This window comes from Roseateles sp. FW301-B2 (genome assembly GCF_058788955.1).
On the sequence record NZ_JBYTBE010000009.1, the window covers coordinates 1 to 55,475 of the forward strand.

At 68.1% G+C, this 55,475-nt stretch carries 47 protein-coding genes, 2 pseudogenes and 1 riboswitch (1 of these 50 running past the window's edge); of the genes and pseudogenes, 24 read left to right on the forward strand and 25 right to left on the reverse strand.

Annotation, left to right across the window (positions count from 1 at the left end):
- Positions 1–42 precede the first annotated feature (42 nt).
- From AC3WQY_RS08190 to AC3WQY_RS08200, 3 genes are read left to right on the forward strand one after another with little or no spacing between them, the layout of a single operon-like run.
- Positions 43–777 (forward strand): amino acid ABC transporter ATP-binding protein, encoded by a 735-nt coding sequence (locus AC3WQY_RS08190; RefSeq protein ID WP_492707330.1) that lies wholly within the window; start codon positions 43–45, stop codon positions 775–777.
- Between the two features lie 16 nt (positions 778–793).
- Positions 794–2,602 (forward strand): sensor histidine kinase, encoded by a 1,809-nt coding sequence (locus AC3WQY_RS08195; protein WP_492707332.1) that lies wholly within the window; start codon positions 794–796, stop codon positions 2,600–2,602.
- Positions 2,571–3,959 (forward strand): sigma-54-dependent transcriptional regulator, encoded by a 1,389-nt coding sequence (locus AC3WQY_RS08200; RefSeq protein WP_492707334.1) that lies wholly within the window; start codon positions 2,571–2,573, stop codon positions 3,957–3,959. Before AC3WQY_RS08195 ends, AC3WQY_RS08200 begins: the two co-directional genes overlap by 32 nt.
- On the opposite strand, the gene AC3WQY_RS08205 is transcribed toward AC3WQY_RS08200, so the two are convergent.
- The 3 genes and pseudogenes from AC3WQY_RS08205 to AC3WQY_RS08215 form a co-directional block, all read right to left on the reverse strand.
- Positions 3,932–6,154 (reverse strand): putative bifunctional diguanylate cyclase/phosphodiesterase, encoded by a 2,223-nt coding sequence (locus tag AC3WQY_RS08205; protein ID WP_492707336.1) that lies wholly within the window; start codon positions 6,152–6,154, stop codon positions 3,932–3,934. The genes AC3WQY_RS08200 and AC3WQY_RS08205 overlap by 28 nt on opposite strands.
- A gap of 106 nt (positions 6,155–6,260) precedes the next feature.
- Positions 6,261–6,959, reverse strand: a complete 699-nt coding sequence (locus tag AC3WQY_RS08210) for an AraC family transcriptional regulator (protein WP_492707338.1) — start codon at positions 6,957–6,959, stop codon at positions 6,261–6,263.
- A 115-nt stretch (positions 6,960–7,074) separates the two neighbouring features.
- Positions 7,075–7,212 (reverse strand): annotated as a pseudogene (locus AC3WQY_RS08215) (AraC family transcriptional regulator); the annotation flags it as partial.
- Between the two features lie 84 nt (positions 7,213–7,296).
- On the opposite strand from AC3WQY_RS08215, the gene AC3WQY_RS08220 reads away from it, so the two are divergent.
- Positions 7,297–7,959 carry a YciI family protein gene (locus AC3WQY_RS08220; RefSeq protein WP_492707340.1) on the forward strand — a complete coding sequence of 221 codons (663 nt, stop codon included), beginning with the start codon at positions 7,297–7,299 and terminating at the stop codon, positions 7,957–7,959.
- A gap of 19 nt (positions 7,960–7,978) precedes the next feature.
- On the opposite strand, the gene purB is transcribed toward AC3WQY_RS08220, so the two are convergent.
- A complete protein-coding gene (purB, locus tag AC3WQY_RS08225; RefSeq protein WP_285234133.1) occupies positions 7,979–9,346 on the reverse strand; it encodes an adenylosuccinate lyase in 1,368 nt (455 codons plus the stop codon).
- 156 nt (positions 9,347–9,502) lie between these two features.
- Here purB and AC3WQY_RS08230 point away from each other — a divergent pair, with 156 nt between their 5' ends.
- Together AC3WQY_RS08230 and AC3WQY_RS08235 are read left to right on the forward strand one after the other, a co-directional pair.
- Positions 9,503–9,976, forward strand: coding sequence for a GNAT family N-acetyltransferase (locus AC3WQY_RS08230; protein WP_492707343.1), 474 nt, complete (start codon positions 9,503–9,505; stop codon positions 9,974–9,976).
- Between the two features lie 64 nt (positions 9,977–10,040).
- Positions 10,041–10,784 carry a substrate-binding periplasmic protein gene (locus tag AC3WQY_RS08235; RefSeq protein ID WP_492707345.1) on the forward strand — a complete coding sequence of 248 codons (744 nt, stop codon included), beginning with the start codon at positions 10,041–10,043 and terminating at the stop codon, positions 10,782–10,784.
- On the opposite strand, the gene AC3WQY_RS08240 is transcribed toward AC3WQY_RS08235, so the two are convergent.
- The 4 genes from AC3WQY_RS08240 to AC3WQY_RS08255 all read right to left on the reverse strand — a co-directional run bounded on the left by AC3WQY_RS08240 (position 10,759) and on the right by AC3WQY_RS08255 (position 14,474).
- Positions 10,759–11,307, reverse strand: coding sequence for a GNAT family N-acetyltransferase (locus tag AC3WQY_RS08240; protein ID WP_492707347.1), 549 nt, complete (start codon positions 11,305–11,307; stop codon positions 10,759–10,761). The genes AC3WQY_RS08235 and AC3WQY_RS08240 overlap by 26 nt on opposite strands.
- Positions 11,308–11,353: 46 nt before the next feature.
- Positions 11,354–12,232, reverse strand: a complete 879-nt coding sequence (locus tag AC3WQY_RS08245) for an alpha/beta hydrolase (protein WP_492707349.1) — start codon at positions 12,230–12,232, stop codon at positions 11,354–11,356.
- Between the two features lie 65 nt (positions 12,233–12,297).
- Positions 12,298–14,085: a M56 family metallopeptidase gene (locus tag AC3WQY_RS08250; RefSeq protein WP_492707351.1), complete on the reverse strand. Its 1,788-nt coding sequence runs from the start codon at positions 14,083–14,085 to the stop codon at positions 12,298–12,300.
- Positions 14,082–14,474 (reverse strand): BlaI/MecI/CopY family transcriptional regulator, encoded by a 393-nt coding sequence (locus AC3WQY_RS08255; protein ID WP_285234128.1) that lies wholly within the window; start codon positions 14,472–14,474, stop codon positions 14,082–14,084. The genes AC3WQY_RS08250 and AC3WQY_RS08255 overlap by 4 nt, the downstream gene beginning before the upstream one ends.
- Positions 14,475–14,551: 77 nt before the next feature.
- Here AC3WQY_RS08255 and AC3WQY_RS08260 point away from each other — a divergent pair, with 77 nt between their 5' ends.
- Both AC3WQY_RS08260 and AC3WQY_RS08265 read left to right on the forward strand, forming a co-directional pair.
- Positions 14,552–15,820 (forward strand): amidohydrolase family protein, encoded by a 1,269-nt coding sequence (locus AC3WQY_RS08260; RefSeq protein ID WP_492707353.1) that lies wholly within the window; start codon positions 14,552–14,554, stop codon positions 15,818–15,820.
- 113 nt (positions 15,821–15,933) lie between these two features.
- Entirely contained in the window at positions 15,934–16,560 is a 627-nt protein-coding gene (locus tag AC3WQY_RS08265) for a CHRD domain-containing protein (RefSeq protein WP_492707355.1), read from the forward strand.
- Between the two features lie 58 nt (positions 16,561–16,618).
- Here AC3WQY_RS08265 and AC3WQY_RS08270 read toward each other — a convergent pair whose 3' ends face one another.
- Positions 16,619–17,638 carry a M48 family metallopeptidase gene (locus AC3WQY_RS08270; protein WP_492707357.1) on the reverse strand — a complete coding sequence of 340 codons (1,020 nt, stop codon included), beginning with the start codon at positions 17,636–17,638 and terminating at the stop codon, positions 16,619–16,621.
- A 2-nt stretch (positions 17,639–17,640) separates the two neighbouring features.
- On the reverse strand, positions 17,641–18,825 hold the full coding sequence (locus AC3WQY_RS08275; RefSeq protein WP_492707359.1) for a YjgN family protein: 1,185 nt from the start codon (positions 18,823–18,825) through the stop codon (positions 17,641–17,643).
- Between the two features lie 190 nt (positions 18,826–19,015).
- Here AC3WQY_RS08275 and AC3WQY_RS08280 point away from each other — a divergent pair, with 190 nt between their 5' ends.
- Complete coding sequence (locus AC3WQY_RS08280; RefSeq protein WP_492707360.1) at positions 19,016–19,657, forward strand: glutathione S-transferase C-terminal domain-containing protein; 642 nt, start codon at positions 19,016–19,018, stop codon at positions 19,655–19,657.
- A gap of 12 nt (positions 19,658–19,669) precedes the next feature.
- On the opposite strand, the gene AC3WQY_RS08285 is transcribed toward AC3WQY_RS08280, so the two are convergent.
- From AC3WQY_RS08285 to AC3WQY_RS08305, 5 genes are all read right to left on the reverse strand, one after another.
- A complete protein-coding gene (locus AC3WQY_RS08285; RefSeq protein WP_492707361.1) occupies positions 19,670–20,317 on the reverse strand; it encodes a response regulator in 648 nt (215 codons plus the stop codon).
- Positions 20,318–20,405: 88 nt separating this feature from the next.
- Complete coding sequence (locus AC3WQY_RS08290; protein ID WP_492707362.1) at positions 20,406–21,494, reverse strand: methyltransferase family protein; 1,089 nt, start codon at positions 21,492–21,494, stop codon at positions 20,406–20,408.
- A 295-nt stretch (positions 21,495–21,789) separates the two neighbouring features.
- Entirely contained in the window at positions 21,790–22,497 is a 708-nt protein-coding gene (locus AC3WQY_RS08295; protein ID WP_492707363.1) for a PEP-CTERM sorting domain-containing protein, read from the reverse strand.
- Positions 22,498–22,676: 179 nt separating this feature from the next.
- The gene (locus AC3WQY_RS08300; RefSeq protein ID WP_492707365.1) at positions 22,677–24,437 is read right to left on the reverse strand and encodes a S8 family serine peptidase; all 1,761 of its coding nucleotides are present in this window, start codon (positions 24,435–24,437) and stop codon (positions 22,677–22,679) included.
- A gap of 219 nt (positions 24,438–24,656) precedes the next feature.
- Positions 24,657–26,804, reverse strand: a complete 2,148-nt coding sequence (locus AC3WQY_RS08305; protein ID WP_492707367.1) for an MHFG family PEP-CTERM protein — start codon at positions 26,802–26,804, stop codon at positions 24,657–24,659.
- Between the two features lie 324 nt (positions 26,805–27,128).
- On the opposite strand from AC3WQY_RS08305, the gene sppA reads away from it, so the two are divergent.
- Positions 27,129–28,991 carry a signal peptide peptidase SppA gene (gene sppA / locus AC3WQY_RS08310; protein WP_492707369.1) on the forward strand — a complete coding sequence of 621 codons (1,863 nt, stop codon included), beginning with the start codon at positions 27,129–27,131 and terminating at the stop codon, positions 28,989–28,991.
- On the opposite strand, the gene AC3WQY_RS08315 is transcribed toward sppA, so the two are convergent.
- The 4 genes and pseudogenes from AC3WQY_RS08315 to AC3WQY_RS08330 form a co-directional block, all read right to left on the reverse strand.
- Positions 28,988–30,121 (reverse strand): ABC transporter permease, encoded by a 1,134-nt coding sequence (locus tag AC3WQY_RS08315; protein WP_492707371.1) that lies wholly within the window; start codon positions 30,119–30,121, stop codon positions 28,988–28,990. The genes sppA and AC3WQY_RS08315 overlap by 4 nt on opposite strands.
- A gap of 74 nt (positions 30,122–30,195) precedes the next feature.
- A pseudogene (locus tag AC3WQY_RS08320) lies at positions 30,196–30,882 on the reverse strand (ABC transporter ATP-binding protein); the annotation flags it as partial.
- The gene (locus AC3WQY_RS08325; RefSeq protein ID WP_492707373.1) at positions 30,879–31,844 is read right to left on the reverse strand and encodes an HlyD family secretion protein; all 966 of its coding nucleotides are present in this window, start codon (positions 31,842–31,844) and stop codon (positions 30,879–30,881) included. The pseudogene AC3WQY_RS08320 and the gene AC3WQY_RS08325, both read right to left, overlap by 4 nt.
- A gap of 3 nt (positions 31,845–31,847) precedes the next feature.
- Complete coding sequence (locus AC3WQY_RS08330; protein WP_492707375.1) at positions 31,848–32,471, reverse strand: TetR/AcrR family transcriptional regulator; 624 nt, start codon at positions 32,469–32,471, stop codon at positions 31,848–31,850.
- A gap of 122 nt (positions 32,472–32,593) precedes the next feature.
- On the opposite strand from AC3WQY_RS08330, the gene AC3WQY_RS08335 reads away from it, so the two are divergent.
- The 4 genes from AC3WQY_RS08335 (at position 32,594) to AC3WQY_RS08350 (ending at position 36,418) form a co-directional block, all read left to right on the forward strand.
- On the forward strand, positions 32,594–34,162 hold the full coding sequence (locus AC3WQY_RS08335; RefSeq protein WP_492707377.1) for a methyl-accepting chemotaxis protein: 1,569 nt from the start codon (positions 32,594–32,596) through the stop codon (positions 34,160–34,162).
- Positions 34,163–34,179: 17 nt separating this feature from the next.
- Positions 34,180–34,254: riboswitch (SAM riboswitch) on the forward strand.
- A 59-nt stretch (positions 34,255–34,313) separates the two neighbouring features.
- Positions 34,314–35,447, forward strand: a complete 1,134-nt coding sequence (metX, locus tag AC3WQY_RS08340; RefSeq protein ID WP_285234114.1) for a homoserine O-succinyltransferase MetX — start codon at positions 34,314–34,316, stop codon at positions 35,445–35,447.
- Positions 35,444–36,028, forward strand: a complete 585-nt coding sequence (gene metW / locus AC3WQY_RS08345; protein ID WP_285234113.1) for a methionine biosynthesis protein MetW — start codon at positions 35,444–35,446, stop codon at positions 36,026–36,028. The genes metX and metW overlap by 4 nt, the downstream gene beginning before the upstream one ends.
- A gap of 21 nt (positions 36,029–36,049) precedes the next feature.
- On the forward strand, positions 36,050–36,418 hold the full coding sequence (locus AC3WQY_RS08350) for a VOC family protein (protein WP_492707379.1): 369 nt from the start codon (positions 36,050–36,052) through the stop codon (positions 36,416–36,418).
- A gap of 7 nt (positions 36,419–36,425) precedes the next feature.
- On the opposite strand, the gene AC3WQY_RS08355 is transcribed toward AC3WQY_RS08350, so the two are convergent.
- Complete coding sequence (locus tag AC3WQY_RS08355) at positions 36,426–37,388, reverse strand: M14 family metallopeptidase (RefSeq protein ID WP_492707381.1); 963 nt, start codon at positions 37,386–37,388, stop codon at positions 36,426–36,428.
- 164 nt (positions 37,389–37,552) lie between these two features.
- Between AC3WQY_RS08355 and AC3WQY_RS08360 the strand changes: the two genes are divergently transcribed.
- From AC3WQY_RS08360 to AC3WQY_RS08370, 3 genes are read left to right on the forward strand one after another with little or no spacing between them, the layout of a single operon-like run.
- Complete coding sequence (locus tag AC3WQY_RS08360) at positions 37,553–38,089, forward strand: Spy/CpxP family protein refolding chaperone (protein ID WP_492707383.1); 537 nt, start codon at positions 37,553–37,555, stop codon at positions 38,087–38,089.
- A gap of 5 nt (positions 38,090–38,094) precedes the next feature.
- Positions 38,095–38,811, forward strand: coding sequence for a response regulator (locus AC3WQY_RS08365; RefSeq protein ID WP_492707385.1), 717 nt, complete (start codon positions 38,095–38,097; stop codon positions 38,809–38,811).
- Positions 38,811–40,022: an ATP-binding protein gene (locus AC3WQY_RS08370; protein WP_492707387.1), complete on the forward strand. Its 1,212-nt coding sequence runs from the start codon at positions 38,811–38,813 to the stop codon at positions 40,020–40,022. The genes AC3WQY_RS08365 and AC3WQY_RS08370 overlap by 1 nt, the downstream gene beginning before the upstream one ends.
- Here the strand turns inward: AC3WQY_RS08370 and AC3WQY_RS08375 are convergent.
- Positions 40,019–40,855 (reverse strand): enoyl-CoA hydratase-related protein, encoded by an 837-nt coding sequence (locus AC3WQY_RS08375; protein ID WP_492707389.1) that lies wholly within the window; start codon positions 40,853–40,855, stop codon positions 40,019–40,021. The two genes, AC3WQY_RS08370 and AC3WQY_RS08375, sit on opposite strands and share 4 nt — an antisense overlap.
- A gap of 131 nt (positions 40,856–40,986) precedes the next feature.
- Here AC3WQY_RS08375 and AC3WQY_RS08380 point away from each other — a divergent pair, with 131 nt between their 5' ends.
- From AC3WQY_RS08380 to AC3WQY_RS08390, 3 genes are all read left to right on the forward strand, one after another.
- Complete coding sequence (locus AC3WQY_RS08380) at positions 40,987–41,850, forward strand: alpha/beta hydrolase (protein ID WP_492707391.1); 864 nt, start codon at positions 40,987–40,989, stop codon at positions 41,848–41,850.
- 43 nt (positions 41,851–41,893) lie between these two features.
- On the forward strand, positions 41,894–43,369 hold the full coding sequence (locus AC3WQY_RS08385) for a M20 family metallopeptidase (protein WP_492707393.1): 1,476 nt from the start codon (positions 41,894–41,896) through the stop codon (positions 43,367–43,369).
- A 68-nt stretch (positions 43,370–43,437) separates the two neighbouring features.
- Positions 43,438–44,391 carry a LysR family transcriptional regulator gene (locus tag AC3WQY_RS08390; RefSeq protein ID WP_285234104.1) on the forward strand — a complete coding sequence of 318 codons (954 nt, stop codon included), beginning with the start codon at positions 43,438–43,440 and terminating at the stop codon, positions 44,389–44,391.
- On the opposite strand, the gene AC3WQY_RS08395 is transcribed toward AC3WQY_RS08390, so the two are convergent.
- A complete protein-coding gene (locus AC3WQY_RS08395; RefSeq protein WP_492707395.1) occupies positions 44,388–45,428 on the reverse strand; it encodes an aminoglycoside phosphotransferase family protein in 1,041 nt (346 codons plus the stop codon). The two genes, AC3WQY_RS08390 and AC3WQY_RS08395, sit on opposite strands and share 4 nt — an antisense overlap.
- 186 nt (positions 45,429–45,614) lie before the next feature.
- Between AC3WQY_RS08395 and AC3WQY_RS08400 the strand changes: the two genes are divergently transcribed.
- From AC3WQY_RS08400 to rsmA, 3 genes are read left to right on the forward strand one after another with little or no spacing between them, the layout of a single operon-like run.
- Positions 45,615–47,951 (forward strand): LPS-assembly protein LptD, encoded by a 2,337-nt coding sequence (locus tag AC3WQY_RS08400; RefSeq protein WP_285234102.1) that lies wholly within the window; start codon positions 45,615–45,617, stop codon positions 47,949–47,951.
- Positions 47,944–49,281, forward strand: coding sequence for a peptidylprolyl isomerase (locus AC3WQY_RS08405; RefSeq protein WP_492707398.1), 1,338 nt, complete (start codon positions 47,944–47,946; stop codon positions 49,279–49,281). The genes AC3WQY_RS08400 and AC3WQY_RS08405 overlap by 8 nt, the downstream gene beginning before the upstream one ends.
- Positions 49,281–50,039: a 16S rRNA (adenine(1518)-N(6)/adenine(1519)-N(6))-dimethyltransferase RsmA gene (rsmA, locus tag AC3WQY_RS08410; protein ID WP_492707400.1), complete on the forward strand. Its 759-nt coding sequence runs from the start codon at positions 49,281–49,283 to the stop codon at positions 50,037–50,039. The genes AC3WQY_RS08405 and rsmA overlap by 1 nt, the downstream gene beginning before the upstream one ends.
- A 227-nt stretch (positions 50,040–50,266) precedes the next feature.
- Here rsmA and AC3WQY_RS08415 read toward each other — a convergent pair whose 3' ends face one another.
- From AC3WQY_RS08415 to AC3WQY_RS08425, 3 genes are all read right to left on the reverse strand, one after another.
- Positions 50,267–50,662: a barstar family protein gene (locus AC3WQY_RS08415; protein WP_285234099.1), complete on the reverse strand. Its 396-nt coding sequence runs from the start codon at positions 50,660–50,662 to the stop codon at positions 50,267–50,269.
- A 44-nt stretch (positions 50,663–50,706) separates the two neighbouring features.
- The gene (locus AC3WQY_RS08420; protein WP_285234098.1) at positions 50,707–51,057 is read right to left on the reverse strand and encodes a guanyl-specific ribonuclease; all 351 of its coding nucleotides are present in this window, start codon (positions 51,055–51,057) and stop codon (positions 50,707–50,709) included.
- A gap of 333 nt (positions 51,058–51,390) precedes the next feature.
- Positions 51,391–53,685, reverse strand: a complete 2,295-nt coding sequence (locus AC3WQY_RS08425) for an NADP-dependent malic enzyme (RefSeq protein WP_285234097.1) — start codon at positions 53,683–53,685, stop codon at positions 51,391–51,393.
- Positions 53,686–53,864: 179 nt separating this feature from the next.
- Between AC3WQY_RS08425 and AC3WQY_RS08430 the strand changes: the two genes are divergently transcribed.
- Positions 53,865–55,475 carry the 5' portion of a sensor histidine kinase gene (locus tag AC3WQY_RS08430; RefSeq protein ID WP_492707406.1) on the forward strand. The gene runs 474 nt beyond the window's last position, so 1,611 of the gene's 2,085 nt are visible here — the first part of the coding sequence; its start codon is at positions 53,865–53,867; the stop codon falls past the right edge of the window.

Sequence of the window (55,475 nt, forward strand, 5' to 3'; positions counted from 1 at the left end):
CCTGCAGCAGAAGATCCAAATCATTCGCTAAGGCAGATGGCCATGATCGATATCCAGAACGTCTCCAAGTGGTACGGCCCCTTCCAGGTGCTGACCGACTGCTCCACCACCATTGCCAAGGGCGAGGTGGTGGTGGTGTGCGGGCCCTCGGGCTCGGGCAAGTCCACGCTGATCAAGACCGTCAACGCGCTGGAGCCCTTCCAGAAGGGCGACATCGTGGTGGACGGCATCTCGATCGCCGACCCCAAGACCAACCTGCCCAAGCTGCGCTCGCGCGTGGGCATGGTGTTCCAGCATTTCGAGCTGTTCCCGCACCTCTCGGTGACCGAGAACCTCACCATCGCGCAGGTCAAGGTGCTGGGGCGCAGCCTGGATGACGCCAAGGCACGCGGCCTCAAGATGCTGGACCGCGTGGGGCTGATGGCGCACAAGGACAAATTCCCAGGCCAGCTCTCGGGCGGGCAGCAGCAGCGCGTGGCGATTGCGCGCGCACTCTCGATGGACCCGATCGTGATGCTGTTCGACGAGCCGACCTCGGCGCTGGACCCGGAGATGGTGGGCGAGGTGCTGGATGTGATGGTGCAGCTGGCGCACGAGGGCATGACCATGATGTGCGTGACGCACGAGATGGGGTTTGCCAAGAAGGTCAGCCACCGGGTGATCTTCATGGACGCTGGCAGAATCGTCGAGGACTGCACGCGCGACGAGTTCTTCGGCAACCCGGAGGCGCGCTCGCCGCGCGCCAAGGATTTCCTCTCCAAGATCCTGAACCATTGATTGATTGAATGCCTGAATGAAGCTGCGCCGCCCGTCCTGGCAAGGCCTGACCCTGGCCTTGCTCGCGTTGGCCGCGGTGCTGGGCGCGGGCTGGCTGTCCTTCGACGCCAGCGAGCGCCAGGGGACCGAGGCGCTCAGGCGCGAGGCGAATCACCAGCTGGAGCTGTTCGCGGCCGCGGTCGAGGGCGTGATCCAGCGCCACGAGGCCGCGCCCGCCACCGTCCAGCTGAGCCCCGAGGTGCTGGCCCTGCTGCGCGAGCCGCAGTCGGCGGCGCGCCAGGCCGCCGCCGATCTCTATGTGCGCCGCCTCAACGCGCACCTGGGCAGCCTCAGCGTGTTCGTGCTCAACGAGCGCGGTCTGGTGCTGGCCAGCAGCGATGCCGGCATGCAGGGCGAGGACCTCTCCTTCCGCCCCTTCTTCCTGGAAGCCCTGTCGGGCCGCGTGGGCCGGCATTTCGCCATCGACGCGCGCGACGGCCGCCCCGGCTACTTTGTCTCGCACCCCATCCACGACGGCGCGCGCGTGGCCGGCGTGGCCGCCATCAAGATCAGCCTGGAGCCCATCAACGCGGCCTGGGACACGCTGGGCTCGCCGGCCCTGCTGGCGGATTCCAACCAGGTGGTGATCCTCTCCTCCGAGCCGGCCTGGCGCTACACCCGCCTGGCCGAGCCCAGCCTGGAGCAGCGCATCGACCTGCAGCTCGCGCGCCTGTATGCGGGCCAGAGCCTGCCGCGCTTCCCCTTGCGCGTGGACCTGCGCATCGACGAGGACAGCCAGGTGCTGGAGGGCGTGTTGCCGCATGGCCTGCGCCAGGGCGATGGTGCCGCGCCGGCCGCCGCCGGCCGGCCCATGCTGGTGCTGGGGCGCACCCTCAACGGCATGGACTGGCGCCTGCTGATGTTCAGCGATCTCGCGCCGGTACGCCAGGATGCCCTCGGCATGGGTCTGCTGGGCGGCCTGGGGGTGGGCATCGTGCTGCTGCTGGGCCTGATCGTGCAGCAGCGCCGCCGCCTGCAGCGCCAGCAGGCCTTGGCGGAGGCGAACCGGCGCCTGCAGCGCGAGGTGGCCGAACGCCAGCAGGCCGAGGCCACCCTGCGCCAGGCCCAGGACGAGCTGGTGCATGCCGGCAAGATGGCGGCGCTGGGCCAGCTCGCCACCGGCATCACCCACGAGCTGGCCCAGCCGCTGGGGGCGATCCGCACCCTGGCCGGCAATGCGCTGGAATTCATGCGGCGCGACGACCTTGCCTCGGTGCAGGGCAATCTGCAGATCCTCACCCGGCTGGCCGACCAGATGGGCCAGATCATCCAGCCGCTCAAGGGCTTTGCGCGCAAGAGCCGCGCGCAGCCGGTGCGCTGCGATGTCGGCCAGGCCCTCAGCAATGCGCTGTTCCTCTACGACCAGCGGCTGCGCCAGGAGCAGGTGACGCTGCAGCGCGAGCTCGAGCCCGGCCAGCTGCAGGCCTGGTTCGATGCCAACCGCCTCGAGCAGGTGCTGGTCAACCTGATCGGCAATGCGCTCGACGCGATGCAGGGCCGCGAGGATCGCCGCCTCTGGCTGGACGCCGGCCGCAGCACCGAGGGCGTGTGGATCGCGGTGCGTGACAATGGGCCCGGCCTCGACGAGGCCACGCTGGGCCGCCTGTTCGAGCCCTTCTTCACCACCAAGGCGGCGGGCGTGGGCCTGGGCCTGGGGCTGGCGATCTCGCGCGACATCGCCCGCGAGGGCGGTGGCGAGCTGGAGGCCCTGAACCACCCCGATGGCGGCGCCATCTTCCGCTTGACACTTCCTCATGAGCCTCGAACTCTCCGTCCTGCTGATTGAAGACGATCTGCATATGCAGCTGGGCTGCGTGCAGGCGCTGCAGCTGGCCGGCCTGCGCGTGCAGGCGCTGGGTTCGGTGGAGGCCGCGCGGCCCCTGCTCGCCGCCGGCTTTGCCGGCGTGGTGGTGACCGATATGCGCCTGCCCGGCGCCGACGGCCTCACGCTGGTGCGGCATTGCCGCGAGCTGGATGCTGACCTGCCCGTCATCATGATCACCGGCCATGGCGACGTCAGCCTGGCGGTGGAGGCGATGCGCAGCGGCGCCTACGACTTCATCCCCAAGCCCTTCTCGCCCGAGCATCTGGTGGAGGTGGTGCGGCGCGCCATGGAGAAACGCCGCCTGACGCTGGAAGTGCTCAGCCTGCGCCAGGCGCTGGCGCTGCGCGAGGGCGTGGCCGGCAAGCTGGTGGGGCGCTCGCCGCAGATCGAGGCGGTGCGCCAGCTGGTCTCGCGCGTGGCCCCATCGGCGGTGGACGTGCTGATACGCGGCGAGACCGGCAGCGGCAAGGAGCTGGTGGCCCAGGCCCTGCACGAGCTCTCGAGCCGGCGCCAGGCGCCCCTGGTGGCGCTGAACTGCGGCGGCCTGCCCGAAAGCCTGCTCGACAGCGAGCTGTTCGGCCATGAGCCCGGCGCCTTCACCGGCGCGCAGAAGCGCCGCATCGGCAAGATCGAGCATGCCAACGGCGGCACGCTCTTCCTCGACGAGGTCGAGAGCATGCCGATGGCGGTGCAGATCAAGCTCCTGCGCGTGCTGCAGGAGCGCCAGATCGAGCGCCTGGGCTCCAACCAGCGCATCCCGGTGGACTGCCGCGTGGTGGCGGCCAGCAAGGACGATCTGCTGCAGCGCGCCCAGCAGGGCAGCTTCCGCAGCGACCTCTATTACCGCCTCAAGGTGGTGAGCATCGACCTGCCGCCGCTGCGCGAGCGGCGCGAGGACATCCCGCTGCTGCTGGAGCATTTCATGCTGCTGGCGGCGAGCCGCTACGGCCTGGCCGTGCCCAGCGTCAGCGCCGCCCAGCTGCACCGCCTGATGGCCCACCCCTGGCCCGGCAATGTGCGCGAGCTGCGCAATGTGGCCGATTGCCTGGTGCTGGGCGTGCGCAGCGACGTGCTGGGCGCTGTGCTGGACGATGCGGCCGCGCCCGAGACGCCCGCCGGCGCGCTCTCGCTGGCCGAAACGGTGGAGGACTTCGAGCGCAGCCTGATACGCGAGGAGCTGCGCCGCCAGGGCGGCAATATCGCGCGCAGCGCCCAGGCCCTGCGCACGCCCAAGACCACGCTCAGCGACAAGATCCGCAAGTACGGGCTGCTGGACGCCGATGCTGGGGATCAGCCGCGAGATCCGCCGCGTACATAGCGCTCGAAGTCTGCCGCCGCCAGCGGCCGGCTGAAGTGATAGCCCTGCACCTCGGTGCAGCCGCGCTCGCGCAGATAGGCCAGCTGGCCGACCGTCTCCACGCCCTCGGCAATCGTCTGCAGGCCCAGGCTGCCGGCCATGCTGATGATGGCGCTGACGATGGCACGGTCTTCCGGATCGTCGGTGAGGTCGCGCACGAAGCTCTGGTCGATCTTGAGCTTGTAGACGCGGAACTTCTTCAGATAGCTGAGCGAGGAATAGCCGGTGCCGAAATCGTCGATGGACAGGCGGATGCCGCGCGCGTGCAGATCGTTCATCACCGCGATCGCGCCCAGCGGGTCCACCATCGCCACGCCCTCGGTGAGTTCCAGCTCCAGCAGCCGCGCGGGCACGCCGGCCTCGTCCAGGATGCGGCTCACCAGCGCCGGCAGATCGGCATGGCGGAACTGTACCGAGGAGAGGTTCACCGCCATGGTCAGCTCGCCCAGGCCCGCGTCCATCCAGCGGCGCAGCTGCTGCACCGCGCTGCGCAGCACCCATTCGCCGATCGGCAGGATCAGGCCGCAGCTCTCGGCCACCGGGATGAACTCGGTCGGCGAGATCGCGCCCAGCTCGGGATGGCACCAGCGCAGCAAGGCCTCGGCGCCGATCACGCGGCCGCTCAGCAGCTCCACCTGGGGCTGGTAGTGCAGTGCCAGCTGCTCGCGCTCGAGCGCGCGGCGCAGCGCGTTTTCCAGCGTCAGCGCGCGCACCGACTGGGCCTGCATCTCGCCGGTGAAGAAGCGCAGCGCGTTGCGGCCATCGCGCTTGGCGCGGTACATGGCGGTGTCCGCGCATTTGCACAAGGTGTCGAAATCCTCGCCGTCGCCGGGGAACAGCGCGATGCCGATCGAGGGCGTCACCGCCAGCTCGTTCTGCTCGATCTGGAAGGGCAGGGCCGCCAGCTCCATCACCTTCACCGCGACATGGGTGGCGCCCTGCATGTCGGTGCCGGGCAGCACCAGGATGAACTCGTCGCCGCCCAGGCGCGAGACCGTGTCCTGCTCGCGCACGGCGCCCTTGAGCCGCGCCGCCAGCTGGCGCAGTAGCTCATCGCCGACGCGGTGGCCCAGCGAGTCGTTGACCTTCTTGAAATGGTCGAGGTCGAGGAACAGCACCGCCAGCGTCTCGCCATGGCGGCGCGCGATCTCGATCGCCTGGCCGGCGCGGTCGTTCAGCAGCACGCGATTCGGCAGGCCGGTGAGGGCATCGAAATGCGCCAGGCGCTGGATATGCGCCTCGGCCGCCTGCTGCTCATGGATCTTCTGCTCCAGCGCCTGTACCGTCTGGCTGAGCTGGCGCGTGCGCTTGTCCACCAGATGCTCCAGCTCGCCCTTGGCGCGCACCAGCGCGGCCTCGGCCAGCTTGCGCGCCGAGATGTCCATGGTGATCCAGATCGAGCCCTGCGACAGGTCGCCGGCGTCGATCGCCTTGCTGCGTATCTCGCACAGCAGCGGCGAACCGTCCTTCTTGCGCAGCTCCATCTCGCCCTGGAAGGCACGGCCCTGGCTGAAGGGCTCGTAGCAGCGCTGGCCGGCCTCTTCCCAGGCGGCATCGCTGAGATACCACTGGCGCGAGGAGCTGCCGTCCAGCTCGCCCGGCGCGTAGCCGAACAGCTCTTCGAAGGCGCGGTTGCAGCGCGTCACGCGGCGCTCGCGCAGGAACACGATGCCCACCATGGCATGGTCGAAGATCAGCTGCTGCTCGGCGGTGATGGCCTGCAGCGCGGCCTCGGCGCGCTTTTGCTCGTCGATGTCGTCGACGATCCAGATCGAGCCCTCGGCCGGATCGTCCGGGTTGATCAGGCGGCCGGTCAGGCTGCACCAGAACAGCGGACCCGAGACGCGCTTCATCAGGCGCTCGGTCTTGAAGCGCTGGCCGGTGGCCATCACCGGATAGGCCTCGGCGCCGAGCTGCCGGTAGTCGGACTCGTCCGGATAGATGGACTTGACGCTGGTGCCGGCGATCGCCTGCGGGCTGTCGAAGCCGAAGATCTCGGCGTAGCGCTGGTTGCACTGCAGGATGGTGCGCTGCTTCACGAACACGATGCCGACGCCGGCGTTCTCCAGCAGCAGCTCGCGCTCGCGCAAGGCCTGCACCAACTGCGCGTTGACATCGCTGGTGATGGGCGGGGAGCCGGGATCCTGGACGGGCATGGGGGCAGGGCTGGCGCCGGGGGCGCGTTTGGCGACGGGGCGATTCTGCGGCAAAGGCCGCGCGCCCCATCCCCGTAAAAGCCCCCGCAGGGCCGCTGTCAGACGACTACCGCACGGGAATGCAGATCTCGCACTCGAACACGCCGGTGGCGGGGTCGTGGCGTGCGCCCGGCGGGTAATGCTCAAAGCAGGGGCGGCCGTCGATCTGCAGGCCGCTGGCGGGCAGCCAGTCGCGCAGCAACTCGGTCCAGGCGCGGCTGATGTCGCTGCCGCGGCCCTCGAAGCGCGCCACCGCATAGCGGCCGCCGGGCAGCTCGGCCAGGCTCACCGCCGCGGCGGCCTTGAAGTCGGCGGGCACCGCGACGCAGGCGTCGTAGCGGCATTTGTCGGGCCTGGCCACGCTGGGGTCGTCGTGGCCGATGCCGAAGCAGGCCGCCTGCTCCAGCCCCTGGGCGGCGCGCCAGGGCAGAAAGGTCTTGCTCCAGAAGCGGGCGACGTCAGGCCCGTAGGGGCCGATATGGCGCATATAGGCGACGCGGGTCGCGGGCAGTTGCTGGATGCTGACTTGCATCGGACGGTCCTCCTGTGGATGGGAGCGCCCATGCTCGGGCCAGGCCGCGTCCGGCGCCTGATCGGGCTTGCGCTCCGCCTGACCGGGATTGCGGAATCGCGCCTGCAACTCCGCGGCCCAGCGCTGCGGCGTGGCGCGCCGCCAGGCGCTCGGGCTCTGGCCGAAATGCAGCTTGAAGGCACGCGCCAGCGCCTCGCCCGAGCCGAAGCCCACCTCCAGCGCCACCGTCAGCACCGGTGTCTGGCGCTTGCCCCGCCAGCATCAGCGCGGCCACCTCGAGGCGCCGGCGGCGCAGGTAGTCGCCCAGGGTCTCGCCCATCCAGGCGGCGAACAGGCGGTGGAAGTGATAGGGCGAGAAATGCGCCACCGCCGCCAGCGCGGCCAGATCCAGGGGCTGGTCGAGGTGGCGGTCGATATGGTCCAGCACGCGGTTCATGCGCTGGGCATGGGCTTGCGCAGGCGGGCTGGCTGACGGGGTGGGCGGCATCGCGCGGCAGTGTAGGCGAGGCTTGCTGCAAGGCGGCACCGCGCCCCACAATGGCTCGACCTCCACCGCCTCGGACTCATCATCATGCAACGTCGCTCCCTGCTGCTTGCCCCGGCGTTTCTTTCATGGCCTGTCGCGCAGGCACAAGCGACCCGGCAGGACTGGTTCATCTTCTTCGAGACCGGCAAGCCCACACCGCCCGACAAGGCCGCGGTGGAGGCGATGCAGCGCGGCCATATCGAGAACTTCAAGCGCCTGTTCGCCGAGGGCAAGCTGTTCGCCGCCGGCCCGCTGCGCGACCCGGCGCGCGTCAAGCGCGGCATCGTGGTGGTGAAGGCCGCCTCGCTGGACGAGCTGCTGAGCTACTTCCAGCCCGATGAATACGTGCGCGAGGGCTATATGACGGTGAATGCCCAGCCGGTCACGATCAACCGGGCCTTGCACCACGAGGGCATCGATCCGAACGGCATCGAGGAGGTGCGCATCGTGCTGCTGGGCCGGGAGGTCGCCACCCCCGCCCAGGGCGAGGCCGAGGCGCGGCGCGCGCATCTGCAGGGGCTGCTGGACGGCGGCCGCATCGGCGCCTGGTACAGCCCGCAGCAGGGGCCGGTGGGCGAAATCCTGTTCGCGCGCAGCACCGACAGTGCGGCGCTGGAGGCCGCCCTGGCCGGCTATCCCGGCGTGGCCGAACAGCGCGTCAGCCTGGCGGTGTGGGGGCAGTGGCTGGGCAAGGGCGTGCTGCGCTGAGGCGCAGCCGCCCGCGTGCTCAGATGCGCTTGGCCAGGGCCTCGGCGCGGCCGGTGTAGCTGCCCGGGGTCATGGCCAGCAGGCGTGCCTTCTCGGCCTCGGGCAGTTCCAGCGTGGCGATGAAGGCGCGGATCGACTCGGCCGTGATGGCCTTGCCGCGCGTCAGTTCCTTCAGGCGCTCGTAGGGGTTGGGCAGGGCGTAGCGGCGCATCACCGTCTGGATCGGCTCGGCCAGCACTTCCCAGGCGCTGTCGAGGTCGTCGGCCAGCGCGGCCTCGTTGATCTCGAGCTTGTCCAGGCCCTTCAGCAGCGAGTCGTAGCCCAGCACCGCGTAGCCCAGCGCCACGCCCATATTGCGCAGCACCGTGGAGTCGGTCAGGTCGCGCTGCCAGCGGCTGATCGGCAGCTTCTGGCTCAGGTGCGTCAGCACCGCGTTGGCGAGGCCGAAATTGCCCTCGGCGTTCTCGAAGTCGATCGGATTCACCTTGTGCGGCATGGTCGAGCTGCCGATCTCGCCGGCCTTGGTGCGCTGCTTGAAATAGCCCAGCGACACATAGCCCCAGACATCGCGCGACCAGTCGATCAGGATGGTGTTGGTGCGCGTCACCGCGTCGAACAGCTCGGCCATGTAGTCGTGCGGCTCGATCTGGATGGTGTAGGGGTTGAACGTCAGCCCCAGCGGGCCCTCGATGACGCGCTGGCTGAAGGCCTCCCAGTCATGCTCGGGCCAGGCGCTCAGGTGGGCGTTGTAGTTGCCCACCGCGCCGTTCATCTTGGCCAGCAGCTTGACGTCGGCGATGCGCGCACGGGCACCGCGCAGGCGCGCCACCACATTGGCGATCTCCTTGCCCACCGTGGTGGGGCTGGCGGTCTGGCCATGGGTGCGGCTCAGCATCGGCGTGGCGGCCAGGGCATGGGCCATGGCGGCGAGCTTGTCGATGATGCGGTCCACCGTGGGCAGCAGCACCTCGGCGCGCGCGGCCTTCAGCATCAGGCCGTGGCTGGTGTTGTTGATGTCCTCGCTGGTGCAGGCGAAGTGCACGAACTCGCCGGCCGCCTTCAGCTCCGCATTCGCGTCGAAGCGCGACTTGATCCAGTACTCCACCGCCTTGACATCGTGGTTGGTGGTCTTCTCGATGTCCTTGATGGCCTGGGCATCGGCCTCGGAGAAGCGCGCCACCAGGCCGCGCAGCAGACCGCGCGCGGCCTCAGAGAGCGGCTTGAATTCGTCGAAGCCGGCGTCCGACAGGGCGATGAACCATTCCACCTCGACCTGCACGCGGCGGTGCATCAGGCCAAACTCCGACAGCAGCGGACGCAGGGCGGCCACGCGCGAGGCGTAGCGGCCGTCCAGGGGCGAGAGGGCGGAGAGTGCGGAAAGGTTCATGGCAGGGGACGGCGGCAGGCCGCGGCTGGTGGATCGATCGGGAAAAACCCGGGGATTTTAGGGCTAGCGCACAAAGTCGGGCCTTACCCCAATGACAGTGCCGCGGCACAACTGCTTAATTCGCAGCTTTTCGCACCAGAGAAGTTCGAACGGATCATGGCTTTGGATGGCTCGCTGCGCCTGATGCGCGTGCATGAGATGGACAGGTTGGCCTGGGCGCCGCTGCTGGCCGCCAGCAAGGCCGAGGGCCAGCAGATGCTGGGCCGGCTGCTGGACGACTGGCGCAGCGGCGCGAACCGCTTCGATCGCCCCGGCGAATCGCTGTGGGGCTTGCAGAACGCCCAGGGCCAGTGGGTGGCGGTGGGCGGCCTGAACCTGGAGCCGGCACCGGGCCGGCGCGGCGCGGCGCGCATGCGGCGCTTCTATGTGCATCCCGATTACCGCGGGCTGGGCTGCGCACGGCGGTTGTTCGCGGCCGTGCTGGCGGCCGCGCAGGGCCAGTTCGAGCGCCTGCATGTCAACACGCAGAGCGCCGGCTCGGCCGCATTCTGGGCGCGCTGCGGCTTTGCGCCGGTGGCCGAGAGCCCGGCCTATACCCATGTGAGATTGCTGCCCGGCCACATGGCTTGAAGTCGGCGGGGGCGCGTGGAACACTGGTGGCGTCGTTGGATGCCATGCTGCCAGGAGAGCCGCCATGTCCCGCCTCGGAATGCTTGCCCTAAGCCTGTGCTGCGGCTGGGCCGCGAACGCCGCCGCGCAGGCGCCCAGCTACACCGTGGGGGTGCAGGACTATGAGAACTACCTGCCCTATTCCGAGTACAAGCAGGGCGAGTACCGCGGCCTGGGCCGCGATGTGCTGGATGCCTTCGCCAAGTCCCAGGGCTACGAGTTCGTCTATCAGGTGCTGCCCTTGAAGCGCCGCGATGCCATGTTTGTGCGCGGCGAGCTGGACCTGTCCTTCCCAGACAACCCGAACTGGGTGACGGTGCTGAAGCAGGGGCGCCACATCAGCTACGCGCCGGTGCTGGAGTTCACCGACGGGGTGCTGGTGCGCCAGAGCGACAAGGGCAAGCCGCTGGCGCGCATCAGGACCCTGGGCATCCCCTTGGGCTTCACGCCCTATCCCTATCAGCAGCTGGTGAACTCGGGCGCGATGCGGCTGGAGGAATCGGCCCGCTACGACAAGCTGTATGAAAAGCTGGCGCGCGGCCATGTCGATGCTGCCTACATGAACACGCGCGTGGCCGAACATTACTGGCGCGACGTGGCGCGCGATGCGCGCGCGCCGGCGGTCTACGACCCCGACCTGCCGCATGCCAGCGACTTCCACTACCTGGCCTCGTTCAAGCACCCCGAGGTGATCGCGCGGTTCCGCGACTTCATGAAGAACAACAAGGCCCTGGTCGACGAGCTCAAGCGCCGCTACGGCTTTCAGTAGCGCGCAGCTGCTCCCAATCGGGCCGCAGCATGCCGTACACCGCGCCGTCCTGGTAGGCGCCGCGGATGAAGATCACGCCGCGCAGCAGGCCCTCGTAGCGCAGCCCGGCCTTCTCGGCGATGCGGCGCGAGCCCAGGTTGCCGGGCGCGGTGTTGCAGCAGAGGCGGTGCAGGTTCTCGAAGTTCAGGAACAGGTAGTCGACCAGGGCGCGCGCGGCGGCCGTGCCATAGCCCTGGCCGCGCAGCGCCGGGTCGTGGATGGCCCAGCCGATCTCGCGTGCGGTCGAATAGCGATGTGCGTTGAAATGCGAGACGCTGCCGATCACCACGCCGCCTTCGTCGCACACCAGCAGGCGCTCGGCGGCGTCGCTGGAAAAGCCGTCCTCGGCAAAGCGCTTGCGGATCGACTGCTCGCCGTTCATGCGGGCGGACTCGAACTCGCCGCGCCACTCGGTGTGGGCGGCTTGCTGGATCAGCAGGGCCAGATCGGATTCGCGCACGTGGCGCAGGCTGACGCGTTTCATGGCGGGTTCTCCTCTGCCCGCACCATAGCAGCTGGCGCGGCGCCGCTCAGCGCTGGCGGCCCGGCGCCAAGGCCCAGCGCAGGCCGCGCGTGTAGGCGCTGGGCGCCACGCTGAGGTGGTCTTCGTCCGCGATCACTTGCGACTGGACTTGCAGGCCTGGCGGCCGTGCCGCTTTCAGCAGCGTTTCGAAACGCCGGATGTCGCCCGCAATGTCGTCGCCCTCCGTGCGCGAACCTTGCGGCCGCTCCAGCGCGCCGGCCAGCAGCAGCACCTCGGCCGGCAGTTCGCCCTGGGCCGCCAGCCGCGCGCGCGCACGCTTGAACATCAGGTGGTCCTCGTACCAGAGCGATGGGCTGCTGAGGATGTAGCGCTGAAACAGGCCGGGGCTCGTCAGCAGGATGTGGCAGCCCAGCAAGGCACCGTAGGAATGGCCGAGAAAGCTGGCCTGGCCCATGTCGGCGCGAAAGTTCCGGGCCACATAGGGCAGCACCTGCTCGGCCAGGTAGCGGCGGTAGGGTTCGGCCCCGCCATAGGCCGCGGCGCTGCCGGGCCTGGGTACGGGGGTGTAGTCGCGGTTGCGGCTGAGCGTGGGGCTGTCGCCCTGGGCGTAGGAAAGGCCCACCAGGATGAAGTCCTGCAAGCCCCTGCCATGGTCGCCGACGCGCTTGGCGATGCTGCGCAGCAGTGGGAAGCCATAGTCGGCGTCGGCGGTGAAGAGCACCGGATAAAGGCGCTGAGATTCGCTCTCGTAGCCGGCCGGCAGGCTCACGAAGAGCTGGTAATCGCGCTGCAGGGCGGTGGCGCGCAGCGGGCGCACCTCGGTGCGCTCCAGCTGGTAGCTGGGGTATTCGGCGCCCTGCGCCGTCAGGCAGCAGGCGCTGAGCGCCAGGGCCGGCAGGGCGGGGATGACGAGTCGCTTGAGCATGGGCGGGCAATGCAGCGGCCACGCCTGGCCGCTGTCGCGGCCGGCGTGGCTGCTTGGATCGGGAGTCAGGAGTGCAGCTTGGCGAGCGACTGGCGGATCTTGGCCGCGTCACGCAGGCGTTGGGCGGAGCCGTCGGCGTCCAGCAGCACCACGGTGACGGGCTTGCCGGCGCTGGTCATACGCATGGTCAGGCAGCGGCCGGCTTCCTCGGTGTAGCCGGTCTTGGAGAGCTGGATGTCCCAGCCCTTGGCGCCCACCAGGCGGTTGGTGTTGTGCACCTCGCGCGGGCGGCCGTTGACCGGCACCACGTCCTTCTTGTCGCTGGTGATCTGGCTGATCTCGGGGTAGCGCGCCGCGGCATTGGCGATCTTGGCCACTTCCATCGCCGTCGAGGTGTTGGCGGGCGAGAGGCCGGTGGGTTCGGCGATCGCCGTATGGCTCAGGCCGAGGCTGCGGATCTTGGCCTGCACGGCTTGCGTGAAACCGGCCAGCCCGCCCGGGTAGGTGCGCGCCAGCGCGGCGGCGGCGCGGTTCTCCGAGGACATCAGGGCCAGCTTGAGGGCGGCCAGGCGCGTCATCTCGGCGCCCACCCGCACCCGCGAGGCGCTGTGCTTGAGCGTGTCCACATCCTCCTGCGCGATGCGGATCTTCTCGTTCATGTCGGGCTTGGCATCCAGCACCACCATGGCCGTCATCAGCTTGGTGAGCGAGGCGATCGGCACCACCGCGTCGGCGTTCTTTTCCATCAGCACCTTGCCGGTGCCGTCTTCCAGCACCAGGGCATGCTTGGCGTTCACCGGCAGCTGGAAGGCGTACTCGGCGGGCTGGACGGTGACGCTGCCGGCCGAGCGCCTGCCGGCGTTGTCCGCCGCAGGCTTGCTGCCATTGGCCTGCACCAGCAGGCTGGTGAAGGCCAGGGCCAGGGCGGGCAGGGCCAGCTTCCAGCTGGGGGTCTGGTGGCCGGGAGCGGCCAGTCGGTGTATGCGTTTGAGCAAATCGCCTCCTCGGGCGGACAGGGAGAGTTGGGGATGACGGAGGGCCTCGGCCTGCAGCTGGCTGAGTGCATGCAGGGCCAGGGCCAGACGGCGTGGTTCGCCCAGGGCCTGGGCAGCGATCTCGTCGGCCACCTGCTCGCGTTCGGCGCGCATGCGGTTCGACAGCCACCACACCACCGGGTGGAAGAACAGCAGGGACTCCACCCCGCCCTGCAGCAGATTGACGAGGTAGTCGAGCCGGCGCACATGGGCCAGCTCATGGGCCAAGAGCGCCTCGAGCAGGGGCGCGGGCATGCCGCTGATGAGGCTGGCGGGCACCAGCACCATGGGGCGCCACCAGCCCACGGTGAGCGGGCTCTCCAACTGGGCCAGCACGCGCAGGGCCACCGGCCGGCGCAGGCCCAGGCGCGCGGCCAGCTCGTCCAGGCGCGCCTGCCAGGCGAGGTCGACCTGACGGGCCTGCCGGCGCAGCCGCGCCACCCAGGCCAGGCCCAGACCCAGGCGCGAGGCCATCAGGGCCACGCCCAGGCTCCAGGCCAGCACCAGCTCGGGCAGGCGGGCCTGCAGGGTCTGCCACCAGTCGGGAGCTTCGAGTTCGAGTTCGGCCGCGGCCCGCAGGGCGCCCGGCTCGGCCGCCCGCTGCAGCAGCCAGCCGAGCTGCGCCAGCGGCAGCAGCAGGCACAGCAGCAGCGCCACACCGCACAGGGCATAGCGATGGCGCGGGCTGGCCTGGCGCAGCAGGGCCAGCAGCAGGGCGACGGCCAGGCCCAGCAGCAGGCCCTGCCAGACGAAGTGCAGCAGGGTCAGGCCCAGGGCCGGTATCCACAGGGCGGCCAGCGTGTCCAGCAGCGCGCTCATCGCTTCGGGGCCTCGTCGCCATGCAGGAACTGCTGGATCTCGTCGCGCTCCTTCTTGCTCACATGACCCTTCAGCGCCGCCATCACCAGGGCCTTGCCCGAGCCCGAGAAGGCCTTGGCAATGAGGTCCTTGAGCAGATGGGTCTGCAGCTGGTCCTGCGCCTGGGCGCTGGCATAGACATGCGAGCGCTGGCTCTCGTCGCGCGTCAGCAGGCCCTTGCCATGCATGATCTGCAGCTGGCGCAGCACGGTGGCATAGGTCGCGTCGGGGCGCTCGCTCTGCAAGGCCTCGTGCGCCTGCTTGGCCGTGGCCGGGCCGATGCGCCAGAGCGTGCGCAGCAGGTCCAGCTCGGCGGCGGTGGGTTTGCGCGGTGGGGTCAGGTCTTGCATGGAACGCAGAATAATTGTTCTAGAACGACTTGTCTAGAATAATTTGTCTACATGAATCTGGTGCTAGGCTGGCCCTCATGCTGATACGCAATATCTGCCTTCCCGACGGCCGCGTCGGCCAGGACCTGCTGGTGCAAGCCGGCCGCATCGCCGCCATCGGCCCGCAATTGCCCGTGCCCGAGGGCGTGGAGCTGCTGGACGGTGGCGGCTGGCTGCTCAGCCCGCCCTTTGTGGATGCGCACTTCCATATGGATGCCACGCTCAGCTACGGCCTGCCGCGCGTGAACCAGAGCGGCACCCTGCTGGAGGGCATCGCCTTGTGGGGCGAGCTGAAGCCCCGCCTGACCCAGGAGGCGCTGGTGGAGCGGGCGCTGCGCTACTGTGACTGGGCGGTGGCGAAGGGGCTGCTGGCGATACGCAGCCATGTCGACGTGTGCGACGAGCGCCTGCTGGCGGTGGAGGCGCTCTTGCATGTGCGCGAGCGCGTGCAGCCCTATCTGGACCTGCAGCTAGTGGCCTTCCCGCAGGACGGCGTGCTGCGTGCCCCCGCTGCACTGGCGAATCTGCGGCGCGCGCTCGACATGGGCGTGGACGTGGTGGGCGGCATCCCGCATTTCGAGCGCACCATGAGCGATGGCGCTGCCAGCGTAAGGCTGCTGTGCGAGCTCGCGGCCGAGCGCGGCCTGCGCGTGGACATGCATTGCGACGAGAGCGACGACCCGCTCTCGCGCCATGTCGAGACCCTGGCCAGCGAGACCCAGCGCCTGGGCCTGCAGGGGCGGGTGACGGGCTCGCATCTCACCTCCATGCACTCGATGGACAACTACTACGTCTCCAAGCTGATCCCGCTGATGGCCGAGGCGCAGCTGCACGCGGTGGCGAATCCGCTCATCAACATCACGCTGCAGGGCCGCCACGACAGCTACCCGAAGCGCCGCGGCATGACGCGCGTGCCGGAGCTGATGGCGGCCGGCATCAATGTCGGCTTTGGCCATGATTGCGTGCTCGACCCCTGGTACAGCCTGGGCAGTGCCGACATGCTGGAGGTGGCCAGCATGGGCCTGCACGTGGCCCAGCTGACCTCGCAGGCGGGCATGCGCGCCTGCTTCGATGCGGTGACGACGAACAACGCGCGCGTGCTGGGCCTGGACGGCTATGGCCTGGCACCGGGCTGCCATGCCGATTTCGTGCTGCTGCAGGCGCGTGACCCGGTGGAGGCGATACGCCTGCGCGCCCAGCGCCTGCTGGTGGTGCGCCGCGGGCAGGTGCTGAGCCGGATGGCGCCGGCCGAGGCCCGGCTCAGCCTGCCGGGGCGGCCGGCCTCGGTCGACTGGAGCCTGGGATAAGCCCCTGGCCTTCCCTTGAACTAGGGCTGGTGATCGTGGCGCGTCTAGGTATAACCCGTGGTTCAGGTCCACCGGCAGCCGCCGGCGCCGCGCTGTTTCCCCAGGAGCCTCGCATGCGTATCCGAATCGCCGCTCTCGCCTTGTTCAGTGCCCTTGGCGCCCTGCCACTGGCGGCACAGGCCACGGTCTACCAGTTCAATGCCAGCCTCAACAGCGCCAACGAGGTGGGCACGGTGTCCACGGCCACCGCCACCGGGATCGCCACGCTGTTCTACGACGACCATGGCACGGCGTCGCTGCTGGACGATACCTACGACTTCTCGATGGCGGTGTTCGGGCTCAGTGGTGGCCCTGGCGGCACGGCGGCGACGGGCTTCCATATCCATGGCGCGGCCAGCGTCACGGAGTCCGGCCCGGTGCGCGTGTTCCTGGACACGGCTCCCTTCAGTTCCCTGAACGCCGGCAGCACCCTGCTGGTGGGCGGCAGCGGCATTGCCGCGCCCAGCATTCCGGCCACCTCGGCGTCGGGCACCAATGCCGGCCATCCGGCCATGTCCTTCCTGGACATGCTGCAGGGCGGGCTGGCCTATGCCAATGTCCACACCAGCCTGAATCCCGCCGGGGCGGTGCGCGGCCAGCTGATCCAGGTGGCCGCGGTGGTGCCGGAACCGGCCAGCATGGCGCTGATGCTCGGCGGCCTGGGCGTGCTGGGCTTGACCGTACGGCGCCGCCGCCGCTGAGGGCCGGCGCTGCTGCCCCATGACGTATCAAGGGCCCGCTTGGCGGGCCCTTGATACGTCATGGAGGCTCGCTGAAGAAGCGCTTGCGTTCGGTATCCGCCGGATGGCTGGAGAAGGCGATCGGCAGGCTGGCGGCATGTTGGCGCTGTTGCGCAAGGCGCTCGAAGAAATCCAGCATCACGTGCGGCGAGATGCCGGCCGCAAGCAGGCAGCGGCGCGCCTCGGCATCGGCTTCGCGCTCGAAGTCGCGTGAATAGGCCTGCTGGGTCAGCAACGCGGGCACGCCCGCCAGCAGAGCGGAGAAATCACCCACCACCAGGCCGGCCGCGGCGCTTACCAGGCTGGCCTGCACCGCCAGACGCAGGCCGTGGCGCTGCCGCACATGGCCCAGCTCATGCGCCAGCACGCCCAGCACGGCTTCCGGACGGTCGCGCATCAGCTGCACCAGGGCGTCGGTGAGCACGATGGCGCCGCCCGGCAAGGCAAAGGCATTCGGTCCCAGTGCGGTGGATGCGGCGCGGAAGTGCAATTGGTAGGCCGGCGCCTGGCCCGGCGGATGGGCTTGCGCCACCAGGGCGGCAAAGCGCTGGCGCAGCGCGTCCTGCTCGGCGGGCGGCAATTCGCTGGGGCGCAACCAATGCGACTCCAGCTGCGCCAGGGCCTGGCCGCCGATCTGCTGCTCGAGCGCCGGCGGCAGCCAGCGCAGGGCCTCTTCGGTGGCCAGCGGCAGGCCCCAGCGCCAGGCCAGCAGCAGCACGGCCAGCAGCAGGGCCAGGGCGGTGCCGACCAGGCGCCAGTTCTGCATCCAGCGCACCGTCAGGCTGTCGCGCAGGCCGGAGGCGCGCGCCCAGTCGTCCCAGCGTGCGGCATCGGCACAGCTGAGCACGCCGCCATCGGGCAGCAGGGCCTGGCGCTGGCCATGGCGCTGGCGCTCGGGCCAGCGCACGCTGCCTAGCGGGTATTGGTGGTGTTGCAGGCCGCAGGCCAGTTGCAACTGGCCATCCTGCAGCTGGATCTCGGCCCGCTGCGGGCGCGCGCTGCGGCCATCGAAGTACTCGAGCTGCAGGCGTGGCGCCATGCTCACAAGCCCATGTCGATGCCGAAGAAGTCGCCCGCGGCGTCGCCGGCGGCATCGTCCTGCGCAATGCTCTGGCGTGCCACCCAGCCGTCGAGATCACCCTCCACCATCAGGCTCATGGCCTGCAAACGCATGCGCGCGGTGTGCACGGCCGCGAAGGGGCGGTACAGGCCCAGGGTGAGGGCGGTGAGCAGCCAGTTCTTCAGCGTCAGCCAGGCCAGCGGGCGCGCCGGCAGATCGCTTTGCAATTGCAGCAACTCCGAGGCGGTGCCGTTCCAGACCAGGTTCTGCAGGCGCGCGCTCACATAGGGGGTTATGAGCGCAAAGTACAGCAGATAGGCGAGCGGCAACGCCAGCATCATCCAGAACAGCAGGGGCTTGTAGACGGCCACGGCGATGGTGGCCAGCGCACCCAGCAGCGCCAGCGGCAGCAGGGTCAGCAACAGCGCCTTGAGGCCGAGGCCATAGAAACGTCGCGTTGGCACCGTGAGTTCGGTCTGCTGGTCGGCATAGATATAGCCGCCATGCTGGTAGCGCTTGATGCGTGCCATGCCCCAGGGCAGCATGAGCAGCATCAGCAGGAGGCCGGCCGCCATGCTGAGCCCCAACAGGGGTGGCAAGGGCGCGCGGGGATCGGGGCGCTCCGGCGCAAACAGGAATTGCCCGGCCACCATCAGCAGGGCCGGCACATAAAGCGGCAGCAGGGCCGCATAGGCGCCGGCGCTGCTGCCGGTGAAGCCCAGTCGCAGGCCACGCCAGCTGGTGTTGGCGAGGCGAAACTGAAGGCCGGCGCGCCAGAGCGCCGGCCACAATCCGCACAGCAGCGCAAAGGCGGCCATGGCGCTCAGCGGCGAGAAACGCGCGGCGAAGCCATAGGCCAGCGTCAGCACCGCCAGCAGCAAGAAGCCGCGCAACATCTTCCAGGGGTCGCCATGGAAGCCCAGGGCCTGGCCATCGATCAGCGTGTTGCTGTAGAAATAGCTCAGCCGCCGCGCCTTGGCGAAGGGTAGATAGAGCCCCAGGGTCACCAGGCTGAGCAGCAGGTTGACGATCCAGATGCGGAAGTACTCGCTGCCCGAGCCGGTGAAGGCCACGTCGAGCTTGCGTTTGCGGTACTGCGAATGTGGCCAGCCGGACAGATTGCCCAGGGTCGAATCGGCCGCGTTGCGGTCGTTGTTGTTGTTCATCGAGCCTCCCTCGTTGAATATCGCTTGGACGACGATTTGTCGGCACCTCTGATGGGTGCGGGCAAGAGTGTGGCCCAAGCGTGGGGAGGCTGACAAGGCGAGTTTGCCTGCACTAGTTCAGCCCCGGTGTACAGCCTATCGTGCAACGGACCGTTCGCTAGAATCGCGCCGCAACGCACACCTCGCAGTCATGAAGCTCATCGGATCACTCACCAGCCCCTACGTCCGCAAGGTCCGCATCGTGATGGCGGAGAAGAAGCTCGACTATCAACTCGTGCTGGAGGATGTGTGGGCGAGCGACGCCATCATGAAGGTCAACCCGCTGGGCAAGGTGCCTTGCCTAGTGATGGAGGGGCAGGACTCGATCACCGGCGCGGTGTTTGATTCGCGCGTCATCGTCGAATACGTGGACACCCTGTCGCCGGTGGGCAAACTGATCCCCGAGCGCGGCCGCGAGCGCACCGAGGTGCGTACCTGGGAAGCGCTGGCCGATGGCCTGCTGGACGCCGCCATCCTGGCGCGCCTGGAGCAGACCTGGGGCGGGCGCAGCGCCGAGCAGCGCAGCCAGGCCTGGGTGCAGCGCCAGATGGACAAGGTGATGGCGGCGCTCAAGGCCATGAGTGCCGGCCTGGGACATGGTCAGGCCGACAGGGCCTGGTGTTCGGGCAATCATTTCTCGCTGGCCGATATCTCGGTCGGCTGTGCGCTGGGCTATCTCGACTTCCGTTTCCCCGCCATCGATTGGCGCGCCGAGCATGCCAATCTGGCCAAGCTCTACGACAAGCTGAGCCAGCGGCCGAGCTTCGTCGACACCCTGCCTCCCCAGGCCTGAATCCGGGTGGCCTCAAGCCACCGGCAGATCGGGTTCGTGAAAGATGCGCACGCGGTGCAGGCGGCGGTAGATCTGCGCCAACGCCTGCTCCACCTGCTCCAGTGCCAGCTCCCAGAGCTGGGCGATTTCGCGCGGCAGCAGGCCCAGTGAAAGAAGGCTCAACAGCGGCTGTACGAAGGCGGGTTCCAGCCCGGGCTCCAGGCTGCGCAGGCGCAATTGATGCGCCTGTTCCAGGCTCAGGCGCGGCAGTGCCAGTGCTGCCAGCGCCTGCCGGGCGATCATGGGTGACATCAGGGCGCGGCCTTCATAGAGCGCGTCCAGCGCCATGGGCAGGCTGATGCTGGTCTGTCGCTCCATCCAGTAGCCATGCGCGCCGCTGGCCAGCGTGTCGTAGAGCAGCACCTCGTCGGCGCTACTGCTGAACAGCAATACCTTGGGTGCCCAGGCCTCGTGGCGCAAACCGCGCAGCAGACGGCTGACATGGCCGTCGAACAGGCGCAGATCGCAGGCCAGCACGTCCGGGCGCAGGCGGCCCAGCCAGTCCGCGCATTCGCTCAGGCGCTCGCTGCTGCCGGCCAGTTCCCAGTCGCTCTGCAAGAGCGCCGCACGTGAACGGTGGATCGATTGTGTGCAACGGCGTAGCAGGAAGACGGAGCGCATGAGCGGACGAGAAGAGCTGAGGCGATTGTCCCGTTCGGTGCGGCGCCGGCAACCCCGCGAGCGCGCGCCCCCCGAATCTGGGGGAGCGTCAAACGATGCCAGGAATGAAGCGGTATCGCACTTGTTGCGCATAGCGCGCGTATTCATCGTCAACGCGGCGCAAATGATCTTCCTCGGTGATCGCTCGTAGCACGTAGATGCCTCCCCAGCCAACCACAGCGGCCACGGCCAACATACCGCTGACGATCGATTGCTGGAATGACACCATGATGGCGGGCAGTGACCCAATCAGCCATGCCATGTTCTTGCAGGTGTAGGCGGGGTGTCTCACAACGCTATATACGCCGCGCGAGACGATGCCGCGGTGCGTCAGATTGCTCGCCTTGAAGCCAAGCGCTAAGGAACTCAGGGTGTAGCCCAGTACGCACAGCAACAGCGACGTATTCAGCAGGACATGCAGAATGCGGTTGTCGAATTGCGGGAAGTCGCTCACTTGGCCCCCCAGCAGCCAGTTGGTAAGGAAGTTGAAGGGTGGGTAGCACACCATGGCTGCCGCCCATCCGAGCCAGTTGCTGTCCACTGACTTGATGCAATTGCCCAGGCGCGGAATTTCGACAAGGTAGCCGATTGTGAACACCAGCACATCGAAGAAGTAAAGCAGCTTCAACAGGGTCCAGTGACCGTGTTGGTCAAACAGCCGAAACCAGTCGATGGGTTGTTCGACGTCGAGCAGCATAGCCTCGCCGTGCACCAGAGCTGCCATGCTGAATTGCATCAGCGACAACGTCATCAGCGGTGCGAAGAAGGTCTTTAGCAGTGTTGTCAATATCGCCACGCGCTCATCACTTTTGAACGGGTGGCGAATGGCATATGTCGGCTGGCGCAACAGGCGGCCCAACACCTGGCAGCAGCGCAGCGATTTGGAAGGTCCTGGCTGTGTCTCCAGCAGGTACCAGGCGGCCACTAGAAAAGCGTAAGCCACGGCGGCCGTCAGGAGGAATTCCTGACCTGTGAACAGCCATCGGCCCCTGATGACATGTGCGCCGTGCATCGCCTGCTGGTTGTAAGGCATGCTGACGAACAGTCCGCAGGCTGCGCTGATTACAAGCCAGGCCGCCGCAATGTTTTGCAGGCGGATTGCTAGCGTTGATGGCATGGCGCTGGTGCTTGCTGGCATGGCGAGTCTTAGGGGGTGAGGTTGGGGTGCAGGTGGCTATGCACAGGTACCTCGCCATGAGAAACATGGGCCTTACATGGAACGGCGCCACCCCACCCGCGAGCACTATACCCAGCGCTTGTATTTTGAACTGACTGAGCGCTCCGCCGACGTGATCGCCCGGCACTGGATCAGCTTAGCGCCTCATGCCATCGTCACGACGTGCACGTCGGGGCTCAGTGGCAATCATTTCAGAAAGAGCCAAAAGAAAAACCCCGCAAAGCGGGGTTTTGGAAACGTATGTCAGCGCTGACGCTTACTTGCGCGAGGCTGAATTGCGTGTCTTAAAACCAAGAGCCATCAGACCGAGTGCCAACACGGCCAATGCGCTCGAATCGGGTTCGGGTACCTGGCCACCACTGCTCTGGCCGCCGCCCGTGCTGGTCGAGCTACTGGTCGAGCTGCTGGTCGAGCTGCTATAGATCATGTCCTGCGACATCAGCGAACCGACCTTGTCAAAGCCTTTCGTGCCGCCATAGTCCTTCATGAACTCGGCCTTCAAGTGCACGGGGTTGAGCGGGTCGAGGCTGACCGTGGCGCCCGTGAAGTCAAACTGCAGCGTCATGTCATCGGTCATGGCCATGACCGGGGACGAAAAGACGCACAACTTGAAGTCCGAAGTCGTGTCAGGACCGCAGCCTTGGGCGGCGAGTTCGTCCTTCGTAAAGAACCATGAATTCCCGGCGACGTTCGGGTCTTCGGACACGGCCACTGCAGTCAGGCCGGTCACATCGCCAATATTCTTAAATCCCAGGCCATACAAGTGAGTGGCCGAAGCCCAATCTCCGCCACCAGGCAGATCCGGGCCGCTCAGAAAGTTCTGGATGCGAAGCTTGAAGCTGTCAGCGTCCACTTGGGAGAACGTGAAGTGCACATTCTGGAAATCCAGAACGAAGTCTGCCTGAGCCGCTGGCGCCAGTGCGACGGTCAGGGCGGCGATCGCGGTGCGGAGATACTTTTTCATGTGAGCCCCTTGGGTTTGACACAGCCACTACGTGTGTACATTGATTTAGCAAAAGTCAGGCCAGCAGCGCTAACCATTTGTATTACAAGACTTTTCTATTTCTTTGCTGGCTGGCTCGGGGGCTGAATGTAAAAAAACCCGACGGATCAGACGCTGGCCGCGTGAGTGCTGCGCAGGCCTCAGCGACTGACCTGAACCGAGGTCGTGGCAGAGTTTCCGGCGGAGTCCTGTGCCACCGCTTGAAGCGTGTGCAGGCCGCGTGCGATCTTGCGCGTGTTCCAGTTGTAGCTGAGGCTGCCGCCACTGCCACTGCCGCTGGCAACGAGCAGTCCGTCCACATAAAGTCGTTGGCGGATGCCGGCGCTGCCACTGTCGTCTGTCGCCGCGACGGTCACGCTAACCGTGCCGGATAGGGTGCTACCGGACTTGGGATTGGTGATGCTGACGACGGGGGGGCTCGTGTCGACAAGCACGGGGTTGGCCACGTTGATCGTTACGGGCGCCGAGCCTTGGCTGTTGCCGGCCGCATCGTAGGCCACGGCGACCAGGGTGTGACTGCCGTTGCTGACCTTGCTCGAGTCCCAGCTGAAACCGAAGGGTGCGCTGGTATCGCTGCCAACGGTGCTGCTGTCTACGCGAAGCTCAACGCGGCTGACGCCTATGTTGTCGCTCGCCTCGGTATTCACCGCTACCAGGCCGCTGACCGTGCTGGCGCTTATCGGTGCGCTGATAGATACGGTGGGCGCCGTCGTGTCCTGCAGCAGCGTGGCCTTGGCCGCCTGCACCGCCGCCGCAGCGTTGACGCGACCGTAGCCATAGTAGCTGTCGCGACCGGCAGCGCCCAAATCGGTGGCTGACGAATACAGGAGCTTTTCAATCTGGCTGTTGGTGAGGCTCAGGTTGCTGGACATCAGCACGCCAATCACGCCTGAGACCACCGGTGTGGCCAGGGAAGTGCCCCACCATGCTTGGTAGCCACCGCCTTTGGTGGTGGTCCAAATGTCCTGGCCCGGCGCGGCTATGGTGACGAAGTCGCCATAGCTGGACCAACTGGTCTTGGTGTCGCTGCTGTCTGTAGCCGATACGGTGATGAGGCTCGTGGTGGGGGTGATGTGCTCGTCTATGCCGTTGTTGCCGGCAGCCGCCACGACCAAGCCGCCCTTGCTGCGCATGTAGTCTGCAGCGGCCTGAACGGTGCTGCTGCCTGAAACGCCGCCAAAGCTGACGTTGGCCACGCGGGCGCCGTTGTCAGCGGCCCAATTCAGCGCGCTGGCCACGGTACTCCAGTAGGTGTAGCCATTGGCGTCGGTGACGCGTATGGGCATGATCTTTGCGAGCCCACTGACCCCGGCCACGCCGGTGCCGTTGTTGGTAGTGGCCGCCGCCGCACCGGCTACCGCTGTGCCGTGGCCTTGTACGTCGGCCGTGTTGCTGTTGTTGTCGTAAAAGTTCCACCCCGCCACCATCTTGGCGCCGAGTTCGGGATGAGTGCCATCGACGCCGGTGTCGATGATGGCGATGGTTACGCCAGCGCCCTGTCCTACATCCCAGGCGGTACCTGCGCCGATCTTGTTCAGGTGCCACTCGCTGCCGAGATAGGGGTCGTTGGGTGTGAGCGCGAGGTGTACTTGGCGGTCGCGCTCAACGAATTTCAGCGCTGGATGTTTGGCCAGCAAGGTGGCGATAGCCTGGGCCGAGCCGTTACCAGGCAGATCAACGATGTGCAGTTGGGTGCTGCCGATGCGGTGGGCTTTTGCGCCGTGTACCGTGAGAATCTTGGCGACCTCGCTGTCGCTGAGCCCGGCTCGCGTGCCGATCAGCAAGCGGTTGGGCGCATAGCCCGGCGTCGCCACGTCGGTGGAAGGTGCCGCGTACGCGCTGCCCAGTATCACAAGGCTGCTGCAGAACAACAAAGCGGGAAACTTGGCGCTACTACTCATGGTGCTGTGCCCTTTGGGAAACCGGCGCATTGTGCACGGCAACAATCAGCGGGGAACTGGGAGCGAGTAACAAATGGCAAGCGTGCTTATCGCCCTACGTTTGAGCAATGTGCAGCACAGCCACTGCGCCACGAGTACGGACTTTTGCTAGCCGCCCCCGAAATGAGGGGGCCAAAAAAAACCGGCCAGAAGGCCGGTTTCTTGTCGATCCGAGTTCGGTTAGCGATTGACTTGCACACTGGACGTGCTGGAGTTGCCGGCCGCATCCTTGGCGATGGCCTGGATGGTATGGCTGCCCGAACTTACCTTGCGTGTGTTCCAGTTGTAGACCAGGCTGGCGCCGCTTCCGCTGGCGACCAGCTTGCCATCGATGTAGAGCTGCTGGGTAATGCCCGCGCTGCCGCTGTTGTCGGAAGCTGACAGGCTGACAGAGACGGTGCCGGAAACCGCCGTGCCGTTGCTCGGATTCGCGATGACGACCGTCGGTGCCGTTGTGTCGACGATCTTGGCCACCGTGTTGGACACATTCACCACCACATTGGCTGAGCTGGCGGCGTTGCCGGCGCCATCAACCGCATAGGCTGTCAAGGTGTAGTTGCCATTTGCGACCTTGGTGGAGTCCCAGCTGAAAGCAAAAGGCGCGCCGGTATCCGTGGCCACGGTCGCACCATTCACACGCAATTCGACCCTGGCGACGCCGACGTTGTCGGTGGCGCTGACATCCACCGGGACCAAGCCGCTCACGGTGCTCGAACCCAGGGGGGCGCCAATGGATACCGCGGGCGCGGTGGTGTCCGGCGGCGGTGCTGCCTTGGCTGCCTGCACGGCGGCCGCGGCATTCACACGACCGTAGCCGTAGTAGCTATCGCGGCCAGCTGCGCCGAGATCTGTGGCCGACGAGTACAGCAGGCTTTCAATCTGGCTGCTGGTGAGCGCCAGGTTGCTTGACATCATTTGGCCGACAACGCCTGCCACCACGGGCGACGCGAGCGAAGTACCCCACCAGGCTTGATATCCCCCGCCCTTGGTGGTCGTCCAGATATCTTGGCCAGGCGCGGCAATGGTGACGAAGCTACCAAAGCTGGACCAGCTGGTCTTGGTGTCGGTGCTGTCGGTCGCGGACACCGTGATCATGGTTGTCGTGGGCGCAATGCCCTCATCAATGCCATTGTTGCCGGCCGCGGCCACCACCAGCCCACCCTTGCTCTTCATGTATTGCGCGGAGCTTTGCACGGTGCTGCTGCCCGACACGCCGCCAAAGCTGATATTGGCTACGCGCGCACCGTTGTCGGCAGCCCAAGTCAAGGCGGTGGCGACCGTGCTCCAGTAGGCATAGCCATTCGTATCGCTGATCCGTACGGGCATGATCTTGGCCTGCCCGCTGAGACCGGCCACGCCGGTGCCATTGTTGAGCGATGCGGCGGCGGCGCCGGCTACGGCAGTGCCGTGACCGGTCACGTCGGTGGTGTTGCTGTTGTTGTCGTAGAAGTTCCAGCCAGTCACCATGCGCGAACTCAGGTCAGGGTGGGCGCCATCCACACCGCTGTCCAGGATCGCAATGGTGACGCCTGCGCCCTGGCCCATGTCCCAGGCGCTTGAGGCGCCGACCTTGCTCAGGTGCCATTGGCTGCCGAGGTAGGGATCGTTCGCGGCGAAGGCCGGCGTGACACGCCGGTCCTGTTCAGCAAACTTGAGCTGCGGATGCTTGGCCAGCAAGGCCGCTACCGATTGCTCGGACCCTTTGCCTGGCAGGTCGACGATGTGCAGGTCCGACTTGCCAATGCGGCGCGCCTTGGCGCCATGTGTCGTCAGGATTCTGGCCAGCTCGGCGTCGCTGAGTCCGGCCCTTGCTCCCACCAGCAGGCGGCCGGGTGCAAAGACGGGGACTTCCGGGCCCGCGGCGGTTGGATAGGTGTCGACCTCACGCTGCGGATCGAACGGCGCATTGGGGTCGCGCGGCCCGGTCACCCTGGTGATCCGACCCATGTGGCGTCCGTTGATGGTGACCACCAAGCACTGGCTGCCTTCGCAATAGCTGAGCGCCAGCTCTTTGGCGGACGCTTCCCAACTGTTGCGGCTGCCCAGGGTGCAGATTGAACGAGGTCCGGTCTGCAGGCCGCGAATCTCATTGCTGTAGCGCTGCACGCCGACGATTTCATCGCGGCCTATGCTGACGATCTCATCGTAGCGATGGCTGTCCAGTCGCCGCTTGAGTCGTGCACGCACTTCTGGCGACATGTCTTGGAATCGGTCCACCAACGCCGGGAGCGAGCCCTCATAGCTCGCCTGCATCGACGGATTCCAGTCGCATTGGGCCGGTGCGGAGGATGCCAGGCTGGCTGCCAGAGCGATTGCGGTCAGTGTCATGATTCAATTCCGATTCAGATTCAGGGCATGCGTGACTGCGGGGTACCGTGTGCACGGTGGGGCGCTTGCCATGAAACAGCTCCCTGAACCAGGGTGCAGTCGTTGCCTGGTGTGTGTAGCTTAATCAGGACTTGTGTGAGGCATGTAAGCCATTGTTGCTATTGGAGTTTTGGCGACGACTTGCGTGAATTCCTGCGCACAATTAGCGCCCCCGAAGCGCTGTCATGGCACCCGCTTCCCAGCTAATTCGGCGCTGTTCTGACGCCAAACCTGCACGTCTCTGACCCTGCTGCACAATCGCCGCAGCTGATCAAGGGAGCTTGCATGGGACTGAAGACGATGTTCGCGCCGCTGTGGCGCTTGCTGGGCAAGTGCTGGTGGCTGCTGGATGCCAGCCGCCGCGCGCTCCTCAATCTGCTGCTGCTGGCCCTGTTGATCGCCATCGTGGTGGGGCTGCTGACCCGCGGCCCCAAGCCCCTGCAGTCCAAGACCACCCTGGTGCTGAATCTGCGCGGCCAACTCGTGGAGCAGTTCTCGGGCTCGGCACGCGAGCAGGCGATGGCGCAGCTGAAGGGCCAGGCGCAGCGCCAGACGCGCTTGCGCGATGTGCTGGCCACGCTGGAGGCCGCCGCCAAGGACGACAACATCGGCGTGCTGGCCCTGGATCTGCATGAATTCGGCGGCGCTGGCCAGGCCGGTCTGCGCGAGTTGGCGGCCGGGCTGGCGCGCTTCAAGAAGGCCAGCGGCAAGCCGGTGCTGGCCTATGGCGAGCAATTCGATCAGCGCGATTACTTCCTCGCCGCCCAGGCCGACGAGATCTATCTCCACCCCATGGGGCTGGTGATGCTGGAGGGCTTTGGCCGCTACCGCAATTACTACAAGGACGCGCTGGACCGGCTGGGCATTGCGGCGAACGTGATTCGCGTCGGCAAGTACAAGAACTTCGGCGAGCCCTATTTCGCCAACGGGCCATCGCCGGCCTCGCTGGAGTCCGAGGCTTATCTCTATGGCGATCTGTGGAACCGTTTCACCGCCGCCATCGAGCAGGCACGCAAGCTCGACAAGGGCGCCATCGCCAAGGGCATTGACGAGCTGCCGCAGCGCCTGGCCGCGGCCAAGGGCGACGCCGCGCGCATGGCCCTGGAGATGCACCTGGTGGACGGGCTGAAGACGCGCGACGAGTTCCGCGCCATGCTGATGGAGCGCGGCGCCAAGGACGACAAGGGCAGGAGCTTCCGCGCCGTGTCCTATGCCGACTACCAGGCCTATCTGAAGCCAAAGGTCGAGCGCGGCCCGGCGGTGGGCGTGGTGGTGGCCGAAGGCGAGATCGTCGACGGCGAGGCCGGTGCCGGCCGCGTCGGCGGCGACTCCACCGCCAAGCTGGTGCGCCAGGCGCGCGAGGACGAGAACATCAAGGCCCTGGTGCTGCGCGTCAACTCGCCCGGCGGCAGCGCCTTAGCTTCCGAGATCGTGCGCCGCGAGCTGGAGCTGACCCAGCAGGCCGGCAAACCGGTGGTGGTCTCGATGGGCGATGTGGCCGCCTCGGGCGGCTACTGGATCTCCATGTCGGCCGACGAGGTGATCGCCGACGCCAGCACCGTCACCGGCTCTATCGGCGTGTTCGGCATGCTGCCCACCGGCGAGAAGCTGCTGGACAAGCTCTCCATCCACACCGGCGGCACCACCACCGCCTGGCTGGCCGGCGCCTACGATCCGCGCCGCGCGCTCGATCCGCGCTTTGCCGCGCTGGTGCAGACCGCCATCCAGCACACCTACGACGAGTTCACCGGCAAGGCCGCGGCGGCGCGCAAGAAGCCGGTGGCCGAGATCGACGCGGTCGCGCAGGGGCGCGTCTGGACCGGCGCACAGGCGCTGGAGCGTGGCCTTGTCGACAAGCTGGGCAGCCTGCAGGATGCCATCAACGCGGCGGCGCAGCGCGCCAAGCTGGAGGGCGAGCCACGCGTGAGTTATGTGGAGCGCGAGATGGGCCGGTTCGAGCGTCTGCTGAGCTCGTTCGGCGAGGTGCTGAGCCCCGCGCTGGCCGCGACCCTGCGCGCCCAGCTGGGTCTGCCGCAGCTGCCGGCGGTGCTGCAGGAGGCGCAGGCGGAGCTGGCCTGGGCGGCCGAACTCAGCGAGGGCCGCAAGCCCTTCGCCGCGGTGGTGCACTGCCTCTGCCGGCAGCCTTAGTCCAGCGTCAGCCGATAGCGCTTGAGCGCGACCAGGGCGGCCACGAGCAGAAAGGCCAGCATGGGCCAGAGCTCCGGCAGCAGCTCGGCCGCGCCGCTGCCCTTGAGCATGATGCCGCGCACGATGCGCAGGAAATGCGTCAGCGGCAGCACCTCGCCCAGGTTCTGTGCCCAGCCCGGCATGCCGCGGAAGGGGAACATGAAGCCCGACAGCAGCATCGAGGGCAGGAAGAAGAAGAACGTCATCTGCAGGGCCTGCAGCTGGTTGCGCGCCAGCGTCGAGAAGGTGAAGCCCACGCCCAGATTGGCCAGCATGAAGACGCCGATCATCGCCATCAGCAGGCCGAAGCTGCCCACCATGGGCACCTCGAACAGCAGCCAGGCCGCGAGCAAGATCAGCAGCAGCTGCAGATAGCCGATCAGCACATAGGGCAGGATCTTGCCCAGCATCACCTCCAGCGGCCGCACCGGCGTGGCGAGCAGGTTTTCCATGGTGCCGCGCTCGCGCTCACGTGTCATCGCCAGCGAGGTCAGCATCACCATGGTCATGGTGAGGATGGTGCCGATCAGACCGGGCACGATGTTGTAGCGCGAGAGCCCTTCGGGGTTGTAGCGCCGCTGCAGGCGCATCTCGAAGGGCAGGGGACGCGGCTGCAGAGCGGCCAGCGGGCCGCGCAGCTCGCGCACCAGTGCCTGCGTGCCCAGCTGCTGCAGGGCGGCCAGGGCATTGCCCGAGGCCGAGGGGTCGGTGGCGTCGGCCGCTACCAGCAGGGCCGGGTGCTCGCCGCGCACCAGGCGCGCGCCGAAGTCGCCCGGAATGACGACGATGAACTGCACCTCGCCGCGCGCCATCAGCGCGTCGGCTTCGGCCTCCGTCATGCCGCTGTGGACGATGCGGAAATAGCCGCTGTTCTGCATCGCCGCCAGCAGGCTGCGGCCCATGACGCCCTGGTCCTGCGCCACCACCGCGGTGGGCAGGCCCTTCGGGTCCATATTGATCGCGTAGCCGAACAGCACCAGCTGCATGATGGGCACGCCCACCGCCATCGCAAAGGTCAGGCGGTCGCGCAGCATCTGCTGGAACTCCTTGACGAACACGGCCCACATGCGGGCCCAGCGGAACATGCTCATGCCGCGGCCTCGGCGAAGTTGTCGCGCGCCTTGGCGATCAGGCGGATGAAGGCGTCCTCCAGATTGCCCTGGCCCGTCGCGAGGCCGGCGGCGGCCAGCACCTCGGCCTGCGTGCCATGGGCCAGCACTTCGCCATAGGCGATGAAGACCAGCTCGTTGCAACGCTCGGCCTCGTCCATGTAATGGGTGGCCACCAGCACGGTGATGCCCTGCTGGGCGAGGGCGTGGATCTCGTCCCAGAACTCGCGCCGCGCCTTCGGGTCGACGCCGGCGGTGGGTTCGTCCAGCAGCAGCAGGCGCGGCTCGTGCAGCAGGCAGGCGGCCAGCGAGAGCCGCTGCTTCCAGCCGCCCGAGAGCGCGCCGGCCAGCTGGTGCTGGCGCGATGTCAGCCCCAGCCTGGCGAGCGCCTGGTCCACCACGGCGCGGCGCTGCGGCAGCTCGAACAGGCGCGCCACGAAGTCGAGGTTCTGGCGGATCGAGAGGTCGTCGTAGAGGCCGAACTTCTGCGTCATATAGCCAACCTGACGCTTCAAGGCCGCGGCCTCGCGGCGGAAATCCAGCCCCAGGCAGCTGCCCTCGCCGGCATCCGGCGTGAGCAGGCCGCACAGCATGCGCATGCTGGTGGTCTTGCCGCTGCCATTCGGCCCCAGGAAGCCGACGATGCGCCCGCGCCCTACCCGCAGGTCGATGCCGTCCACCACCTTGCGGCCGCCGAACTGCTTGGCGAGGCCGCGCACATCGATGGCCAGCTCGCCGCTCATGTCTTTGACGCCACGACGTCCAGCGGTTGGCCGGGGTGCAGGCGCTCGGCATCCTCGATGCGCTCGGGCCGGGCCTCGACCATGAACACCAGCTTGGCGCGCTGGGCGTTCGAGTAGATCACCGGCGGCGTGTACTCGGCCTGCGCGGCGATATAGCTGATGCGTGCCGCGATCGGCGCGCCGCAGCCATCGCAGCGCAGCTGCACCGCCTGCTGCAGGCGCAAGGCTCCCAGCGCCGCCTCGGGCACGAAGAAGCGCGCCTTGCGCTGCCCGGCCGGCAGCAGGGCCAGCACCGGCTGGCCGGCCGCGACCCATTCGCCGGGGCGGAAAAAGGTGTCGGTGATGCGGCCCGCCTGCGGTGCGCGCTGCTGCTTTTCCTGCAGCCGCCAATCGGTCTGGGCTCGGCCGCTTTGCGCGGCGGCGGCGAGTGCGCGCGCCGCCTGGCGCTCGTCCTCGCGCGCCGGCAGGCGGGCGCTCTGCAGCGCCGCCTCCAGCTCGGCCACGCGCGCCTGCGCCTGCCGGGCCAGCAGGGCGGCATCGTCGACCCGCGCGCGCTGCACAAAGCCTTGCGCCAGCAATTGCTGCTGCCGTACCAGCTCGCCCTGCGCCAGCTCGGCCTGGCTGCGCGCCTGGCGCAGCTGGGCCTCGGTGATGGCCAGCTCCTCGCGGCGCCGCCCCTTGTCGGTGTTGGCGGCCTGGGCCTGGGCGCTTTGGGCACGCGCCTTGGCCTCTGCATCGGCGGCGCGCTCGAGTTGGTCGTCCAGGGTGAAGAGGGGCTGCTGGGCCTGCACCGCGTCGCCGCTGCGCACCTGCAGCGTCGCCAGGCGGCCGGCCACCGGGGCGGCGAGGTAGAGCGTCTCTCCCTCGGCATAGCCCGACCAGCTCGGTTCGGTCCGGGGGGCGCAGGCGGCCAGGCTCGACAGGATCAGCAGGCCGGCGATGCGGTTGGTTTGTCGTCTCATGCGCTACTTTCGCAAGGCGTCCAGGGCCCAGCCGATGCGCTCGCGCAGCGCGGTATCGCTGAGGGCCTGGTCTTCCATCAGGGCGGACAGGGCGGGTGGCAGCACGCCCAGGGCTTGCACGCTGCAGGCAATCATCAGGGGCGCCACCACCGCGCCCATCAGGAACACAAAGCGCTGCATCGGCGGCTGCTGGCGCAGCAGGCCGGCGCCCTCGGCCTCCTGCATGAGGGCCAGCAGCAGGCCCAGATGGCGCGGTGCATTTGCGCGCATGAAGTCCAGCGCCACCGGCTCGCCCTGCTGGGCGTCGGCCCAGACGCGCGCCACGGTGGGCCGGTGCTCGCGCACGAACTGCGCCAGGCGCAGCAGGCTGGCTTCCAGCCGCTGCAGGGCGTTGCCGCTGCGTGCCGCCTCCAGGCTCAGGCCGGCGAACATGTCCTCGTACATCTGCTGCAGCAGGGCGCGCAGAAAGCCGTCCTTGCTCTTGAAGTGGTAGTGCACCATGGCCGGGTTCACGCCGGCATGCTCGGCCAGGCGCCGCACCGACAGGCCGGCGCAGCCGAGCTGGGCATAGAGCGCCCGGCCGCTGGCCAGCAGGGTCAGGTCTTGAGCTTGGGATGGGCGGGCCATGAGGAATTATTAGTCGATCGTTTAATAAATGCAAACCAACCCATCGCCAGCGCTCGGACATAGGATCAACGTGCCTTGAGCCCGGCGCCTATGAGGCTCGAACCATGGAACGGGGAGCTACCATGGACTTGATGAAGTGGATGCGGCACTTCACGATACGCACGCGCATGCAGGGTGCGATCGCGATGGTGCTGGGCATGTTTGCCCTGGTCGGCCTGACCGGTCTGTTCGGTGGCCAGCAGCTGAAGAGCCTCAACACGGCCTTCATGGATCACTCGATCAGGCAACTCACCGCGCTCGCGCAGATCCGCGCCTCGCTGGCCGAGGTGCGCCTGTGGGAAAAGGAGATGGTGATCAACTACGAGGACGGCGTGACGGTGCTGAAGGCGCGCGAGCGCTGGCAGGCCGCCATCGTCGCCACCCGCAAGGGCCTGGAGCAGATGCTGGAGGGGGAGGAAGATGCCGGCAACCCGATCGCGCGCGAGGCCATCCAGCTGATGGACGACTACGCCAAGGCCTCGGGCCCGGTGCTGATCCAGATCCAGGATGGCGGCTTCGATACCGCCCGCGTGGCCGACCGCATGCTGGGCCGTGCCAAGGGTTTCATGACCCAGGTGGAAGAGCGCGTCAACAAGATCGCGCAGCTGATCGAGACCGAGTCCGGCAACACGCAGCAGGCCTTCGGCAAGACCATGAGCAACATCACCAGCGTCTTCCTGGCGGTGCTGGCCCTGGTGGTGCTGGCGGTGGTGCCGCTGACGCTGATGAACTCGGCCTCCATCACCAGCCCGATCAGCTATGCGCGCACGGTGGCGCAGGCGATCGCGGCGGGCGACCTGAACCGCCAGATCCGCGTCGAGGGCCGCGACGAGGCCGCCGACCTGCTGGGCGCGCTGCACAGCATGCAGGAATCGCTGCGCAAGCTGGTGGGCGAGGTGCGCGCGTCCTCCTCGCACATCGAGACCGCCAGCACCGAGGTGGCGGCCGGCAACCAGGATCTGAGCCAGCGCACCGAGCAGGCGGCCTCGAATCTGCAGAGCACCGCCAGCTCGATGGAGCAGCTTACCGGCGGCGTGCGCGACAGCGCCGACTCGGCCATGACGGCCAAGCAGCTGGCCAGTTCGGCCGCCCAGGTGGCGCAGCGCGGCGGCGAGGTGGTGGCGCGGGTGGTCAGCACCATGGACGAGATCAACAGCAGCTCGCGCCGCATCGGCGACATCATCGGAGTGATCGACGGCATCGCCTTCCAGACCAATATCCTGGCCCTGAATGCCGCGGTGGAGGCGGCGCGCGCCGGCGAACAGGGGCGCGGCTTTGCGGTGGTGGCCGGCGAGGTGCGCTCACTGGCCCAGCGTTCGGCCGAGGCGGCGCGCGAGATCAAGGCGCTGATCGGTGCCAGCGTCGAGCGCGTGGACGTGGGGGCCAAGCTGGTGAAGGACGCCGGCGCCACCATGGACGAAATCGTGGCCTCGGTGCAGCGTGTCAGCGACATCGTCGGCGAGATCGCCACCGGCACCTCCGACCAGAGCCAGCGCATTGGCCAGGTGAATGGTGCGGTGACGCGGCTCGACCAGATGACGCAGCAGAACGCGGCGCTGGTGGAACAGTCGGCGGCGGCGGCCGAGAGCCTGCGCGAGCAGTCGAGGCGTCTGGCCGAGGCGGTCTCGCAGTTCCACCTCGATCAGGGCTGAGCCGCCGCTTCTATAATCCGGCCCATAGCGCCGATTTGTTCCGGATTGCGGGCGCTCTAAAAATGCCGCTAAAAGGGCGTCCGCAGGCCAGCAGCTTCCGGCGTCCGCAATGATCGAGGCGGCGCCGGATTTGTTTTTCTGAGGGCATGAGATGGGTCAGCTAGGGGCGGTGACGCCACAGCGCATGAGCTTCGCGCAGCCGCTGCCGCTGCGCAGCGGCGCACAGATACGCGACTACGAACTGGTCTACGAGACCTATGGCCAGCTGAATGCGGCGCGCAGCAATGCGGTGCTGGTCTGCCATGCGCTGAACGCCAGCCACCATGTGGCCGGGGTCTACGCGGGCGAGGACAAGAGCGAGGGCTGGTGGGACAACCTGGTAGGCCCGGGCAAGCCGCTGGACACCGACAAGTTCTTCGTCATCGGCATCAACAACCTCGGCTCCTGCTTTGGCTCCACCGGGCCCATGCATAGCAACCCGGACACCGGCCGCGTCTACGGTGCGGATTTCCCGGTGGTGACGGTGCAGGACTGGGTGGATGCCCAGGCGCGCGTGCTCGACCAGCTGGGCATCACCCAGCTGGCCGCCGTGCTGGGCGGCTCGCTGGGCGGCATGCAGGCGCTGGATTGGGCGCTGCGCTACCCGGCGCGGCTGCGCCACTGCATCGCCATCGCCACCGCGCCCTGTCTGTCGGCGCAGAACATCGCCTTCAACGAGGTGGCGCGCCGCGCCATCATCACCGACCCCGATTTCCACGGCGGCCATTTCTACCAGCATGGCGTGGTGCCCAAGCGCGGCCTGCGCGTGGCGCGCATGATCGGCCACATCACCTACCTCAGCGACGATGTGATGGAGCAGAAGTTCGGACGCCAGATGCGCGCCGCCGAACTGGGCTATTCGACCCAGGACATCGAGTTCCAGATCGAGAGCTATCTGCGCTACCAGGGCGACAAGTTCAGCGACTACTTCGACGCCAACACCTATCTGCTGATCACGCGCGCGCTCGACTATTTCGACCCGGCGCGCGAACAGGGCGGCGACCTCTCGCGCACCTTTGCCAGCGCGCGCTGCAAGTTCCTGCTCGCCAGCTTCACGACCGACTGGCGCTTCTCGCCGGCGCGCTCGCGCGAGATCGTCAAGGCCCTGCTCGACAACAAGCTCGATGTCTCCTATGCGGAGATCGACGCACCGCATGGCCACGATGCCTTCCTGCTGGAGGATCCGCGCTACCACGGCGTGCTGCGCGCCTACTTCCAGCGCATTGCCGGCGAGGTGGTGGCATGAGCGCGCAGGCCGTGATGGAGACGATCGCCGCCCTGGTGCCCGAGGGCGCGCGCGTGCTGGACCTGGGCTGCGGCACCGGCGAGCTGCTCGCCTACCTGAAGCAGCACCGCGGCTGCAGCGGCTATGGCGTGGAGCTGGACGACGCCAACCTGCTCGCCTGCGTGCAGCGCGGCGTGAACGCGATCCAGCTGAACCTCGAAGAGGGCCTGTCGATCTTCGAGGACCAGAGCTTCGATGTGGTGCTGCAACTGGAGACCCTGCAGCATCTGCGCAATACCGAGCTGATGCTGCGAGAGACCGCGCGCGTGGGCCGCATCGGCATCGTCAGCTTCCCCAATTTCGCGCATTGGCCCAATCGCCTGCAGGTGCTGCTGGGCCGCATGCCGGTGACGCGCGTGCTGCCCTACGAGTGGTACGACACGCCCAATATCCGCGTCGGCACCTATGCCGACTTCGAGGTGCTGGCGCGCAAGAACCGGCTCAATATCCTGGACAGCTTCGGCATCCAGGAGGGCAGGGTGGTGCGCAACATGCCAAACTTGCTCGCCAGCATGGCCGTGTTCAAATTTGATCGAGGTTGAACCACTTCACGGGAGCTTTGCATGATCGGCTACACCACCCTGGGCACCAACGACCTGCCGCGCGCCGCGGCCTTCTACGACGAGTTGTTCGCCGTCATCGGCGTCAAGCGCATGATGGATTTCGGCCGCGGCTATGCCTGGGGCACGGGCATGGACAAGCCCGGCTTCGGCGTGATGCTGCCCTTCGACGGCCAGCCGGCCACGGTCGGCAATGGCGTGATGGTGGCCCTGGTGGTGGACAGCCAGGACAAGGTCAAGGCCCTGCATGCCAAGGCCCTGGCCCTGGGCGGTAAGGACGAGGGCGCACCCGGCGCGCGTGGCGAAGGCTTCTATGCCGCTTACTTCCGCGATCTGGACGGCAACAAGCTGAATGCCTTCTGTGTAGGCTGATCGCGCCTCAGCTTTCGAAACGCCCGAGCCGCACCATGGTGTTGCCAGGTAGGCCGTGCTTCATCGAGGGCATCACCAGCACGGTGTTGTCGAACTCGGTGCTGAAAATGGTCTCGCCGTCCTGCGCATAGGGCGTGCCGGCCCGGGCGATCACGTCCAGGCCGCGCACCGGGAACAGGAAATGGAAGTCGCTGCTCAGCGCCGTCACGGCCTGGTTGACGCGGATGCGGTGCTGCAGCGCCGGCAGCGGCAGGCGCAGGCGCGCCTCGGCCCAGGCCGCATCCACCATGCTGGTGAGGCGCAGAAAGCGCAGCAAGCCGTCGATCGCCACCTCCACCGCGCTGCGCTCCCAATGCTGGCCGCACTCGATCAGCAGCGCATTCTTCGGGCTGGCCGGATCGCCGAAGCCGCCGCGGTCGCGCATGCGCAGGCCCGAGGGGTGGCCGGTGTCGATCAGCAGATCGCCGGGCATGCCCAGCCGGCAGGCGAAGTCGGCGCCCTTGTCGAGCAGGCCGCACACCATCAGCGGCCTGCAGGCATCCTGCATCGAGTGAATGTCGAACAGGACGTCAGCCGCGTCGACAAAGGGCTGCAGCTGGCGCGCGCGGCGCAGCTCCAGCGAATCGCGCGGGCCGAACAGCACCGCGTCGGCCCAGACCCGGTTCAGGTCTTCGTCCACGCAGCGCGAGGCGTTCGGGTCGGCCGGGTCGAAGCGCTCGAAGGCGGCCACATTGGCAAAGCTGAGGATCAGCCTGCCCTGCAGGGGCTGCAGGCTGCGGCCCATGCCCTGCTGGAACAGCCAGTCGAGCGCGAGCGCGCCGCACAGCTCGTTGCCATGGGTGAGCGCCTGCACCATCACCGTGGGGCCGGGCCGGCCGGAGTCCAGCACATGGACGTAATCGACGCCGCTGGCGCTGTGGCGATAGGGGCTGATGTCGGGTGGCAGCAGTTCGATCGGGGCTTCGCTCATGGCCCAGCATCATGCCGTACAAATCTTTACCGCGATCACATGGGGCTGCGAGCTGGGCGCTCCACAGTGGCGACATGACCAGGCGGCCCCGGCCTCCTGGCTGCAATCGGTGAGGGCGCCACAATGGGCGGCCTGCACCGCTTGGATTGTTGTTTCCCCTTGCTATGAAAGTCACCATCATGGACAACAGCCCATCCGCCTCCACCCCCGCGCGCCGCTCGCTGGGCCGCTTCTTCAAGGGCAGCGTGATCGCCGCCTTCGTGGCCGGTGCCGCGCTCACCGCCGGCGTTGCCGCGGTGGCCAGCGGCGCGCCGCATCTGCACGGGCGCCATGCCATCGGCAGCCCGGAGCAGGCCGCCAAGCATGTGGACCGCATGCTGGCCCGGCTCTACAGCGAGCTCAACGTCAACGCGGCGCAGCAGACCCAGATCGATCCGCTCGTGAAGCAGGCCGTCACCGACCTGCTGCCCTTGCACCAGCAGCTGCACGAGGCCCATACCCAGGCCCTGCAGTTGCTGGCCCAGACACCGCTGGACCGCAACGCGCTGGAGCAGGCGCGCCAGCGCCATCTGCAGCTGGCCGACCAGGCCTCGCGCCGCCTGGTGCAGCTGGTGGCCGATGTGGGGGACCAGCTCACGCCGGCGCAGCGCCAGCAGCTGGTCGACCATCTGGGCAAGCACCACGCGCCCAAGCAGGGCTGACGCCGATGCTGGAAGCCGGCCCCGCGCGCGCCCACGAACAGCTCCTGGTCGTGGAAGACGATCCGGCGCTGGCCGAGATGCTCGGCGAGTATCTCGGTGCGGCCGGCTACCGGGTCAGCGTGGCCGGGCTGGGCAGTGCGGCCCTGGAGGCGCTGGCCCGGCAGGCCTTCGACGCGGTGCTGCTGGACCTCAGCCTGCCCGATATGGACGGGCTGGACCTGTGCCGCCAGCTGCGCGCGCGCTCCGACGTGCCGGTGCTGATGCTCACCGCGCGCGGCGACGCCTTCGATCGCGTGGTCGGGCTGGAGATCGGTGCCGACGATTACCTCGCCAAGCCCTTCGTGCCGCGCGAGCTGCTGGCGCGGCTGCGCGCCATCCTGCGGCGCCGCCACGGCGGCCTGCTGCCGGCCGACCAGCCGCTGCGCTTCGGCCGCCTGGAGATCGACCCGGCGGCGCGCGCCGCCTACCTGGACGGCGCGGTGTGCGAGCTCTCGGCCAGCCAGTTCAGCCTGCTGCTGGCGCTGGCCCAGAACGCCGGCCGCGTGCTCTCGCGCGAACGCCTGCTGGACCTGATGACGGGCGAGAAACTGGAGGCCAGCGACCGCAGCATCGACCTGCATATGTCGCGCCTGCGCGCCGCCATCGAGACCGATCCCAAGCAGCCGCGCCGCATCATCACCGTGCGCGGCAGCGGCTATGTGTTCGCGAGGCAGCAAGACTGATGCTGAATCGCCTGTTGCCCCGGCTCTATCTGCGCTTCTACCTGGCGCTGCTGGCCTGCCTGATCGTGCTGGCCCTGGTGAGCGTGGCGCTGTGGCACCGCGAGGGCGGGCCCATGGACGTGGCCCTGCAGCTGATGGGCCGGCTGGTGCAGAACGCCCTGCCCGCGGCCGCGGCGCCGCCGGCCGAGCAGCAGGCCGGCCTGCAGCGCCTGGCCGAGGGTGTGAGCGAGCATGCCACGCTCTATGACGCGCAGGGCCAGACCCTGGCCCAGGTCGGCCAGGCGCCGCCGGGCCGGCGCTGGGGGCGCTACCGCCTGCCGCTGCCCGATGGGCGCGTGCTGCTGGTGCGCCTGCGTTGGGCCCTCGGACCGCCCGCGCTGGGCCTGGGCCTGCATGGCGTGATGCTGCTGCTTGCGCTGCTGGTGGGCCTGCTGGCATTTCCCATCGTGCGCCAGCTGACGCGCCGGCTCGAACGCCTGCAGCAGGGGGTGGAGCGCCTGGGGGCGGGCGAACTCTCGGCGCGCGTGGCGGTGGAGGGGCGCGACGAGGTGGCGCGCCTGGCCCAACGCTTCAATGACGCGGCCGAGCGCATCGAACAGCTGGTGGGCGCGCACAAGACCCTCTTGGCCCATGCCTCGCACGAGCTGCGCACGCCGCTCACGCGCATCCAGCTGGCGCTGGAGCTGGTGAAGGACGCGGTGGAGCCGCGCCGGCGTGCCGGGATGGAACAGGACATTGCCGAGCTGGACCGCCTGATCGACGAGATCCTGCTGGCCAGCCGGCTGGACGCGGTGAACGAGCCGCTGCAGCTGGAGGAGCTGGACCTGCTGGCGCTGGCGGCCGAGCTGGCCGCCGCGCACGCCGAGGTGCAACTCGAAGGCGCAAGCCTGCCACTGCGCGCGGATGCGCGCCTGCTGCGGCGCCTCTTGCGCAATCTGCTGGAGAACGCCGAGCGGCATGGCCAGCCGCCCACGCGGTTGCAGCTCAGCGCGAGTGGCGGCGAAGCCGTCATCCGCGTCAGCGACGCCGGCCCGGGCGTGCCCGAGGCGCAGCGCGAAGCGGTGTTCGAACCCTTCTACCGCGGCGACACGCGCGCCACGGGCTCGGGCCTGGGGCTGGCGCTGGTGCGCCAGATTGCGCAGCGCCATGGTGGATCGGCGGTCTGCGAGGGCCAGGCCTTCGTGATCCGCCTGCCGCTGCACAGGCCCTAGATCTTGGCGATCTCGGCCAGCGGCGCGAAGCCGGCCGGCTGCTTCATCTTCCAGGCCATGATGGCGCGGCCCATTTCCTCGGTGTCGAAGATGGCGCTCTGCAGCACCGTCATATGCGCCAGCGAGGCGTCCACGCCATGGTCGCGCGCATGGTTCAGCGCCGCCTTGCTGCCGGCCACCGCCAGCGGCGACTTGGCGGCGATATTGCGCGCCAGGCCCAGCACATGCTCCAGCAGCGCGGCCTGATCGGGCAGCACCGCGTTCACCAGGCCCAGGGCCAGCGCGCGCTCGGCGGGCAGGCGCTCGCCGGTATAGGCCATCTCGCGCGCCGCGCCCTGGGGCATGAGTTTTTGCAGGCGCTGCAGCACGCCCAGGTCGGCCGCCATGCCGATCACCGTCTCCTGGATGGTGAAGAAGGCGTCGGCCGTGCAATAACGCATGTCGCAGGCGGCGGCCAGGTCGAGCGCGCCGCCGATGCAGCCGCCCTGCACGGCGCACAGCACCGGGAAGCGCACCTCGTCGAGGACGCTGAAGCAAGCCATCAGGCGGCGCAGCGAGGTCTGGAAGCTCAGGCGCGTGCGCGCGCTGCCGGTGTCCAGCATCGCGCCCTGGCCGGCGAAGGTATCCAGCGCCATGCCGGCGCTGAAATGCTTGCCGGTGGATGAGATCACCAGCACGCGCGTCTCGCCCGCGTCGTCGAGCGCGCGCACCGCGTCGCGCAGCGCCGGGAAGAAGCGCGGGCTCATGGTGTTCATGCGCTCGGGCTGGTTGAACTGCAGATGCGCCAGGCCCGGCTCCGGCTGGCTCAGGGTGAAGAATTCGTTGTTGCTCATGGGGTCTCCTTGTCCGGAGCGCAGCCTAGGCCCTGCGGCCTAGAGCTGTCTATCCAATCCGGGACAGGGTTTCCCGCGCCTGGGGGAAGCCCCGGGGTGGCGGCCGGGGTGGCGTCCCTACACTGCCAGCCATGCGACCCCTGACGACCCACGACGGCCTGCCCCTGCATTGGCGCCAATGGACCAAACCCGGCATCGATCCCGCGCGCGGCACGGTGCTGATCGTGCATGGCCTGGGTGAGCATATCGGCCGCTACGAGCAGGTGGCGGCGCGCCTGAATCAATGGGGCTGGCATGTGGTGGGCTACGACCAGCGCGGCCATGGCGCCTCGGGCGGCGCGCGCGGCGATGTGCCCGACGAGCTCAGCCTGATGCACGATCTGGCCCTGGTGATCGACCAGACCCGTGGCGACGAGGTGCTGGGCCGCGGCCCGCTGGTGATGCTGGGCCACAGCATGGGCGGCATGGTGGCGGCGCGCTTTGCCGCCGGTGGCCTGCTGGGCACCGCGGCCGGCAGCCTGCCGGCCTGGTTCCGCCCGCTCGACGCCCTGGTGCTGAGCTCGCCGGCGCTGGACCCCGGCATGTCCGCGTTCCAGAAGCTGCTGCTGACGGTGGCCCTGCCGCTGCTGCCGCACCTGGCCGCCGGCAACGGGCTCAAGCCCAGCTGGATCTCGCGCGATGCGGCGGTGGTGCAGGCCTATGTGCAGGACCCGCTGGTACACAAGCACATCACGCCGACGCTGGCGCGCAGCATCGTCGATGGCGGCGAGCTGGTGCGCGACCAGGCCGAGGCCTGGACCCTGCCGACTCTGGTGCTGTGGGCCGGCAGCGATCGCTGCGTCTCGCCCGAGGGCAGCGCCGATTTCGTGGCCGCCGCACCGCCGGCGGTGGTGCAGGGCCATGTCTTCCCGGCCCTCTACCACGAGATCTTCAATGAGCCCGAGAAGGAGCAGGTGTTCGAGCGCCTGCAGACCTGGCTGGAGTCCAAGTTCTAGAATCTCTGCTTCAGGCGAGTTACCCCTCGCGAGGAGACATGAGATGAACGCACGTGATCCGTTGCTGCCGCTGCAGGCCGATGAGGCCAGCGCCCTGGGTGACTACGCCGCCCGCATGTGGGACGAGGAGATCGTCCCGGCACTGACCCAGTACATCGCCATCCCGGCCAAGAGCCCGATGTTCGACGCCGACTGGGCAGCCAACGGCCACATCGAGAAGGTGTTGCGCGACGCCGCCAGCTGGGTGGAGAGCAAGAGGGTCGCCGGCCTCACGCTCGAGGTGATCCGCCTGCCCGGTCGCACGCCGGTGATCTTCTTCGAGGTGCCCGCCACCAAGGCCGGCTCGGACGAGACCATCGTGCTCTACGGCCACCTCGACAAGCAGCCCGAGTTCAATGGCTGGCGCGCCGACCTGGGCCCCTGGACGCCCAAGTACGAGGACGGCAAGCTCTATGGCCGCGGCGGCGCCGACGACGGCTACGCGGTCTACGCCTCGCTCACCGCCATCATGGCGCTGGACAAGCAGGGCATCCCGCGCCCGCGCTGCGTCGGCATCATCGAGACCTGCGAGGAGAGCGGCTCCTACGATCTGCCCGCCTATATCGAGCTGCTGAAGGAACGCCTGGGCAAAGTCTCGCTGGTGGTGTGCCTGGATTCGGGCGCCGGCAATTACGAGCAGCTCTGGCTCACCACCTCGCTGCGCGGCATGGTGTCGGGCGTGCTGAAGGTGGAGGTGCTGACCGAAGGCATCCACAGCGGCGACGGCTCGGGCGTGGTGCCTTCCAGCTTCCGCATCCTGCGCCAGGTGCTGGACCGCCTGGAAGATTCCAAGACTGGCAATCTGCTGCCCGAGAGCTTCCACTGCGAGATCCCCGGCGTGCGCCTGGAACAGGCCAAGGCCACCGCCGCCATCCTGGGCGAAGAGGTCTACAAGCGCCTGCCCTGGGCCTGCGGTGCCGATGGCGGCTCGGTGCTGCCGGTCACCACCGATCCGGTGCAGGTGCTGCTCAACCGCACCTGGAAGCCGACCCTGTCGGTGGTGGGGGTGGACGGCTTCCCCGAGCTCAAGAACGCCGGCAATGTGCTGCGCCCCTACACCGCCTTCAAGCTCTCGCTGCGCCTGCCGCCGCTGGTGGATGGCAACGAGGCGGCGCTGCGCCTGAAGGCCCTGCTGGAGGACAACGCGCCCTACAACGCCAAGGTCACTTTCGTGCCCGATGGCCGCGCGGGTGCCTATGGCGCTACCGGCTGGAACACGCCCGAGCTGAGCCCCTGGCTGTCGCAGGCGGTCAATGCGGCCAGCGTGACGCATTTCGGCGCGCCGGTGGGCTATATCGGACAGGGCGGCACGATCCCGCTGATGAGCATGCTGCAAAAGGGCTTCCCGAGCGCGCAGATGATGGTCTGCGGCGTGCTGGGCCCCAAGAGCAATGCCCATGGCCCCAACGAGTTCCTGCACGTGCCCTATGGCAAGCGCCTGACCGCCGCGGTAGCCCAGGTGATGGCTGCCCACCCCTGATAAGCTGCACGGCACAGACGTTCCAAGCCCGGCTCTGTCCGGGCTTTGTTTTTGGCGGGGGAGCCAGCATGGATCAGCTCAAGGCCTTGCGCGTGTTCGTGCGCGTCATCGACGACGGCAGCTTTGCCGGCGCCGCGCGTTCGCTCGATCTGGCGCCCGCGGTGGTGACGCGCCTGGTGGCCGAGCTGGAGGAGCACCTGGGCGCACGCCTGATCAACCGCACCACCCGCCGGCTGGCGCTGACCGAGGTGGGCGAGGCCTATCTGGAGCGCGCCCGCCGCATCCTGGCCGAAGTGGAAGAGGCCGAAGCCCTGGCCTCGGCCTCCACCAACGAGCCGCGTGGCCATCTGCGCGTGCTGGTGCCGCCGGCGATCGCCGTGCACCAGCTCGCCAAGCACCTGGCGCGCTTTCACCAGCAGTACCCGCACATCACGCTGGAGCTGCATTCGCCCGGCCCGGTGGACACGCTGGACGAGGCCTTCGACATCACCATCCTGAGTTCGCGCCATCCGCTCGAGGGCGACTATGTGGCGCGCCGCCTGGCGCGCACCGAGGTCATCATGTGCGCCGCACCCGAGTACCTGGAGAGCCATGGCCGGCCCCAGCATCCGCGCGATCTGAAAGGGCATGACGCGATGCTGCCGCCGATGTCGGAGCTGCAGCGCGGCATCGTGTTCCTGCGTGGCGGCCATGACGACGACACGGTGCAGGACTCCTTCACCGGGGTGCCGAACCGGCCGGTGCTGAGCACCGCCTCGATCGACACCAACTATTCGGCCACCCTGCATGGGCTGGGCATTGCCGGCCTGCCGTCCTTCGTGATTGCCGACGCCCTGCTGGAAGGGGCGCTGGAGCGCGTGCTGCCCGAATGGCGGCTGTTCAGCTTCACGATCTGGGCGGCCATGCCCACGCGCAAGTTCGTGCCGGCGCGCACGCGCGCCTTCCTCGACTTCCTGCTCAGCGTGTTCGGCGGCGAGGACCGCGACCCCTGGCTGGCGGCCGCGGGCTGCCCCTCACCCTAGCGCAGGCTGAAGCCGGTCTGCGTGAGCCCGCCGCGCAGGTCCTCCAGCAAATGGGTCAGCGGCGAGAACTCGATATAGCGCGTCGACACCTTGGTGGCATAGGCGAACAGGCGCGGCAGATCCTCGGCATAGGCGGGCTTGCCGTCGCGGTGCTTGAGGCGGCAGAAGATGCCCATCATCTTCAGGTGGCGCTGCAGACCGCTCCATTCCAGCGCCTTCCAGAACTCGCCGAAATCGGCGTCGATCGGCAGCCCGGCCTTGCGCGCCTGCTCCCAGTAGCGGATCGCCCAATCGAGCTCGCGCTCTTCGTCCCAGGAGATGAAGGCATCGCGCAGCAGCGAGGCCATGTCGTAGGCGATCGGGCCGCGCACCGCGTCCTGGAAGTCCAGGATGCCCGGCGCGCCCTCCGCCACCATCAGGTTGCGCACCATGTAGTCGCGGTGCATGGCCAGCTGCGGCTGGGCGAGGACGTTGTTCACCAGCTGCTGGCTGACATGGTCCCACCACTTGAGCTGGGTGGCCGACCATTGCTTGCCGAACTCGGCCTGCACGCACCAGTCGACGAAGATCTGCAGCTCGCGACGCACAAAGGCCTCGTCATAGACGGGCAGCCGGCCGGCATCGCCGCGCTGCTGCCATTGCACCAGGCTGCCGATGGCGGCGCGCATCAGGCGGTCGGCCTCGGCCGCGCTGGCGCCCTGCAGGGCTTGCAGATAGGTCTGGGGCCCCAAGTCGGTGATGAGGGCAAAGCCCTCGGCCGCGTCGGCGGCCAGCACCTCGGGCACGCGCAGGCCGCATTCGGCCATGTGCGCGGCCAGCGCCAGATAGGGGCGCACATCGTTGCCGGGCGGCGGCGCGTCCATCACCAGCAACTCGCCACCGGCGGCGCGCCGGATGCGGAAGTAGCGCCGCGTGCTGGCATCGCTGCCGGCCTCGGCCAGCGTGTCCGGCAACAGGCCATGGGCCTCGACCAGGGGCTGCAGCCAGCGGCAGAAGCGCTCGTGGCGGGCGGGGTCGGGCCAGAACTTGGGGTGCATGAAGAAAAGAGGCTGAAGAGGCGATGAAGGGCCGAGCACGGCTCACGCCGGGGCTCATGGATAATGAATTCTACAAACCGTCCCGTCCGCCACCGGCGCGAGGATGCCCCCTGAAGACGTCCCACACCCGTGCTGCGCCCCCAATCCGCCCGCCCATCTGCCTCGCCCCTGCCTCGCCTGAGCCTCATGTGCCTCGGCCTGCTGGCGGCCGGGCTGACGCAGGCGCAGGGCCTGGATGAACAGGGCCTGAGCTTGCGGCCGATCCGCCAGCTGCTGCCGGTGGCGCGCGGCCTCACGCGGCCCGCCATGGTGCTGAGCGCGCGCCAGCTGAGCAGCCACATCTCGCAGACCTCGGTGGCCGAGGGTGCCGCCGAGCTGCGCTATGGCGAGCTGCTGCTGAGTTCGGACCGCATCAGCTACGACCAGGTGCAGGATCTCGCCCGCGCGCAAGGGCAGGTGGAGCTGCGCCACCAGGGTTCGCTGGTGCGCGGCCCCAGCCTGCAGCTGTTCGTGCAGCGTTTCGAGGGCGAGATGCTGGACCCCAGCTACTTCTTCTCGCAGACCGGCGGCAGCGGCCACGCCAAGCGCATCCAGTTCCTCGACGCCCAGCGCGTGCGCGCCGAGGCGGCCACCTACAGCAGCTGCCCGGCCGACGAGAGCGGCCAGGCGCGGGCCTGGGAGCTGCGCATGGACAGCCTCAGCATGGACTTCGAGAACAACGAGGGCCTGGCCAAGGGCGCGGTGCTGCGCTTCTACGGCGTGCCCATCCTGGCCGCGCCGGCCTTGAGCTTCCCGGTGGGCGACCAGCGCAAGTCGGGCTGGCTGCCGCCCGACATCAACCTCGACAACCGCAGCGGCCTCGAGCTGGGCCTGCCTTACTACTGGAATATCGCGCCGCAGCGCGATGCCACCTTCCTACCCTTTGTGATGACGCGGCGCGGCCCCGGGGTGGACAGCGAGTTCCGCTATCTGGAGCCCAGCCATGGCGGCAGCATCAACTTCGCCTGGCTGCCGCACGACCGCGAGGCCGGGCGCCAGCGCTGGGATCTGCGCCTGGCGGGCGAGGGCCAGCTGGGTGCGGGGCTGCAGTTCCGGCTGAGCTCCGAGCGGGTCTCGGACGACGAGTACTGGAAGGATCTGCCGCGGCGCGTCAACAGCCTCACCAAGCGCCTGCTCGCCACCGATCTGCAGCTGCAGCGCGACTTTGCCTATGGCTGGGGCGAGGGCCAGGCCTATGCAAGGGTGCAGCGCTGGCAGCCGCTGCAGGGCCTGGACACGCTCACGCGCTTTGAAGCGCCCTACCAGCGCTCGCCCCAGATCGGCGTGCGCCTCAACAGCCAGGCCGACGATCTGGTGCTGGCCGGCTATCTGCCCTGGGGCCGGCGTGCGCGCCTGGAGGGCGGGCTGGAGCTCGAGTACAACCGCTTCGACCTGCCGGCCCAGGCCCTGGCCAGCCAGTCGCAGCAGACCGGCGAGCGCGCCCATCTGCTGGCGCACCTGAGCCTGCCGCTGGGCACCGCGGCCTGGTGGCTGATCCCCCGGCTGTCGCTGAACGCCGCCAGCTACCGCGTCGACCAGCCGCTCAGCAACGGCGCGCGCTCGATCGGGCGCAGCATCCCGACCTTCAGCATCGACCATGGCTGGGTGTTCGAGCGCCCGACCCAGCTGTTCGGTCGCAGCCTGACCCAGACCCTGGAGCCGCGCGCGCTCTACGTCAACACGCCCTACCGCGACCAGACGGCGGTGCCCAATTTCGACGCCGCGGCGAAGGACTTCAATTTCGATTCGATCTACGCCGAGAACCCGTTCTCGGGTGTGGACCGGGTTGCCGATGCGCGCCAGCTGACGCTGGGCGCGACCTCGCGCTGGGTCGACACCGGCCAGGGTGAGGAGCTGCTGCGCCTGGGCCTGGTGCAGCGCTTCCTGTTCCGCGACCAGCGCATCACCGCCGATGGCGGCGAGCCGGCCGGCCAGCGCTTCTCCGACGTGCTGCTGCTGGGCTCGGCCCATCTGAGCCGCGCCTGGTGGCTGGATGCGGCCATGCAGTTCAATGCCGACAACGGCCGGGCGGTACGCTCGGTGCTGCGCACGCGCTACTCCCCCGGCCCCTTCCGCACCCTCAGCGCGGCCTACCGGCTGGTGTCGGGCCAGAGCGAGCAGATCGAGCTGGGCTGGCAATGGCCCTTGTGGGGCACCGCCGACGCGGGGCGTGCGCGCTCGGCCTCGTCCTGCCAGGGCGCCTGGTACAGCGCCGGCCGGGTGCAGTACAGCATGCGCGACAAGCGCCTGACCGATTCGGTGGTGGGCGTGGAGTACGACGCCGGCTGCTGGATCCTGCGTGCCGGCGTCGAGCGGCTTTCCACCGGCTTTGCCGAAACCAACACCCGGCTGATGCTGCAGATCGAGCTGGTGGGCCTGTCCCAGCTGGGCTCGAATGCGCTCAAGGTCTTGAGAGACAATATTCCCGGTTACCGACCCCTGAGCTCGGACAAGCTCGGACGCCTTGAAGCTTCCTATGACTGAATTGTCGATACGCAATCTGACCCTTGCCTGCGCCCTGAGCGTGGCCGGCATCGCGGCCGCCGAGGCCCAGGTGGGCGCCAGCGTCCCAAGCAATGTCCAACTGCGGCCGGGCGACTACATCGCCGCCGTGGTGAATTCCGATGTGGTGGCGGCCAGCGAGGTCCTGCAGCGTACCGAGCGCCTGCGCGACGATGCCAAGCGCCGCGGCGAGGCCATGCCGGTGACCGAGACCCTGCGCAAGCAGGCGCTCGAGGCCCTCATCGAGGACCGCGTGCTGGTGACCTATGCGCGCGAGAACGGCCCCAAGGTGGACGAGCCCGAACTCGACCGCGTGGTGGCCAATGTGGCGGCGCAGAACAAGCTGACGCTGGAGCAGCTGCGCGAGCGCCTCAAGACCGAGGGCATCGACTACCGCACCTTCCGCGAGAACCTGCGCGACCAGATGCTCACCGAGCGGGTGCGTGAGCGCGAGGTGCAGGGCCGCATCCGCATCACCGATGGCGAGATCGACAAGTACCTGGACGAGCGCCAGGCCGCCTTCGCCAAGAACGCCCAGCTCAATATTGCCCAGATCCTGGTGACGGTGCCCGAGGGCGCCAGTGCCAGCGTCGAGGCCGAGCGCCGTGCGCGCGCGGAAGGCGCGCTGGCACGCATCAAGGCGGGCGAGGATTTCGGTGCGGTGGCGAAGGAAATCTCCGAGGACAGCAACAAGCTGCGCGGCGGCGAAATCGGCCTGCGCGCGTCCGACCGCCTGCCCGATCTGTTCGTGGCGACGGTCAACGGCCTCAAGGCCGGTGAGGTCGCGCCGCAGCTGCTGCGCTCGGGCGCCGGCTTTCACCTGCTCAAGCTGATCGATCGCCTGGACGGCAGCGTGGCCAACCAGGTCACGCAGACGCGTGCGCGCCATGTGCTGCTGCGGCCCTCGGCCCAGCTCAATGCCGAACTGGCGGCGCGCCGCCTGAACGAGTTCAAGCGCAATATCGAGGCCGGCAAGACGAGCTTCGAGCAGGTGGCGAAGGAGAACTCCGAGGACGGCAGCGCCGCCGACGGTGGCGAGCTCGGCTGGGCCTCGCCCGGCGGCTTCGTGCCCGAATTCGAGGACGCCATGAACGCCCTGCCGCTCGGCGGCATCTCGGCCCCGGTGCTGTCGCGTTACGGCCTGCACCTGATCCAGGTGCTGGAGCGCCGCACCGTGGCGGTGGAGGCCAAGCAGCTGCGCGAGCAGGCGCGCGGCGCGCTGCGCGAGCGCAAGTACGACCATGCCTATGGTGAATGGGTCAAGGACCTGCGCGCCAAGGCCTTCGTCGAAGTGCGCGAGTGGCTGGACTGATGGCCCAGCACATTGCGCGCAAGCGCTTCGGTCAGCACTTCCTGACCGACCGGGTCATCATCGAGGCCATCGTCGACGCCATCGATCCGCAGCCCGGCGAGGCCATGGTCGAGATCGGCCCCGGCCTGGGTGCGATGACCTTGCCGCTGCTGGCGCGCATCAAGCCGCTCACCGTGATCGAGCTGGACCGCGACCTGGCGGCCCGTCTGCGCCAGCGCGAGGACCTGGTGGTGGTGGAGTCCGACGTGCTGAAGGTGGACTTCGCCGCCCTGGCCGCCGAGCGCGGCCAGAAGCTGCGGGTGGTGGGCAATCTGCCCTACAACATTTCCACCCCCATCCTGTTCCATCTGCTCGACTTCGTGGAGCAGGTGCAGGACCAGCACTTCATGCTGCAAAAGGAAGTGGTCGATCGCATGGCCGCCGCACCCGGCTGCAAGGATTACGGACGCCTCTCGGTGATGCTGCAGTGGCGCTACCAGATCGAGTCGATCCTGGACGTGCCGCCCGAGTCCTTCGACCCGCCGCCGCGGGTGGATTCGGCGATCGTGCGCATGCTTCCCTATGCCGAGCCGGTGCAGCTGGATCGCCAGCTGTTCGGCGAAATGGTGGCGGCGGCGTTCTCGCAGCGCCGCAAGCTGCTGCGTCACAGCCTGGGTGTGTGGCTGGCGCAGCGCGGTTTTACGGGCCAGTTCGACCTGCAGCGGCGCGCCGAGGAGGTGCCGGTGCGGGAATTCATCGCGCTGGCGCAAAGCCTCTGAGCAAAACAAAAGGGGCCCGCGGGCCCCTTTGCTGCTGTACTGAGCCTGGGCTCAGGCGGCGCTCAACCACATCGCGGTATCGAAGGCGCTGCTCATCATTGGCATATTCATGCCGAAGTTTGGATTGGCGTTGGGCTTGTTGCTGCTGCTCTTGGCTGCAGGCTTCACAGTAACGCTCGGGGCCACCTCAGTAGCCCGCTCCCATGACCCGTTTTCTTGGGAGCGGGCTACTGAAAAGAATAGAAGCACCGGAACTGGACCTTGCGATCGGCCCAGTAATCGGCCGCGTCTCGGAACACATCGAGCAACTGCTCGCGCGCCTCGCGGTCGAACTTGATGCTGTCGGGGATCTGCTCCAGCACCACCACAAAGCCGGGTTGCGCGCCCGACTTGTGCACGAGGTCGGTCATGCAGTCGTACAGCGCGTCCAGGTTCTTGCCGAAGTGGGCGGGAAACAGGAAGGCCTGGGCAATCCCTTCGAGCACGTCCTGCTTCGACTCGGCGTCGGTCAGGTTGGCATACAGGAAATGCTGGCCCGCATCCTGTGCGGCTTGCATCAAGTCCTCTACGCGATAGGCCCTTATGGCCTGCACGATATTGGGACGGACGGTCTGCAAAAGCATGGTCGCGATCCTCCTATATAGTCACAGAACTTTGTGGCCGCCGATCACGGCGCGATCTTTCGGAAGCTCGCGTAATGGTCGTCGGTGTAATAGCAAACCTCAGGCTTCGTGGGCGGCGTGCCACCACATACCAGACGCCGCGCGCCCCGGTTCCGGGCGCCTGGCGTTCTGACGGTATATTCGTGGTAGTAGCCCCTCGCCCGTGGCGGCAGTCTGCGTTCGCGATTGCCAAACACGACGCCATCCTTGGCTTGCGGGAAAGGTCCCCCGGCGAGTACCAGACGGTGCGTGGTTTGGGCTTCGGGCGGCAAGGCCGTCAAAGCGACCGTGTCTTGCGCTGCGGTGGAATCCTTGAACGATTCCCTGGCATTGGCTGGGCCTGCCAGCCCCAACATCGCCACCAGAGCGACTGCTGAGCCTAGCTTGTGCCACAGTGGCCACGCCGGTGACCGGGAGAGCAACAACACGGGTTTACCCTGAATCCTGAAGGCAACATGGTACAGAATGAGGCCCGAAAGCTCAAGACCGGGGCTTTGCCAGGCCTTCAGGAATTGGCTAAGTTAGTGTGCGCACGCACCTTTGGATGCTCACGGCTGGCGCCGAATTAATGGCGCCGTCACGCCCTTGTGAGCCTTTACAAACTTTTGTTTCTCAGGGCTCATACGGACGCGATTTCGCCCAGTCTGCGGCCCGCGCGGCTGCAGACTGGGCGGAATAAGGCGCTGAAATCAGCGTGCGGCGTTGGCGTCGGCGACCGTCAGCGCGGTCATGTTGACGATGCGGCGCACCGTCGCCGAGGGGGTCAGCACATGCACCGGCTTGGCCGCACCCAGCAGCACCGGGCCGATCGCGATGCCGCCGCCGGCGGTGGTCTTGAGCAGGTTGTAGGAGATGTTGGCGGCGTCGATGTTCGGCAGCACCAGCAGATTGGCTTCGCCGCTGAGGGTGCTGCGCGGCATCAGCTGGTTGCGGTAGGCGGCGTCCAGCGCGGTATCGCCATGCATCTCGCCATCCACCTCCAGCCAGGGCGCGGCTTGCTGGATCAGGCCCAGGGCCTCGCGCATCTTCAGCGCCGAGGGCTGGTTGCTGGAACCGAAATTGGAGTGCGAGAGCAGGGCGGCCTTGGGGCGGATGCCGAAGCGCATCAGCTCCTCGGCGGCCATGATGGTGATCTCGGCCAGCTGCTCGGCCGTCGGGTCGTAGTTCACATGGGTGTCGACCAGGAAGACCTGGCGGCCCGGCAGGATCAGGCCGTTCATGCAGGCATAGGTCTTCACGCCCGGGCGGCGGCCGATCACCTGGTCGATGTACTGCAGGTGCATCGCCGTATTGCTCCAGGTGCCGCACAGCATGCCGTCGACCTCGCCCTTGTGCAGCATCATGCAGCTGATGAGCGTGAGGCGGCGCCGCATCTCGATCTTGGCGAGCTGCTGGGTGACGCCCTTGCGCTCGGTCATCTGGTGATAGGTCTGCCAGTAGTCGCGGTAGCGGTGGTCGTTCTCGACATTGACGATGTCGTAGTCGCGGCCCTCCTGCAGGCGCAGGCCGAAGCGCTCGCAGCGCTCGGCGATCACGCCGGGGCGGCCCACCAGGGTGGGGCGGGCCAGGCCCTCGTCCACCACCACCTGCACGGCGCGCAGGATGCGCTCTTCCTCGCCCTCGGCATAGGCCACGCGCTTGTTCACGGCGCGCTTGGCGACGTTGAAGATCGGCTTCATGGTCGTGCCCGAGGCGTAGACGAAGCTCTGCAGCTTCTCGCGGTAGGCGTCCATGTCCTTGACCGGGCGCGAGGCCACGCCCGAGTCCAGCGCCGCCTGTGCCACCGCCGGCGCGATCTTCATCATCAGGCGCGGGTCGAAGGGCTTGGGGATCAGGTACTCGGGGCCGAAGCTCAGGTTGGCGCCGGCATAGGCCGCGGCCACCACCTCGCTCTGCTCGGCCTGGGCCAGCTCGGCAATCGCGCGCACCGCGGCAATTTCCATCTCATCGGTGATGGTGGTGGCGCCGCAGTCGAGCGCACCGCGGAAGATGTAGGGGAAGCACAGGACGTTGTTGACCTGGTTCGGATAGTCGGTGCGGCCGGTGGCCATCACCGCATCGTCGCGCACCTGCTTCACTTCCTCGGGCAGGATCTCGGGCGTGGGATTGGCCAGCGCGAAAATCAGCGGCCGCGCCGCCATCTTGGCCACCATCTCGGGCTTGAGCACGCCGCCCGCCGAGAGGCCCAGGAACACGTCCGCGCCGGCGATCGCCTCGCCCAGGCTGCGCTGCGAGGTGGGCTGGGCGAACACCGCCTTGTCCGGGTCCATCAGCTCGGTGCGGCCCTCGTAGACCAGGCCGGCCAGGTCGGTGACCCAAATGTTCTCGCGCGGCAGGCCCAGCTTCATCAGCAGGCCCAGGCAGGCTAGCGCTGCGGCGCCAGCGCCCGAGGTCACCAGCTTGACCTGCTTGATGTCCTTGCCCAGCACCTTGAGGCCGTTCAGGAAGGCCGCGCCCACCACGATGGCCGTGCCATGCTGGTCGTCGTGGAAGACCGGGATCTTCATGCGCTCGCGCAGCTTGCGCTCGACGTAGAAGCAGTCGGGCGCCTTGATGTCCTCGAGATTGATGCCGCCGAAGGTGGGCTCCAGCGCCGCGATCACGTCCACCAGCTTGTCGAGATCGTTCTCCTGGATCTCCAGGTCGAACACATCGATGCCGGCGAACTTCTTGAACAGCACGCCCTTGCCTTCCATCACCGGCTTGGAGGCCAGCGGGCCGATGTTCCCGAGGCCCAGCACCGCCGTGCCATTGGTGACCACCGCCACCAGATTGCCGCGCGAGGTGTAGCGGAAGGCGTTCGCCGGGTCGGCCACGATCTCTTCGCAGGCCGCCGCCACGCCCGGGGAATAGGCCAGCGCCAGATCGCGCTGGTTGACCAGCTGCTTGGTCGCCGCGATCGCGATCTTGCCCGGGGTCGGGAACTCGTGATATTCGAGTGCGGCTTGGCGCAGCTGGGCTGCTTTCTGTTCAGAGGTGGACATGGCGTGGTCTCGATACTGGCCGACGATTGTAGGAGTGCATCTTGGCGCGAAGCTTGCGCCCTCATGCCTATCGTGCATTGCAAGTGTCGGGCCAGGCGCGCGCGCCGGCATACGCGAAACTGCGCATCCCCGCGGCCAACGCCGCTCGCATACTGTGCGGCAGCTCGCAGATCCCACGCATGACGCCTCACCCCGTGCCCGACGCGGCCAACTCTTCCAGCCCCGCGCTCAGGCGACGTTGGCGCCGTGCCCTGTTGTGGGGGGCGCTGGTGGGCCTGCTGCTCGTGGCGCAATCGCTGCTGGTGGCGCTCACCCTCAGCTACGAGGCGGCGCGCTCGCAGGAGCAGGTGGACCAGGTGGCGGCCGAGGTCGCGGCGCGCGCCAAGCAGCTGGCCGGGCGCGAGCTGCAGAGCCTGCAGGCCCTCTTGTGGGCCGAGGTGCATGACGCGCGCTGGCACAGCGAGGCCGCCGAGCTGCTGCGCTTCAACCGGCCGGTGCTGCGCATCGAGTACCGCGATGCGCGCCGCCAGGTGCAGACGGCGGTCGAGTCGCCCTTCGTCACGCCGCTGTTTGCCCAGCTCTCGCGCGATCAGATGCAGCTCGAGACCGAGCTGGCCTGCGCGGCTGCGCTGCGCCAGGGTACGCCGCTGTTCTCGCGCTCCTACTTCGTGCCGCTGGCGGGCGGTGAGGGCCTGGAGGTGGTGGATCTGTGCCTGCCCCAGCTGCGCGCCGGCCAGCCCCAGGCCTATGTCGTCGCCACCCTGGGGTTGCGCCAGCTGCTCGACGAGGCCACCACCAGCGAGCATGCGCGCCACCATGAGCTCAGCTTCGTGGAGGGCGATGGCACGCGGCTGGCGCGCGTCGGCCTCACGCGCGGTGCCGGCTACTACCAGGCCGAGCGCGTGGTCGACCTCGCCGGCCTGAGCCTGCAGCTGCGCGTGGACAGTGCCGCCGGCCAGCCCAAGCTGATCCCCAACCTCGCCACCGCGCTGGTGCTGGGGCTCTCGCTGGCCCTGTTCGCCGTGGTGCTGCTGCTGGCGCGCGACGTGCGGCGGCGCGCCTTTGCCGAGCATGCGCTGGCCGAGTCGCTGGCGTTTCGCCAGGCGATGGAGAACTCGCTCATCACCGGCCTGCGCGCGCGCGACATGGCCGGCATCATCACCTACGTGAACCCGGCCTTCTGCGCCATCGTCGGCTTCCCCGCCGAGGCCTTGCTGGGGCAATCGGTGCCGCCCTACTGGCCGCCGGAATTCGTCGAGGAATACCAGCGCCGCCATCGCGACCGCAGCGCCCGCATGGAGGCGGGCCTGGACCCGCGCCAGGGCTTCGAGACGGTGTTCATGCGCCGCAGCGGCGAGCGCTTCCCGGTGCTGATCTTCGAGGCCCCGCTGCTGAACGCCGAGGGCCAGCAGACCGGCTGGATGAGCGCGGTGCTGGACGTGAGCGCGCAGCGCCGCGTCGAGGAGCTTTCGCGCCAGCAGCAGGACCGCCTGCAGGCCACCGCCCGCCTGGCCACGGTGGGCGAGATGGCCTCGCTGCTGAGCCACGAGCTGAACCAGCCGCTCTCCGCCATCTCCAGCTATGCCACCGCCTCGCTCAACCTGCTGACCCACGAGGCCGCCGATCCGCAGACGCCCGACATGGTGCGCCAGGCCGTCACCCGCATCGCCGAACAGGCGGCGCGCGCCGGCCGCGTCATCAAGAGCGTGCACGACTTCGTGCGCCGCCGCGAGCAGGCGCGCGAGCCGATCGCGGTGGACGAGCTGATCGACGCGGTGCTGCCGCTGGTG

Coding starts and splice junctions, on each gene's coding strand:
- AC3WQY_RS08230 (WP_492707343.1), top strand. CDS start 9,503: ATGGCTTTGGATGGCTCGCTGCGCCTGATGCGCGTGCATGAGATGGAC.
- AC3WQY_RS08290 (WP_492707362.1), bottom strand. CDS start 21,494: ATGCCAGCAAGCACCAGCGCCATGCCATCAACGCTAGCAATCCGCCTG.
- AC3WQY_RS08240 (WP_492707347.1), bottom strand. CDS start 11,307: ATGAAACGCGTCAGCCTGCGCCACGTGCGCGAATCCGATCTGGCCCTG.
- AC3WQY_RS08400 (WP_285234102.1), top strand. CDS start 45,615: ATGTGCCTCGGCCTGCTGGCGGCCGGGCTGACGCAGGCGCAGGGCCTG.
- AC3WQY_RS08255 (WP_285234128.1), bottom strand. CDS start 14,474: ATGCAAGACCTGACCCCACCGCGCAAACCCACCGCCGCCGAGCTGGAC.
- AC3WQY_RS08265 (WP_492707355.1), top strand. CDS start 15,934: ATGCGTATCCGAATCGCCGCTCTCGCCTTGTTCAGTGCCCTTGGCGCC.
- AC3WQY_RS08295 (WP_492707363.1), bottom strand. CDS start 22,497: ATGAAAAAGTATCTCCGCACCGCGATCGCCGCCCTGACCGTCGCACTG.
- metW (WP_285234113.1), top strand. CDS start 35,444: ATGAGCGCGCAGGCCGTGATGGAGACGATCGCCGCCCTGGTGCCCGAG.
- AC3WQY_RS08365 (WP_492707385.1), top strand. CDS start 38,095: ATGCTGGAAGCCGGCCCCGCGCGCGCCCACGAACAGCTCCTGGTCGTG.
- AC3WQY_RS08245 (WP_492707349.1), bottom strand. CDS start 12,232: ATGCTCAAGCGACTCGTCATCCCCGCCCTGCCGGCCCTGGCGCTCAGC.
- AC3WQY_RS08280 (WP_492707360.1), top strand. CDS start 19,016: ATGAAGCTCATCGGATCACTCACCAGCCCCTACGTCCGCAAGGTCCGC.
- AC3WQY_RS08275 (WP_492707359.1), bottom strand. CDS start 18,825: ATGAACAACAACAACGACCGCAACGCGGCCGATTCGACCCTGGGCAAT.
- AC3WQY_RS08300 (WP_492707365.1), bottom strand. CDS start 24,437: ATGAGTAGTAGCGCCAAGTTTCCCGCTTTGTTGTTCTGCAGCAGCCTT.
- AC3WQY_RS08350 (WP_492707379.1), top strand. CDS start 36,050: ATGATCGGCTACACCACCCTGGGCACCAACGACCTGCCGCGCGCCGCG.
- AC3WQY_RS08330 (WP_492707375.1), bottom strand. CDS start 32,471: ATGGCCCGCCCATCCCAAGCTCAAGACCTGACCCTGCTGGCCAGCGGC.
- AC3WQY_RS08305 (WP_492707367.1), bottom strand. CDS start 26,804: ATGACACTGACCGCAATCGCTCTGGCAGCCAGCCTGGCATCCTCCGCA.
- AC3WQY_RS08190 (WP_492707330.1), top strand. CDS start 43: ATGATCGATATCCAGAACGTCTCCAAGTGGTACGGCCCCTTCCAGGTG.
- AC3WQY_RS08420 (WP_285234098.1), bottom strand. CDS start 51,057: ATGTTGGGGCTGGCAGGCCCAGCCAATGCCAGGGAATCGTTCAAGGAT.
- AC3WQY_RS08385 (WP_492707393.1), top strand. CDS start 41,894: ATGAACGCACGTGATCCGTTGCTGCCGCTGCAGGCCGATGAGGCCAGC.
- AC3WQY_RS08220 (WP_492707340.1), top strand. CDS start 7,297: ATGCAACGTCGCTCCCTGCTGCTTGCCCCGGCGTTTCTTTCATGGCCT.
- AC3WQY_RS08285 (WP_492707361.1), bottom strand. CDS start 20,317: ATGCGCTCCGTCTTCCTGCTACGCCGTTGCACACAATCGATCCACCGT.
- AC3WQY_RS08355 (WP_492707381.1), bottom strand. CDS start 37,388: ATGAGCGAAGCCCCGATCGAACTGCTGCCACCCGACATCAGCCCCTAT.
- AC3WQY_RS08380 (WP_492707391.1), top strand. CDS start 40,987: ATGCGACCCCTGACGACCCACGACGGCCTGCCCCTGCATTGGCGCCAA.
- AC3WQY_RS08200 (WP_492707334.1), top strand. CDS start 2,571: ATGAGCCTCGAACTCTCCGTCCTGCTGATTGAAGACGATCTGCATATG.
- AC3WQY_RS08395 (WP_492707395.1), bottom strand. CDS start 45,428: ATGCACCCCAAGTTCTGGCCCGACCCCGCCCGCCACGAGCGCTTCTGC.
- AC3WQY_RS08195 (WP_492707332.1), top strand. CDS start 794: ATGAAGCTGCGCCGCCCGTCCTGGCAAGGCCTGACCCTGGCCTTGCTC.
- AC3WQY_RS08390 (WP_285234104.1), top strand. CDS start 43,438: ATGGATCAGCTCAAGGCCTTGCGCGTGTTCGTGCGCGTCATCGACGAC.
- AC3WQY_RS08270 (WP_492707357.1), bottom strand. CDS start 17,638: ATGGCGCCACGCCTGCAGCTCGAGTACTTCGATGGCCGCAGCGCGCGC.
- AC3WQY_RS08250 (WP_492707351.1), bottom strand. CDS start 14,085: ATGAGCGCGCTGCTGGACACGCTGGCCGCCCTGTGGATACCGGCCCTG.
- AC3WQY_RS08235 (WP_492707345.1), top strand. CDS start 10,041: ATGTCCCGCCTCGGAATGCTTGCCCTAAGCCTGTGCTGCGGCTGGGCC.
- sppA (WP_492707369.1), top strand. CDS start 27,129: ATGGGACTGAAGACGATGTTCGCGCCGCTGTGGCGCTTGCTGGGCAAG.
- AC3WQY_RS08405 (WP_492707398.1), top strand. CDS start 47,944: ATGACTGAATTGTCGATACGCAATCTGACCCTTGCCTGCGCCCTGAGC.
- AC3WQY_RS08415 (WP_285234099.1), bottom strand. CDS start 50,662: ATGCTTTTGCAGACCGTCCGTCCCAATATCGTGCAGGCCATAAGGGCC.
- purB (WP_285234133.1), bottom strand. CDS start 9,346: ATGAACCTTTCCGCACTCTCCGCCCTCTCGCCCCTGGACGGCCGCTAC.
- AC3WQY_RS08375 (WP_492707389.1), bottom strand. CDS start 40,855: ATGAGCAACAACGAATTCTTCACCCTGAGCCAGCCGGAGCCGGGCCTG.
- AC3WQY_RS08335 (WP_492707377.1), top strand. CDS start 32,594: ATGGACTTGATGAAGTGGATGCGGCACTTCACGATACGCACGCGCATG.
- metX (WP_285234114.1), top strand. CDS start 34,314: ATGGGTCAGCTAGGGGCGGTGACGCCACAGCGCATGAGCTTCGCGCAG.
- AC3WQY_RS08425 (WP_285234097.1), bottom strand. CDS start 53,685: ATGTCCACCTCTGAACAGAAAGCAGCCCAGCTGCGCCAAGCCGCACTC.
- rsmA (WP_492707400.1), top strand. CDS start 49,281: ATGGCCCAGCACATTGCGCGCAAGCGCTTCGGTCAGCACTTCCTGACC.
- AC3WQY_RS08370 (WP_492707387.1), top strand. CDS start 38,811: ATGCTGAATCGCCTGTTGCCCCGGCTCTATCTGCGCTTCTACCTGGCG.
- AC3WQY_RS08205 (WP_492707336.1), bottom strand. CDS start 6,154: ATGCCCGTCCAGGATCCCGGCTCCCCGCCCATCACCAGCGATGTCAAC.
- AC3WQY_RS08360 (WP_492707383.1), top strand. CDS start 37,553: ATGAAAGTCACCATCATGGACAACAGCCCATCCGCCTCCACCCCCGCG.
- AC3WQY_RS08325 (WP_492707373.1), bottom strand. CDS start 31,844: ATGAGACGACAAACCAACCGCATCGCCGGCCTGCTGATCCTGTCGAGC.
- AC3WQY_RS08260 (WP_492707353.1), top strand. CDS start 14,552: ATGCTGATACGCAATATCTGCCTTCCCGACGGCCGCGTCGGCCAGGAC.
- AC3WQY_RS08315 (WP_492707371.1), bottom strand. CDS start 30,121: ATGAGCATGTTCCGCTGGGCCCGCATGTGGGCCGTGTTCGTCAAGGAG.